At 71.3% G+C, this 57,552-nt stretch carries 50 protein-coding genes and 1 pseudogene (2 of these 51 only partly in view); 20 read left to right on the forward strand and 31 right to left on the reverse strand.

What is annotated here, in order from left to right; translation table 11 throughout:
- The 3 genes from pepN to OG272_RS12225 form a co-directional block, all read right to left on the reverse strand.
- A protein-coding gene (pepN, locus tag OG272_RS12215; RefSeq protein ID WP_405893268.1) for an aminopeptidase N crosses the window boundary here: on the reverse strand, nt 1-1,819 show its 5' portion. The gene continues 686 nt to the left of window position 1, outside the view; only the first 1,819 of its 2,505 coding nucleotides appear in the window; it begins with the start codon at nt 1,817-1,819; its stop codon lies beyond the left edge, outside the window.
- A 90-nt stretch (nt 1,820-1,909) separates the two neighbouring features.
- Nucleotides 1,910-2,431 carry a response regulator gene (locus OG272_RS12220; protein WP_326583517.1) on the reverse strand — a complete coding sequence of 174 codons (522 nt, stop codon included), beginning with the start codon at nt 2,429-2,431 and terminating at the stop codon, nt 1,910-1,912.
- A gap of 72 nt (nt 2,432-2,503) precedes the next feature.
- A complete protein-coding gene (locus OG272_RS12225) occupies nt 2,504-2,899 on the reverse strand; it encodes a chorismate mutase (protein WP_326583516.1) in 396 nt (131 codons plus the stop codon).
- Nucleotides 2,900-2,981: 82 nt separating this feature from the next.
- Here OG272_RS12225 and OG272_RS12230 point away from each other — a divergent pair, with 82 nt between their 5' ends.
- Nucleotides 2,982-3,878, forward strand: coding sequence for a hypothetical protein (locus OG272_RS12230; RefSeq protein WP_328222786.1), 897 nt, complete (start codon nt 2,982-2,984; stop codon nt 3,876-3,878).
- A 137-nt stretch (nt 3,879-4,015) separates the two neighbouring features.
- Here OG272_RS12230 and OG272_RS12235 read toward each other — a convergent pair whose 3' ends face one another.
- Together OG272_RS12235 and OG272_RS12240 are read right to left on the reverse strand one after the other, a co-directional pair.
- Complete coding sequence (locus OG272_RS12235) at nt 4,016-4,936, reverse strand: SDR family oxidoreductase (protein WP_326583514.1); 921 nt, start codon at nt 4,934-4,936, stop codon at nt 4,016-4,018.
- Between the two features lie 398 nt (nt 4,937-5,334).
- A pseudogene (locus OG272_RS12240) lies at nt 5,335-6,057 on the reverse strand (SDR family oxidoreductase); the annotation flags it as partial.
- Between the two features lie 66 nt (nt 6,058-6,123).
- Here OG272_RS12240 and OG272_RS12245 point away from each other — a divergent pair.
- The 4 genes from OG272_RS12245 to OG272_RS12260 are packed head-to-tail and all read left to right on the forward strand — an operon-like array spanning nt 6,124 to nt 9,584.
- Entirely contained in the window at nt 6,124-6,954 is an 831-nt protein-coding gene (locus tag OG272_RS12245; protein ID WP_328222788.1) for an enoyl-CoA hydratase family protein, read from the forward strand.
- Nucleotides 6,947-7,795 carry a CoA-transferase gene (locus OG272_RS12250; RefSeq protein ID WP_327730205.1) on the forward strand — a complete coding sequence of 283 codons (849 nt, stop codon included), beginning with the start codon at nt 6,947-6,949 and terminating at the stop codon, nt 7,793-7,795. Before OG272_RS12245 ends, OG272_RS12250 begins: the two co-directional genes overlap by 8 nt.
- Complete coding sequence (locus OG272_RS12255) at nt 7,774-8,526, forward strand: CoA-transferase (protein WP_327730204.1); 753 nt, start codon at nt 7,774-7,776, stop codon at nt 8,524-8,526. Before OG272_RS12250 ends, OG272_RS12255 begins: the two co-directional genes overlap by 22 nt.
- Nucleotides 8,526-9,584 carry a nitronate monooxygenase gene (locus OG272_RS12260; protein WP_327730203.1) on the forward strand — a complete coding sequence of 353 codons (1,059 nt, stop codon included), beginning with the start codon at nt 8,526-8,528 and terminating at the stop codon, nt 9,582-9,584. The genes OG272_RS12255 and OG272_RS12260 overlap by 1 nt, the downstream gene beginning before the upstream one ends.
- 247 nt (nt 9,585-9,831) lie before the next feature.
- Here OG272_RS12260 and OG272_RS12265 read toward each other — a convergent pair whose 3' ends face one another.
- Genes OG272_RS12265 through OG272_RS12275 form a run of 3 tightly spaced genes read right to left on the reverse strand, consistent with a single transcriptional unit; the run spans nt 9,832 to nt 12,431 of the window.
- Nucleotides 9,832-10,989 carry an acetyl-CoA C-acetyltransferase gene (locus OG272_RS12265; RefSeq protein WP_326583509.1) on the reverse strand — a complete coding sequence of 386 codons (1,158 nt, stop codon included), beginning with the start codon at nt 10,987-10,989 and terminating at the stop codon, nt 9,832-9,834.
- Between the two features lie 23 nt (nt 10,990-11,012).
- Entirely contained in the window at nt 11,013-11,627 is a 615-nt protein-coding gene (locus OG272_RS12270) for a TetR/AcrR family transcriptional regulator (protein WP_327730202.1), read from the reverse strand.
- A gap of 15 nt (nt 11,628-11,642) precedes the next feature.
- On the reverse strand, nt 11,643-12,431 hold the full coding sequence (locus OG272_RS12275) for an SDR family oxidoreductase (protein WP_328222789.1): 789 nt from the start codon (nt 12,429-12,431) through the stop codon (nt 11,643-11,645).
- A gap of 135 nt (nt 12,432-12,566) precedes the next feature.
- Between OG272_RS12275 and OG272_RS12280 the strand changes: the two genes are divergently transcribed.
- Nucleotides 12,567-13,706 (forward strand): acyl-CoA dehydrogenase family protein, encoded by a 1,140-nt coding sequence (locus OG272_RS12280; protein WP_405893273.1) that lies wholly within the window; start codon nt 12,567-12,569, stop codon nt 13,704-13,706.
- 31 nt (nt 13,707-13,737) lie between these two features.
- Nucleotides 13,738-14,718 carry an acyl-CoA dehydrogenase family protein gene (locus OG272_RS12285; RefSeq protein WP_405893275.1) on the forward strand — a complete coding sequence of 327 codons (981 nt, stop codon included), beginning with the start codon at nt 13,738-13,740 and terminating at the stop codon, nt 14,716-14,718.
- 111 nt (nt 14,719-14,829) lie between these two features.
- Here the strand turns inward: OG272_RS12285 and OG272_RS12290 are convergent, their stop codons facing one another.
- Entirely contained in the window at nt 14,830-15,549 is a 720-nt protein-coding gene (locus OG272_RS12290; protein WP_327730198.1) for a VWA domain-containing protein, read from the reverse strand.
- Nucleotides 15,550-15,704: 155 nt separating this feature from the next.
- Here OG272_RS12290 and OG272_RS12295 point away from each other — a divergent pair, with 155 nt between their 5' ends.
- The 4 genes from OG272_RS12295 to OG272_RS12310 all read left to right on the forward strand — a co-directional run bounded on the left by OG272_RS12295 (nt 15,705) and on the right by OG272_RS12310 (nt 22,770).
- Entirely contained in the window at nt 15,705-16,634 is a 930-nt protein-coding gene (locus OG272_RS12295; RefSeq protein WP_328222793.1) for a rhomboid family intramembrane serine protease, read from the forward strand.
- 93 nt (nt 16,635-16,727) lie between these two features.
- Nucleotides 16,728-21,995, forward strand: coding sequence for an ATP-binding protein (locus OG272_RS12300; protein ID WP_327730196.1), 5,268 nt, complete (start codon nt 16,728-16,730; stop codon nt 21,993-21,995).
- On the forward strand, nt 21,992-22,324 hold the full coding sequence (locus OG272_RS12305) for a hypothetical protein (RefSeq protein WP_327730195.1): 333 nt from the start codon (nt 21,992-21,994) through the stop codon (nt 22,322-22,324). Before OG272_RS12300 ends, OG272_RS12305 begins: the two co-directional genes overlap by 4 nt.
- Complete coding sequence (locus OG272_RS12310) at nt 22,321-22,770, forward strand: hypothetical protein (RefSeq protein WP_327730194.1); 450 nt, start codon at nt 22,321-22,323, stop codon at nt 22,768-22,770. Before OG272_RS12305 ends, OG272_RS12310 begins: the two co-directional genes overlap by 4 nt.
- A 172-nt stretch (nt 22,771-22,942) precedes the next feature.
- Here OG272_RS12310 and OG272_RS12315 read toward each other — a convergent pair whose 3' ends face one another.
- The 3 genes from OG272_RS12315 to OG272_RS12325 form a co-directional block, all read right to left on the reverse strand.
- Nucleotides 22,943-24,403, reverse strand: a complete 1,461-nt coding sequence (locus tag OG272_RS12315) for a glutamate synthase subunit beta (protein ID WP_405893278.1) — start codon at nt 24,401-24,403, stop codon at nt 22,943-22,945.
- Nucleotides 24,396-29,009, reverse strand: coding sequence for a glutamate synthase large subunit (gene gltB, locus OG272_RS12320; protein ID WP_327730193.1), 4,614 nt, complete (start codon nt 29,007-29,009; stop codon nt 24,396-24,398). The genes OG272_RS12315 and gltB overlap by 8 nt, the downstream gene beginning before the upstream one ends.
- Nucleotides 29,010-29,380: 371 nt before the next feature.
- Entirely contained in the window at nt 29,381-30,109 is a 729-nt protein-coding gene (locus tag OG272_RS12325; RefSeq protein ID WP_326583500.1) for a VIT1/CCC1 transporter family protein, read from the reverse strand.
- A 319-nt stretch (nt 30,110-30,428) separates the two neighbouring features.
- Here OG272_RS12325 and OG272_RS12330 point away from each other — a divergent pair, with 319 nt between their 5' ends.
- The 6 genes from OG272_RS12330 (at nt 30,429) to OG272_RS12355 (ending at nt 38,318) form a co-directional block, all read left to right on the forward strand.
- Nucleotides 30,429-31,535, forward strand: a complete 1,107-nt coding sequence (locus OG272_RS12330; protein ID WP_326583499.1) for an ADP-ribosylglycohydrolase family protein — start codon at nt 30,429-30,431, stop codon at nt 31,533-31,535.
- Nucleotides 31,536-32,119: 584 nt separating this feature from the next.
- Complete coding sequence (locus OG272_RS12335) at nt 32,120-33,397, forward strand: ADP-ribosylglycohydrolase family protein (RefSeq protein ID WP_326585866.1); 1,278 nt, start codon at nt 32,120-32,122, stop codon at nt 33,395-33,397.
- 130 nt (nt 33,398-33,527) lie between these two features.
- On the forward strand, nt 33,528-34,694 hold the full coding sequence (locus tag OG272_RS12340) for an ADP-ribosylglycohydrolase family protein (RefSeq protein ID WP_405896011.1): 1,167 nt from the start codon (nt 33,528-33,530) through the stop codon (nt 34,692-34,694).
- Entirely contained in the window at nt 34,691-36,271 is a 1,581-nt protein-coding gene (locus tag OG272_RS12345) for an ADP-ribosylglycohydrolase family protein (RefSeq protein ID WP_405893280.1), read from the forward strand. The genes OG272_RS12340 and OG272_RS12345 overlap by 4 nt, the downstream gene beginning before the upstream one ends.
- Nucleotides 36,268-37,467: a CoA transferase gene (locus tag OG272_RS12350; protein WP_327730189.1), complete on the forward strand. Its 1,200-nt coding sequence runs from the start codon at nt 36,268-36,270 to the stop codon at nt 37,465-37,467. The genes OG272_RS12345 and OG272_RS12350 overlap by 4 nt, the downstream gene beginning before the upstream one ends.
- On the forward strand, nt 37,464-38,318 hold the full coding sequence (locus OG272_RS12355; protein ID WP_327730188.1) for a CoA ester lyase: 855 nt from the start codon (nt 37,464-37,466) through the stop codon (nt 38,316-38,318). Before OG272_RS12350 ends, OG272_RS12355 begins: the two co-directional genes overlap by 4 nt.
- 382 nt (nt 38,319-38,700) lie before the next feature.
- Here the strand turns inward: OG272_RS12355 and lgt are convergent, their stop codons facing one another.
- The 11 genes from lgt to hisI all read right to left on the reverse strand — a co-directional run bounded on the left by lgt (nt 38,701) and on the right by hisI (nt 48,240).
- Entirely contained in the window at nt 38,701-39,699 is a 999-nt protein-coding gene (lgt, locus tag OG272_RS12360) for a prolipoprotein diacylglyceryl transferase (protein WP_326583494.1), read from the reverse strand.
- Nucleotides 39,700-39,825: 126 nt separating this feature from the next.
- On the reverse strand, nt 39,826-40,602 hold the full coding sequence (locus tag OG272_RS12365; RefSeq protein ID WP_327730186.1) for a thioredoxin domain-containing protein: 777 nt from the start codon (nt 40,600-40,602) through the stop codon (nt 39,826-39,828).
- Nucleotides 40,603-40,754: 152 nt separating this feature from the next.
- Nucleotides 40,755-41,573, reverse strand: coding sequence for a tryptophan synthase subunit alpha (gene trpA / locus OG272_RS12370; protein WP_405893282.1), 819 nt, complete (start codon nt 41,571-41,573; stop codon nt 40,755-40,757).
- Nucleotides 41,570-42,859 (reverse strand): tryptophan synthase subunit beta, encoded by a 1,290-nt coding sequence (gene trpB / locus OG272_RS12375; RefSeq protein WP_326583491.1) that lies wholly within the window; start codon nt 42,857-42,859, stop codon nt 41,570-41,572. The genes trpA and trpB overlap by 4 nt, the downstream gene beginning before the upstream one ends.
- A gap of 397 nt (nt 42,860-43,256) precedes the next feature.
- Nucleotides 43,257-43,451 (reverse strand): tryptophan biosynthesis modulator TrpM, encoded by a 195-nt coding sequence (gene trpM, locus OG272_RS12380; RefSeq protein WP_405896012.1) that lies wholly within the window; start codon nt 43,449-43,451, stop codon nt 43,257-43,259.
- A gap of 175 nt (nt 43,452-43,626) precedes the next feature.
- Nucleotides 43,627-44,436 carry an indole-3-glycerol phosphate synthase TrpC gene (gene trpC / locus OG272_RS12385; RefSeq protein WP_326583490.1) on the reverse strand — a complete coding sequence of 270 codons (810 nt, stop codon included), beginning with the start codon at nt 44,434-44,436 and terminating at the stop codon, nt 43,627-43,629.
- Nucleotides 44,437-44,608: 172 nt separating this feature from the next.
- Nucleotides 44,609-45,106, reverse strand: a complete 498-nt coding sequence (locus tag OG272_RS12390) for a DUF2752 domain-containing protein (RefSeq protein ID WP_326583489.1) — start codon at nt 45,104-45,106, stop codon at nt 44,609-44,611.
- A gap of 73 nt (nt 45,107-45,179) precedes the next feature.
- Nucleotides 45,180-45,452: an HGxxPAAW family protein gene (locus OG272_RS12395; protein ID WP_326583488.1), complete on the reverse strand. Its 273-nt coding sequence runs from the start codon at nt 45,450-45,452 to the stop codon at nt 45,180-45,182.
- Nucleotides 45,453-45,597: 145 nt separating this feature from the next.
- The gene (locus OG272_RS12400) at nt 45,598-46,242 is read right to left on the reverse strand and encodes a TIGR02234 family membrane protein (protein WP_326583487.1); all 645 of its coding nucleotides are present in this window, start codon (nt 46,240-46,242) and stop codon (nt 45,598-45,600) included.
- A 52-nt stretch (nt 46,243-46,294) separates the two neighbouring features.
- Nucleotides 46,295-47,782 (reverse strand): anthranilate synthase component I, encoded by a 1,488-nt coding sequence (locus tag OG272_RS12405; protein WP_326583486.1) that lies wholly within the window; start codon nt 47,780-47,782, stop codon nt 46,295-46,297.
- Nucleotides 47,783-47,793: 11 nt separating this feature from the next.
- The gene (hisI, locus tag OG272_RS12410; RefSeq protein ID WP_327730184.1) at nt 47,794-48,240 is read right to left on the reverse strand and encodes a phosphoribosyl-AMP cyclohydrolase; all 447 of its coding nucleotides are present in this window, start codon (nt 48,238-48,240) and stop codon (nt 47,794-47,796) included.
- Between the two features lie 220 nt (nt 48,241-48,460).
- On the opposite strand from hisI, the gene OG272_RS12415 reads away from it, so the two are divergent.
- Entirely contained in the window at nt 48,461-49,096 is a 636-nt protein-coding gene (locus OG272_RS12415; RefSeq protein WP_326583484.1) for a TIGR03085 family metal-binding protein, read from the forward strand.
- A gap of 170 nt (nt 49,097-49,266) precedes the next feature.
- Here the strand turns inward: OG272_RS12415 and hisF are convergent, their stop codons facing one another.
- Genes hisF through hisD form a run of 8 tightly spaced genes read right to left on the reverse strand, consistent with a single transcriptional unit; the run spans nt 49,267 to nt 55,004 of the window.
- A complete protein-coding gene (gene hisF, locus OG272_RS12420; RefSeq protein WP_326583483.1) occupies nt 49,267-50,022 on the reverse strand; it encodes an imidazole glycerol phosphate synthase subunit HisF in 756 nt (251 codons plus the stop codon).
- Nucleotides 50,023-50,057: 35 nt separating this feature from the next.
- The gene (locus OG272_RS12425) at nt 50,058-50,459 is read right to left on the reverse strand and encodes a RidA family protein (RefSeq protein WP_326583482.1); all 402 of its coding nucleotides are present in this window, start codon (nt 50,457-50,459) and stop codon (nt 50,058-50,060) included.
- Nucleotides 50,456-51,181 (reverse strand): bifunctional 1-(5-phosphoribosyl)-5-((5-phosphoribosylamino)methylideneamino)imidazole-4-carboxamide isomerase/phosphoribosylanthranilate isomerase PriA, encoded by a 726-nt coding sequence (gene priA, locus OG272_RS12430; protein WP_327730182.1) that lies wholly within the window; start codon nt 51,179-51,181, stop codon nt 50,456-50,458. The genes OG272_RS12425 and priA overlap by 4 nt, the downstream gene beginning before the upstream one ends.
- Before the next feature lie 2 nt (nt 51,182-51,183).
- Complete coding sequence (gene hisH / locus OG272_RS12435; RefSeq protein WP_326583480.1) at nt 51,184-51,834, reverse strand: imidazole glycerol phosphate synthase subunit HisH; 651 nt, start codon at nt 51,832-51,834, stop codon at nt 51,184-51,186.
- The gene (locus OG272_RS12440; RefSeq protein ID WP_326583479.1) at nt 51,825-51,989 is read right to left on the reverse strand and encodes a hypothetical protein; all 165 of its coding nucleotides are present in this window, start codon (nt 51,987-51,989) and stop codon (nt 51,825-51,827) included. Before OG272_RS12440 ends, hisH begins: the two co-directional genes overlap by 10 nt.
- Complete coding sequence (gene hisB / locus OG272_RS12445) at nt 51,986-52,579, reverse strand: imidazoleglycerol-phosphate dehydratase HisB (RefSeq protein WP_326583478.1); 594 nt, start codon at nt 52,577-52,579, stop codon at nt 51,986-51,988. The genes OG272_RS12440 and hisB overlap by 4 nt, the downstream gene beginning before the upstream one ends.
- Nucleotides 52,576-53,685 carry a histidinol-phosphate transaminase gene (locus OG272_RS12450; protein ID WP_405893285.1) on the reverse strand — a complete coding sequence of 370 codons (1,110 nt, stop codon included), beginning with the start codon at nt 53,683-53,685 and terminating at the stop codon, nt 52,576-52,578. Before OG272_RS12450 ends, hisB begins: the two co-directional genes overlap by 4 nt.
- Nucleotides 53,682-55,004 carry a histidinol dehydrogenase gene (gene hisD, locus OG272_RS12455; RefSeq protein WP_327730180.1) on the reverse strand — a complete coding sequence of 441 codons (1,323 nt, stop codon included), beginning with the start codon at nt 55,002-55,004 and terminating at the stop codon, nt 53,682-53,684. The genes OG272_RS12450 and hisD overlap by 4 nt, the downstream gene beginning before the upstream one ends.
- A gap of 183 nt (nt 55,005-55,187) precedes the next feature.
- Here hisD and OG272_RS12460 point away from each other — a divergent pair, with 183 nt between their 5' ends.
- Nucleotides 55,188-56,771 carry an oxidoreductase gene (locus tag OG272_RS12460; protein WP_327730179.1) on the forward strand — a complete coding sequence of 528 codons (1,584 nt, stop codon included), beginning with the start codon at nt 55,188-55,190 and terminating at the stop codon, nt 56,769-56,771.
- Between the two features lie 350 nt (nt 56,772-57,121).
- On the forward strand, nt 57,122-57,552 hold the 5' end (the start) of the coding sequence (locus tag OG272_RS12465; protein WP_405893287.1) for a hypothetical protein. 580 nt of this gene lie beyond the right edge of the window; the window shows 431 of its 1,011 coding nt (coding positions 1-431); it begins with the start codon at nt 57,122-57,124; its stop codon lies beyond the right edge, outside the window.

A 57,552-nucleotide genomic window follows, 5' to 3' on the forward strand; every position in this document is an offset into this window, starting at 1 on the left:
GGAAGCGGTCGGCGACCTGGGCGGTGGCGAAGGTGAGGACGCCCTGGACGATGGCGAGGTCGCTCTCGCGCGGGAGGTGGGTGCGGGCGGCCTCCAGGTAGGCGGTGGCGGGGAGTTCGGCGTCGCGTACGGCGTCGCGCAGGGCGTTCCAGACGACGGCGCGGGTGAGGGGGTCGGGGAGGCCGCAGAGGTGGCCGGTGACGGCGGCGAAGGAGTCGGGGTCGAAGCGGACCTTGGCGTAGGTGAGGTCGCCGTCGTTGAGGAGGAGGAGTGCGGGGCGCTTGCCGATGGGCTGGTCGGCGGTCTGGGGGAGGTCGAGTTCGACGCGGTCGCGGAGGGTGAGGTGGCCCTGGTCGTCGCCGAGGTCCCGGTCGTAGAGGCCGACGGCGATGCGGTGGGGGCGGCTGCCGGCGTGGTCGACGGTGAGGGTGTAGGTGCCGTCGGCGGTGCGGGTGACCTTGGGGGTGAGGGTGTCGACGCCGGTGGTGCGGAGCCAGGCGTCGGCCCAGGCGTGGACGTCGCGTTCGGTGGCGCCGGCGAGGTTGTCGATGAAGTCGGCGAGGGTGGCGTTGCCGAAGCGGTGGCGGGTGAAGTGGGCGTTGATGCCGGCCAGGAAGTCCTTCTCGCCGAGCCAGGCGACGAGTTGGCGCAGGGCGGAGGCGCCCTTGGCGTAGGAGATGCCGTCGAAGTTGAGGAGGGCGGCGGCGGTGTCGTCGACGGCCTCGGGGGCGACGGGGTGGGTGGAGGGGCGCTGGTCGGCGTCGTAGCCCCAGGCCTTGCGGGCGATGCCGAAGTCGACCCAGGTGTTCGTGAAGCGGCTGGCTTCGGTGAGGGTCTGGTAGCCCATGTACTCGGCGAAGGACTCGTTGAGCCAGATGTCGTCCCACCACCTGAGGGTGACGAGGTCGCCGAACCACATGTGGGCCATCTCGTGGGCGATGACCATGGCGCGGGTCTGGCGTTCGGTGTCGGTGACGGCGGAGCGGTAGATGAACTCGTCGCGGAAGGTGACGAGGCCGGGGTTCTCCATGGCGCCGGCGTTGAACTCGGGGACGAAGGCCTGGTCGTAGGAGTCGAAGGGGTACGGCTCCTCGAACTTGTCGTGGTAGCGGTCGTAGAGGGCGCGGGTGACGTCGAGGATCTCGTCGGCGTCGGCGTCGAGGTGGGGGGCGAGGGAGCGGCGGCAGTGGATGCCGAAGGGCAGGCCTCGGTGTTCGGTGCGTACGGAGTGCCAGGGGCCGGCGGCGACGGCGACGAGGTAGGTGGAGATCGGCGGGGTGGTGGCGGCCCGCCAGGTGCCGTCGTCCTGTTGTGCGGTGACGCCGTTGGCGAGGACGGTCCAGGCCTCGGGGGCGGTGACGGTCAGGTCGAAGACGGCCTTGAGGTCGGGTTGGTCGAAGGCCGCGAAGACGCGCTGGACGTCGTCCATGAAGAGCTGGGTGTAGACGTAGGTCTCACCGTCGGTGGGGTCGGTGAAGCGGTGCATGCCCTCGCCGGTGCGGGAGTAGCGCATGGCGGCGTCGACGCGCAGTTCGTGTGCGCCCGGGGTGAGGCCCTTGAGGGGGAGGCGGTTGCCGTCGAGGGTCGCCGGTTCGAGGGGCTCGCCGTCGAGGGTGACGGAGCGCAGTTCGGCGGGCTTGAGCTCGACGAAGGTGTCCGCGGCCTTCTTCTTTCCCCGCACGGTGAAGTGGATGACGGTACGGGAGTCGAAGGTCTCGTCGCCGCGCGTGAGGTCGAGTGCGATCTCGTAGCGGTGGACGTCGAGGAGCCGAGCACGGGCATGCGCTTCGTCGCGCGTCAGTACGGACATGAGGGACATGCTGCCTGATGCCCTGGGCGCAGGACAGGGGCGGGCCTGGTACGCGACCTATGTCCGGTCGTACGCGCCGTGTGCCCGGCCGTATGCGGCCTATGCCCGGTCCTTCGCGCCGTCGTGCTGCGCGGGGACGCGCTCCTCGGCCCGGTGGTCGTCGGTGACGCGCTTGAGTTCCTCGTGGTCCTTGAGGCGGGCGCGCAGGTCGCGGACCTCGCGTTCCAGGGCGTGGGTGCGTTGGTGGGCGTCGTAGAGGTAGCGGACCTTGGTGCGCAGGGCCCAGGGGTCGATGGGTTTCATGACGAGGTCGGCGACGCCGAGGCGGAAGGCGGCGGAGGTGAGTTCGGCGTCGGGGCCGAAGCCGGTGAGGAGGATGACGGGGATGTGCTGGGTCTGTTCCACGCCGCGCATGTAGTGGACGACGTCGAGTCCGCTGACGCCGGGCATGCGGACGTCGAGGAGGAGCAGGCCGATCTGGCCGCGGAGGACTTCCTTGAGTGCCGCGTCGCCGCTGGTGGCGCGTGTCAGGCGGTAGCCCAGCGGGGCCAGGGCGCTCTCCAGGGCGTACAGCGTGTCCTCATGGTCGTCGACGATGAGGATCTTGGCTTCCGACGGCATGGCCTCTCACCGCGTGTAGTCGTTTCCTGACAGGGAGTGCTCACGCAGGATGCCCTGTGGAGGGACGCGATGTCACTCCCCTGCGTCTGGTGCGGTGCCGGTCGTGCCCGCTGTGCCGTTCAGCGCGTCGTCCGCGATGCGTTCGTGGTGCCGGATGACCTCGGCGATGATGAAGTTCAGCAGCTTCTCCGCGAACGCCGGGTCCAGCTTGGCACTTTCGGCGAGTCCGCGCAGCCGGTTGATCTGCTGGGCCTCGCGGCCCGGGTCGGCGGCGGGCAGTTGGTGCGCGGCCTTGAGGTGGCCGACCCGCTGGGTGCACTTGAAGCGCTCGGCGAGCATGTGGACGACGGCGGCGTCGATGTTGTCGATGCTGTCCCGCAGCCGGGTGAGTTCCGCCCGGACGTCCGCGTCGACCGCGCCGGCCGGCGCGGTGCCGGTGTTCGCCTCGTTGGTGTTGCTGGTGGTCATGGTCGTCACCCTACGACGCTGCGGTTCGGCGCTCGCACCGGCTTAGAGTGGAACGTATCGAGGCGTCTTTGGGGGTGCGGACGTGGCGAACGGCGGACCTGTCGAGCACGGCTACCCGCACCTTGAGATCGTGCGGGCGTCGATCACCGCCCTGTACAAGCGGCTCTCGTACGACACGATCCAGACCTTCGCCACCAGTGTGGCCCCCGTCGACGTGGCGTTCTGTGACACCGACGATCTCCATCTCGGTGCGCAGCGGGTGGCCCGGGAGCTGGTGCGGCACTATCGGCTGCCGGACGCCCGGATGATCGTCGGGTTCCGGGAGATGACGCACGCGGCGAACGTCGAGCTGGCGGCGGGGCCGGAGTACTTCGTCGAGCTCAACGACCGTTTCCGTACGCACCGGCGGGACATCGGGGCGGCTCTCGCGCACGAGGTCATGCATGTGTATCTGCACCGGCTCGGGCTGTCCTTCCCCGGCATGCGTGAGAACGAGATCCTCACGGACACGGCGGCGACGTATCTGGGGGCGGGGTGGCTGCTGCTGGACGCGTACCGGGAGGACGCCGCGTCGTCGCAGAAGCTGGGGTATCTGACGCCGGAGGAGTTCGGGTACGTGCTGGCCAAGCGGGCGCAGTTGTTCGGGGAGGATCCCTCGGTGTGGTTCACCAGTGCCGAGGCGTATTCCGCGTACGCGGAGGGGCGCGTCCGGGCTCGCGGGGATGAGCGGCAGCCGCCGCTGACCGCGGCGGGGTGGGCGGGGCGTCGGCGGTACGCGCGGGACCGGCGGCATGCGCAGGATCTGCGGTCGGCCTCGCCGGTGTCGGGGGTGCCGTATGTGTTCACGCCCGAGGGGCGGGGGCCGTTGCGGGTGTCGTTTCCCTGCCCGACGTGTCATCAGAGGATCCGTGTGCCGGTTCGGGGGCGGGTGCGGGCGCGGTGCGGGTTGTGCCGGACGGTTCTGGAGTGCGACACGTAGGTTTTCGGGGGCGCGTGAGGGGGTGGTGGGTTCGGCGCGAGTGCGGGTGCGGGTGCGTGGGCGGGTGCGTGGGCGGGTGCGTGGGTGCGTGGGGGCTTGTCGCGCGGTTCCCCGCGCCCCTTGGGCAGCGGCCCCGGTCATGGGGCGCCGTACACCGGGTGCGGTTCCTCGGCCTCCGACAGGAGCTTGCGTACGGTCTCCCCCGCTTCCTCCGGTGTCCAGCGTGCCCCTTTGTCCGTCGTGGGGCCCGGGCGCCAGCCCTCCATCACGGTGATGCGGCCGCCCTCCGTCTCGAAGACGCGGCCGGTGACGCCGTCGCTCGCGGCGGAACCCAGCCACACCACCAGCGGGGAGACGTTCTCGGGGGCCATCGCGTCGAAGCCGGCGTCGGGTGCGGTCATGGCCTCGGCGAAGACGCCCTCGGTCATCCTCGTGCGCGCCGCGGGGGCGATGGCGTTGGCCTGGACGCCGTAGCGGGCGAGTTCGGCGGCGGCGACGAGGGTGAGGCCGACGATGCCGGCCTTGGCGGCGCTGTAGTTGCCCTGGCCGAGTGAGCCCAGCAGGCCGGCGCCGCTGCTGGTGTTGACGATCCTCGCGGTCGGTGTGCGGCCGGCCTTGGTCTCGGCTCGCCAGTGGGCGGCGGCGTGCCTGAGGGTGAGGAAGTGGCCCTTGAGGTGGACGCGGAGGACTGCGTCCCAGTCGTCCTCGTCGAGGTTGACGAGCATGCGGTCGCGGAGGAAGCCGGCGTTGTTGACGAGGGTGTCGAGTCGGCCGTAGGTGTCCAGGGCGGTGTGGACGAGGGAGGCGGCGCCGTCGGTCGTGGCGATGTCCCCACCGTGCGCGACCGCGTCCCCGCCCGCGGCGCGGATCTCCTCGACGACCCGGGCGGCCGGGCTGTCGGGGTCCGGTGTGCCGTCGAGTCCCACACCGAGGTCGTTGACGACCACGCGCGCGCCCTCGGCGGCGTACGCGAGCGCGTGCGCGCGACCGAGACCACGTCCCGCGCCGGTCACGACCACGACACGCCCTTCACAGAGCCGGTGCGTGCCCCTGCTCATCGCGGTTCCCCTTTCTCTTCTTTCTCTTCGTCCTGGTCGGCGGTGGGTGACGCCGCGTGGGCGGCCGGCGGCGCCGCGTACGGCGTGGGCGGCGTCGCGTGGGCGGCGGGGGGCGCCGCGTGGGCGGCTGGCGGCGTTCCGTCGGCGGCCGGCGGCGTTCCGTCGGCGGCGGGTCGCGTCACCTCGGCGGCGAACCGCGCCGCGTCGGCCGTGGGCCGCGTCGCGAGGACCGTCGTGGGTGGGGCGTCGGCGGTTGTCGGCTCGTCGGCGGTCCCCGCGCGCTTCCCGCCGGGTGTCGTCGGCTCGTCGCCGATCCCTGCGCGCCTCTCACCGGTCACCGCCGACCCGTCACCGGGCGTCGCGTGTCCCGCGTTGTCCGTCGCCTGTCCGGTGCCGGTCGTCGCCGCGGCCAGGAAGGCGGGGCGTTCGCCGCCGCCGTGGACGAGGAGGGAGGCGCCGGTGATGTAGGCCGCGGCGTCGGAGGCGAGGAAGACCGCCGCGTCTCCGATGTCGGAGGGGGTGGCGAGGCGGCCCAGCGGGACCGTGCGGGCCACGGCGGCGAGGCCGTGCTCGTCGCCGTAGTGGAGGTGGGAGAGCTCCGTGTCGACCATGCCGAGGACGAGGGTGTTGACCCGTATCTCCGGGGCCCACTCCACGGCCATGGAGCGCGCCAGGTGCTCCAGGCCGGCCTTGGCCGCGCCGTACGCCGCCGAGCCGGGCGACGGGCGGCTGCCGCTCACACTGCCGATCATCACGATCGCGCCCTCGGCCCGCCGGAGGTGGGCGTGGGCGGCGAGGGAGACGGTCAGTGGGGCGGTGAGGTTGAGTTCGATGACGCGGGCGTGGCGGCGGGCGTCGGTCTCGGTGAGCGGGCGGTAGGGCGTACCGCCGGCGTTGTTCACGAGGACGTCCACGCGGGGCAGTCCGGCGAAGAAGCGCTGCACGGCGTCGGGGTCGCGTACGTCCAGTGGCATGAACTCGGCTCCCTTGAGCGGCACTTCGGGGGGCCGGCGGGCGCAGGTCACGACCTCGGCGCCGGCTTCGGCGAAGGCCCGCGCGATGCCGGCGCCGACACCGCGCGTGCCGCCGGTGACGACGGCGAGCTTCCCGTTGAGCCGCATCCGCTGCTACCTTCCACCCAGGAGAAGGACCTAACAAACGTTAGGTGGAAGGTAGCTGATGCGCCGATGGGTGTCTCCACCTCGTCCCCGGAAAAGGGGATTTCCGTCGTCACGATCGATTTCCCGCCCGTGAACGCGCTGCCGGTGCGGGGGTGGTTCGAGCTGGCCCACGCCGTGCGCGGGGCGGGCCGTGATCCCGAGGTCCGGTGCGTGGTGCTGACGGCGGAGGGGCGCGGGTTCAACGCCGGGGTGGACATCAAGGAGATCCAGGCGGCGGGGCAGAGTGCGCTGATCGGCGCCAACCACGGTTGCGCGGAGGCCTTCGCCGCCGTGTACGAGTGCGAGGTGCCGGTGGTGGCCGCCGTGCAGGGGTTCTGTCTGGGCGGCGGGATCGGGCTGGTGGGCAACGCGGACGCGATCGTGGCCAGCGAGGACGCGACCTTCGGGCTGCCGGAGCTGGACCGGGGCGCGCTGGGTGCGGCGACCCATCTGTCCCGGCTGGTGCCCCAGCACCTGATGCGCGCGCTGTACTACACCTCGCGTACGGCGACCGCCGCCGAGCTACGGGCGCACGGCTCGGTGTGGCGGGTCGTACCGCGTGCCGAACTGCTCGCTGCGGCACTGGAGTTGGCGCGGGAGATCGCCGCGAAGGACGGCTGGCTGCTGCGGCTGGCCAAGGCCGCCATCAACGGCATCGACCCCGTCGACGTCCGCCGCAGCTACCGCTTCGAGCAGGGCTTCACCTTCGAGGCGAACCTCAGTGGGGTGGCCGACGAGGTCCGCGACACCTTCGGGGGGACCGGAAACGCCGAAAAGACCGGGAAAGCCGCGACCGCCGGGACCCCCGGGACGGCCAAGGGGAACGCCGTAAGGGAAAAGGGGGACCTGGGTGAGTGACAAGTCGATGACCGCCGACGAGGCCGTCTCCCGGCTGGAGAGCGGGATGACCCTCGGCATCGGCGGCTGGGGCTCGCGCCGCAAGCCGATGGCGCTGGTGAGGGCACTGCTCCGGTCCGAGATCACCGATCTCACGGTCGTCTCGTACGGCGGCCCGGACGTCGGCATGCTCGCCGCCGCCGGACGGATCCGGAAGCTGGTCGCCGCCTTCGCCACCCTCGACTCCATCCCCCTCGAACCGCACTTCCGCGCGGCGCGCGAGCGGGGCGCGTTCGAGCTGATGGAGATCGACGAGGCGATGTTCATGTGGGGGCTGCGGGCCGCCGCGCACCGGCTGCCCTTCCTGCCGGTGCGGGCGGGCATCGGCTCGGACGTGATGCGGGTCAACCCCGGTCTGCGGACGGTCACTTCGCCGTACGACGACGGGGAGACCTTCGTCGCCATGCCCGCGCTGCGCCTGGACGCCGCGTTCGTGCACGTCAACCGGGCCGACCGGCAGGGCAACGGCCAGTATCTGGGCCCGGACCCGTACTTCGACGACCTCTTCTGCGAGGCGGCCGACACGGCGTACCTGTCGTGCGAACGGCTGGTGGACACGGCCGAGCTGACGAAGGAGGCCCCGCCCCAGACGCTGCTGGTCAGCCGCCATGTCGTGACCGGTGTGATCGAGGCCCCGAACGGCGCGCACTTCACCTCCTGCGCCCCTGACTACGGCCGGGACGAGGCCTTTCAGCAGACGTACGCGGCCACGCCGTGGGAGGAATTCGCCGAGCGGTTCCTGACCGGTGACGAGCACGCGTACCGGTCGGCCGTGCGGGCATGGCAGAAGGAGGGCTCATGAGCGGCGGGGCGACCCGGGCCGAGTACTGCGTGATCGCCTGCGCCGAGGCCTGGCGCGGGGCCGGGGAGATCCTCGCGAGCCCCATGGGCCTCGTCCCGTCCCTGGGCGCACGGCTCGCCAAACGGACCTTCGCGCCGGAGCTGTTGCTGACCGACGGCGAGGCGCTGCTCGTCGGCCTCGACGGCACCGTCGAGGGGTGGCTGCCCTACCGGCGGCACCTGGCCCTGGTCACCGGCGGCCGACGGCACGTGATGATGGGCGCGAGCCAGATCGACCGGTACGGCAACCAGAACATCTCGTGCGTCGGCGACTGGGCGAAGCCGAGGCGACAGCTGCTCGGGGTGCGGGGCGCGCCGGTCAACACCCTGAACAACCCGACCAGTTACTGGGTCCCCAGGCACTCCCGGCGGGTCTTCGTCGAGAAGGTCGACATGGTGTGCGGGGTGGGCCACGACCGGGTGGCCGAGCATCCGGCCGCCGCCCGCTTCCACCATCTCCCGCGGGTCGTGTCCGACCTCGGGGTGTTCGACTTCGCGACCCCCGACCACGCGATGCGGCTGGCCTCCCTGCACCCCGGCGTCACGGTCGAGCAGGTCGGGGAGGCGACCGGCTTCGCGCTCGCCGTCCCGGACGAGGTGCCGTACACGCGTGAACCGACCGAGGCCGAGCTGAGGCTGATCCGCGAGGTGATCGATCCGGAGAACACGCGCGCGCGGGAGGTCCGAGGCTGATGGAGACGGCTCTCACCCGGCTCGTGGGCGTCCGCCGTCCGATCGTGCAGACCGGCATGGGCTGGGTGGCCGGCCCCCGCCTGGTGTCCGCCACGGCGAACGCGGGGGCGCTCGGCGTCCTGGCCTCCGCGACGATGACACCCGCGCGACTCCGGGAGGCCGTACGGGAGGTGAAGTCCCGCACGGACGCGCCCTTCGGGGTGAACCTGCGGGCCGACGCGGGGGACGCGCGGGAACGGGTGCGGATCATCGTCGAGGAGGGCGTCCGGGTGGCGTCGTTCGCGCTCGCGCCGTCCAGGGAGCTGATCGCCGAGCTCAAGGACGCGGGCGTGGTCGTGATGCCGTCGGTCGGCGCCCGGCGGCACGCCGAGAAGGTGGCGGCGTGGGGTGCGGACGCGGTGGTCGTGCAGGGCGGCGAGGGCGGCGGGCACACCGGGGACGTCGCGACGACCGTGCTGCTGCCGCAGGTCGTGGACGCCGTCGACATTCCCGTCGTCGCCGCCGGCGGCTTCCACGACGGGCGCGGGCTGGTGGCCGCGCTGGCGTTCGGGGCGGCCGGGGTGGCGATGGGCACCCGGTTCCTGCTCACCTCGGACTCGACGGTGCCCGACGTGGTGAAGGCCCGCTATCTGGCGGCGACGGTCAAGGACGTCACCGTCACGCGGGCCGTGGACGGGCTGCCGCACCGCATGCTCCGTACGGAGTTCGTGAGCGCGCTGGAGGCGTCCGGCCGGACGCGCGCCCTGGCGCACGCCGTGCGGCACGCGGCCGGCTTCCGGCGGCTGTCCGGGCTCACCTGGCGCCGCATGGTCCGCGACGGCCTCGCGCTGCGGCACGGCAAGGACCTCACCTGGAGCCAGGTCCTGCTCGCCGCCAACACGCCCATGCTGCTCCGGTCCGCGATGGTGGACGGCCGTACGGACCTGGGGGTGATGGCGGCCGGGCAGGTCGCCGGGGTGATCGACGACCTGCCGTCCTGCGCGGAGCTGGTGGAACAGATCATGAAGGAGGCGGAGGAGGTGCTGACGTCCCTGGGGCGACTCGGCGCCGCTCGGTGACCCGTCCCGGGCCCTAGGGACCGGCACAGCCACTCGGGACCGTCACGGCCGCCGGATCACAGCCACTCGCGGCCGTCACAGCCGCCGGATCACAGCCACTCGCGCCCCTCAGGGCCGCCGGATCAGTCATCACAGCCGCCGGATGGCCGTCACAGCCGCCGGATGGCCGTCACAGCCCCGGGTGGCCGTCACAGCCGCCGGATGGCCGTCACAGCCCCGGGTGGCCGTCACCGTCGCCGGACGGCCGTCACAGTCGCTCGATGATCGTCACGTTCGCCTGCCCGCCGCCCTCGCACATCGTCTGGAGCCCGTACCGGCCGCCGGTGCGCTCCAGTTCGTGCAGGAGGGTCGTCATGAGCTTGGCGCCGGTCGCGCCCAGGGGGTGGCCGAGGGCGATCGCACCGCCGTTGACGTTGACCTTCTCCGGGTCGGCGCCCGTCTCCTTCAGCCATGCCAGCACGACGGGTGCGAAGGCCTCGTTGATCTCGACGAGGTCGATGGCGTCGAGGGTGAGGCCGGTCTTCTTCAGGGCGTACGCGGTCGCCGGTATCGGCGCGGTGAGCATGCGGATGGGGTCCTCGCCGCGGACGGAGAGGTGGTGCACGCGGGCGCGCGGGGTCAGCCCGTGCTCCTGTACGGCGCGTTCGGAGGCGAGGAGGAGCGCGGCGGCGCCGTCGGAGACCTGGGAGGAGCAGGCGGCGGTGACGGTGCCGCCGTCGATGACCGGCTTCAGCGCGGCCATCTTCTCCAGGGAGGTGTCGCGGCGGGGCCCCTCGTCGACGGTCACGTCCCCGTACGGAACGGTCTCGCGCGCGAAGCGGCCCTCGTCGACGGCCCGTACCGCCCGCCGGTGGGAGCGCAGCGCGAACTCCTCCTGGTCGCGGCGGCTGATGCCCCACTTCGCGGCGATCATCTCGGCACCGGCGAACTGGTTCACCGGCCGGTCCCCGTACCTCGCCCGCCACCCCTCGCTGCCCGCGAAGGGCCCGTCCGTGAGCCCGAGGGGGACGGCGGCCTGGCGGGAGGCGAAGGCGATGGGGATCATCGTCATGTTCTGCACACCGCCCGCGACCACCAGGTCCTGGGTGCCGGAGAGCACGGCCTGGGCGGCGAAGTGCACGGCCTGCTGCGAGGAGCCGCACTGCCGGTCCACGGTCGTTCCCGGTACCTCCTCCGGCAGCCCGGCGGCCAGCCAGCTGGTCCGGGCGATGTCACCGGCCTGCGGTCCGACGGTGTCCAGGCAGCCGAAGACGACGTCCTCCACGGCGGCCGGGTCCACGCCCGCGCGTGCGACGAGCGCCTTGAGGGCGTGCGCGCCGAGGTCGGCCGGATGGACCTGGCCGAGCCCTCCTCCGCGCCGCCCGACGGGCGTCCGGACCGCTTCGACGATGTAGGCCTCGGCCATGGCAACTCCCCTGATGTCAACGGTTATTCACGTACGGCGATCCCGTCCAGGACCATCGACAGGTACTGCTGGGCGATCTCTTCCGGTCCGAGCTCTCCGCCGGGCCGGTACCAGGACGCGGCGACCCACACGGTGTCGCGCACGAACCGGTAGGTGAGCCGTGTGTCGAGGTCGGCCCGGAACTCCTCGGCGGCGACCCCGCGCTCCAGCGTGGCCAGCCACGCCTTCTCGAACTTGCGCTGCGACGCGTCGAGGAACAGGAACCGGTCCTGCAGGATCAGCTGTTTGGCTTCGCTCTGGTAGATCGCGACGGCGGCGCGATGCCGGTCGATCGCCCGGAACGACTCGACGACCAGCGCCTCGAAGGCTTCCCGGGGGCTCGGTTCGGCGTCCAGGACGGCGTCGTACCCCTCCCAGAGTTCGTCGAGGAAGGTCCGCAGGATCTCCTCGAGCATCGCGTCCTTGGACTCGAAGTAGTAGTAGAGGCTGCCCGCGAGCATCCCCACCTCGTCCGCGATCCTGCGCACGGTGGTGGCGTTGTACCCCAGGTCCGCGAAGACGCCGGCGGCCTTGTCGAGGAGTTCACGACGACGGGCGGGCGCGGCGGCGGTCGCCGGGGGCTTCTTCTTGGTCGGCACGGCTGTTCGTTGTCCTTACGGGTGCTGGTTGCTGACGGAGACGATCTCACCCGTCATGTACGAGGAGTAGCCGGACGCGAGGAACACGATCACATTGGCCACCTCCCAGGGTTCGGCGTACCGTCCGAAGGCCTCGCGCGCGGTCAGCTCCGCCAGCAGTTCGGGGGTCGTGACCTTAGCGAGGTGCGGGTGCATGGCGAGGCTGGGCGACACGGCGTTGACGCGGACCCCGTACTCGGCCGCCTCGACCGCCGCGCACCTGGTCAGTGCCATCACGCCCGCCTTCGCCGCCGCGTAGTGCGCCTGCCCGGCCTGGGCGCGCCAGCCGACGACGGAGGCGTTGTTGACGATCACTCCGCCACCGCTGTCGCGCATCAGCCTCAGGGCGGCCCGGGTGCACCGGAACGTGCCGTTGAGTGTCACGTCCAGCACCTTGGACCACTGCTCGTCGGTCATGTCGACGAGTTCCGCGGTGCCGCCCAGGCCCGCGTTGTTGACGACGATGTCGAGCCGTCCGTGCAGCCGGGCGCCCGCCTCGAACAGCGCCCGCACCTGGTCCTCGTCGGTCACGTCGCACGGCACCGCCCTGACGGACTCCGCTCCGAACTCGCCCGCCAGCTCGGTCTTGTACTCCTTGAGTCTGCGCGTGTGGGTGTCGCTGATCAGGACGCGCGCGCCCTCCTCCAGGAAGCGTCGCGCGGTCGCGCCGCCGATGCCCGCGCCGGCCGCCGCGGTGATCACGGCGGTGCGGCCGCTGAGCAGGCCGTGCCCGGGGAGGTACGCCGGAGCCTCGACGTTCTTCATGCGGGCACGCTAACCTACCAAACACTTGTTAGGGAAGACCGAACGTTCGCCAGGTTGACCAAACGCTTGTTAGGCCGGCTCACTGGACCGGCCGACCGTTTGTCAGGCATAGACAGGCATAGAGGGGTGTGCCCCATGGACCTCACCCATTCTCCCGCCGACGAGGCCTTCCGAGCCGAGGCCCGCGCATGGCTGCGCACCCACGTCCCACCCGAGCCGCTCCCCTCCCTGGAGACGGAGGAGGGCTTCGCCGCCCACCGCGCCTGGGAGGCCGAACTGGCCGCGGACCGCTGGTCGGTGGTGAACTGGCCGGCCGCGTACGGCGGCCGTGACGCGGGCCTGGAGCGCTGGCTGATCTTCGAGGAGGAGTACTACGCGGCGGGCGCCCCCGGGCGCGTCGGCCAGAACGGCGTCAACCTCCTCGCCCCGACCCTCTTCGACCACGGCACGGACGCACAGCGGGCCCGCGTGCTGCCCCCGATGGCCTCCGGCGATGTGGTGTGGGCCCAGGCCTGGTCGGAGCCCGAGGCCGGTTCCGACCTCGCCTCGCTCACCTCCAGGGCCGTACGCACGGACGGGGGCTGGCTGCTGACCGGCCAGAAGACCTGGTCGTCCCGCGCCGCCTTCGCGGACCGGGCGTTCGGCCTGTTCCGCAGCGAGCCGGGCACCCCGAAGCCCCACCAGGGGCTGACGTATCTGATGTTCGACCTGCGCGCACCGGGCGTGACCGTCCGCCCGATCGGCCGCCTCGACGGCAGGCCCGCCTTCGCCGAGCTCTTCCTCGACGACGTGTTCGTACCGGACGAGGACGTCATCGGCGAGCCCGGCCAGGGCTGGCGCGTCGCGATGTCGACCGCCGGCAACGAACGCGGCCTCACGCTCCGCTCCCCGGGCCGTTTCCTGGCCTCCGCGCGCCGGCTGTTCGACCTCTGGCAGGCCCAGGGCAGCCCGGCGTCCGTACGCGACCGCGTGGCCGACGCGCTGATCGGCGCCCGCGCCTACCAGCTCTTCACCCAGGCGGCCGCCTCCCGCTTCCTGGAGGGCACGCCGATCGGCCCCGAGTCCAGCCTGAACAAGGTCTTCTGGTCCGAGTACGACATCGCCCTGCACGAAACGGGCCTCGAACTGCTGGACGAAGAGGGCGAGTTGGCGGACACCGACTGGTCGGAGGGGTACGTCTTCTCCCTCGCCGGCCCCATCTACGCCGGCACCAACGAGATCCAGCGCGACATCATCGCCGAGCGCCTCCTCGGCCTGCCGAAGGGCCGCCGCTGATGCGTGACCTCATCCTGAAGGGCCGCCGCTGATGCGCTTCCTCCTGGACACCGAGCAGCGGGCGTTCGCCGGATCACTGGACGCGATGCTGACGGCCGCCGACACTCCGTCCGTCGTACGGGCCTGGGGGCGCGGGGAGCACGGGGCAGGGCGTGCGCTGTGGTCGCGTGTCGCGCAGGCCGGCGTCTTCGCGCTGGCGGCGCCGGAGGCGTACGAGGGCGTAGGCCCCCTCCCCGTCGACCTGGCCGTCGCCTTCGTGGAGTTGGGTCGGCACGCGATGCCGGGCCCGCTCGTGGAGACGGTGACGACGTCGGTCCTGCTGGCCGGTCTGGAGGACCCGGGCCCGGCCGAGCGCCTGCTCCCGGCGCTGGTGTCCGGGGAGGCCATGGCCACGGTGGCACCGTCACCGCAGTCGTACGCGCTGGACGGGGACACGGCGACGACCCGTCTGTCGCTCGACCTGACCGCGGGCGAACTACGCCTCGCCCCCGGCCACGGCCCGGTTCGCCCCTCCCTGGACCCGGCCCGCCGTCTGACCCCGCTCGCCCCCGGCGGCGAACGCCTCGCCACGACCCTGCCCGGTCTGGCCCGGGCCCTGACCTGGGCCCGCCTCGCGGTCGCCGCGCAGGCCCTCGGCGTCGGGCTCGCCCTCCTGGACAGGACGGTGACGTACGTCAAGCAGCGCACCCAGTTCGGCGTCCCCATAGGCTCGTTCCAGGCGGTGAAGCACCGTCTGGCGGACGCGAAGGTGGCCCTGGAGTTCGCGCGCCCGCTGGTCTTCGGGGCGGCGGTCACCCTGGACGCGGCGGATGTGGCGGCGGCCAAGGTGACGGCGTGCGAGGCGGCGTACGCGACCGCGCGCACCGCGCTCCAGTTGCACGGCGCGATCGGTTACACGGCGGAGTACGACCTGTCGCTCTGGCTCACCAAGGCCCGTGCGCTGCGGACCGCGTGGGGCGGCCCGGCCGAATGCCGAAGCGCGGTCCTCAGTGGTGGGGGCCACCACTGGTGAGTTCGCGGTCCTTCTCGGCTGTCGGCCTGGGCATCCCCCTCCCGGGCCCGGACATGGCGCACGCACAGTCCCCGACGTACGGGGCCCACGGCCCCATTTCTGCGACGGGGCTTACGGAACGATGCCCTGGGCCCTGGCCGCCACCAGCCACTTCGGGAACTCCCCCAGCAGCCGGTCGTACAGCTCCCCGTCCGACACGGCCCTCGGATCCGAACCGGCGTGGAAGAACCCGGCGTTGTCGACGACCCGCTTGCCCGGCACGGCCAACTCGTCCAGCCTGCGCAGGAAGTCGAACTGCCTGCTGTCGGGGTCGCCGAAGCCGATGAACTGCCAGAAGAGAGGGAGGCGGGCGGCCTTGCACAGGTACCGTTCGGCGGCGAGTCTGCCGGTCGGCCCACCGTCCGTCTGGAACACCACGAAGGCGGGGTCCTCGGCACCGCGGTCGAGGTAGTGGTCGATGACGGCGTCCATGGCCAGGTGGTAGTCGGTCTTCCCCATGTGTCCCAGCCCGGCCACGACGCGATCGATCCGGCCGTGGTGGTCCGCGAGGCCGATCTCCGTGATCGCGTCGATCCCGGTGGAGAAGAAGACGACCGGCACGCTCCCGTCGTCGTCGAGGTGCGCGGACAGTCCGAGCACCCGATCGGCGAGCGCCTGCACGCTGCCGTCCTTGTAGTACGGCCGCATGGAACCGCTGTGGTCGACCACGAGATAGACGGCGGCCCGCTGCCCCCTCAGCCCGTGCTTGTCGAGGGAGGCCCCGGCGGCCTTGTACAGGTCCACGAGCGCGGGGGCGGTCTCCCGCACCTTGCTGAGGCTGATCGCGGGCATGCGAGGGTGCTCCTGACATCAAGACTCCGAGGGAGATCCGAGGTTATGGCACCCCACATGCCACCCCCTCCCCACTCGCCCCAGGTTGTTCGCTATTTTGTTCGCCGCCGTCCTCACCGGCTCGTCATCAGCCCCGCACCCCCAAGGAGCCGGCCGTGGAACCCGAGTCCCCGTCGTCGCCCCAGCCCGCCGTCACCACCTGCTACCGCCACCCGAAAGTGGAGTCGCACGTCCGCTGCACGCGCTGCGAGCGGTTCATCTGCCCCGACTGCATGCGCGACGCGGCCGTGGGCCACCAGTGCCCGGAGTGCGTGAAGGAGGGCGCGAGAACGGTCCGCCAGGCCCGCACGGCCTTCGGCGGCCGGATCTCGACGGTCCCCCTGGTGACGTACGTCCTGATCGGCCTGAACGTCGTGGCCTACGTCGCCGAACTGCTCCGCCCGGAGATCGTGGACGACTTCGCGATGCTGGGCCGGGGCCTGGCCGGGCCGGACGGCCTCCACTACGTCTGGCAGAGCGTCTACCCGGCCGACTTCCACCTCGAAGGCGTGATCGACGGCGAGTGGTACCGCCTCCTCACCGGCGCCTTCCTCCACCTCCCGCCCACCGAGGGCACCTTCGGCATCCTCCACATCGTGATGAACATGGTCACGCTGTGGAACGTCGGCCGAGTGGTGGAAATCCAGCTGGGCCGCGCCCGCTACCTGAGCCTGTACCTGCTCTCCGCCCTCGGCGGCTCGGTCCTCGTCCTCCTCCTCGCCCCCGACGCCACCACGGTCGGCGCCTCCGGCGCCATCTTCGGCGTCTGCACCGCGTACTACGTCCTGGCCCGCCGCCTGGGCGCCGACCCGGCCGGCATCAACCGCTTCATGGCGGGCCTGCTGGTGTGGCTGGTCATCTCGGCGGTCGTGACGTCCTGGCAGGGCCACCTCGGAGGGCTCCTCACAGGTGGCTTGATCGCCCTCGGCTTCGCCTACGCGCCTCGGGACCGGCGGCGGGTCCTCGTGCAGGCAGGGGCCTGTGTGGTGGTGCTGGCGCTGTTGGTGGTGCTGGCGGTCGCGAAGGTTTCGGGGATGACGGGCTGAGCGGAGCGCGCCTCGAAGCCCTCGTGGCCGTCAGTCTCTTCCTCACGGGCCATTTCTGCGATGATATGCCGGTTCGGGCACGAGAGCGGGGGCGTGGTGGGGACCGGCTACGAGGACGATGGTGACAAGCCGCGCAGAAGAGCCCTGCTCATCGGCATCACGGAGACCCCTTATCTGCACCGCGATCCGTGGCTGGCCAAGAAGTTCCCCACGCTCGACTGTGCGATGCAGGACGTGGTGCGGATCGGTGAGGCGCTGGACCAGTCCGGATACGACGTCACGGCCCACCACTCGGCCAACTCCAGCCCGATGGACCTGTGCGGGGCTCCGCTGCTCGGGGTCCTGCACCACTTCTTCGCGTCGTGCGAACCGGGGGACACGGCCTTCGTGTACATCTCCGCGCACGGGGTCTCCTTGGAGGGACGGGACCGGCTGCTCCCCATGGACGCCCAGTTCCGCAACGCCCAGGAAGACTCCGAGTCGGAACTCCTGACCGACACCCTGCTGGACGCCGACTTCGCCGGGGTGCTGCCCGCCCTGAAAGCCGGGGTGACCGCCGTGGTGTGCGTGGACTCCTGTCGTGCGACCGCCGACGATGTGGCGGAGGCGCGTACCAGGGCTGCCCTGCGCAATGGTTCCCAGGCCACCCTGCTCTACAGCTGTGGGCCGGGGCAGCGTTCCTATGCCGATGCGGAGGGCAGTTGGTTCGGCCGTGCCCTGGCGGACGCGCTGCTGCCCACCACTCCCCCGACCACCCTGGACGAGGTGGTCTCCCACACCCTGAGCGCGGTACGCAAGGCCGCGCGGAACCATCCGCTCGAGCCGCCCCGCATCGACCAGGTGACCGTCGGAGCGGGCCAGGCCGACGTGGGGGCCCACATCCTGTGCGAAGGCTCCGACGAATCGCGCCGCTGGACCGAACTAATCCTCGACTCGCCCCTGTGGCAGCACACCAGTGGAAACCCGGAGGTCCACAACCGAATCAAGGAACGGCTCTGTCGGCTCGTCGATTACGTCGTCGGCAGCCACTCGGGAGCCGGCGCCCATCGCGACGACCCCTGGGGCGACCCCCGCTACCCGGAACGGGTCGGGCAGCGTCTGGCCGACCTCGTGACGGCGGCGGACCTGCGTGAGACCGAACGCCTGTCCCCGGCCGAGACGGCCACCCTCCTCTCGGCGCCCATAGTCCACGAGGGCATCGTCGCCATCGCGCTGGAGGACATCCGGCAGGCCCTCGGACGCGACGAGTACCTCGGCAGCACCACGAAAGGCTCGCTCACGCCCGAAGGTGAACCCGACACGCACAAGGCGCAGTTACTGAGCGCGCTCAACGACGTCCGGAGGGCGCACTCTCAGGTGCAGCGCACCGTACAGACGCTGCGGGCCCGCGGGCTCACCCCGGAGGCGGTCGCGGCCGACCATTGGCTGCGGCACCGTTTCCTCGCCGACTGGGACCTCCTGTGGGAGCACACCGGCGCTTATCCCGCCGTCGACGACCTGCTGTCCATGGCCGTCGACGCGATCACAGCCGCAGCCGACTCCGTCACCGCCTGGCAACGCCACACCATCGACGTCCAGGTACGCCAGGTCCTCGGGCATCTGACGGTCAAGCCGGACAACGCCAACCCGCGCATCAACGGCCCTCAACAGCGCGACGAATGGGGCGAGTACCGCCCCCTGCCCGGCAGCCCGTGGCGCGGCCTCGATCTGGCCCGGCTGCTCTGGTTCTCCGCACTGCTCGCAGCAGACCCCCGCCGGATGTCCAGCGTCGTGGTGGACCACTTGGGCGCCCACGAACGCCTCGACGCAAGCACCGTGGTGACTTCCCTGTCCACGGAGTACGACTACGACAGCACCATGGGCCGCACCAGGGACACCCATGGCCTGGCCGTGCGTTTCCACTGTCCACACCCTGCCCTGCACGCCGCGGTCGAGGAACTGGTGGCACGGGCCGACGGCGCGCTCTCCGAACTGCACCAACAGTGGCAGTCCGGCCGCCAGAGTGCTCCGCCCCTGCTGCGCGGCCTCCCGGACCGCATAACCACCGAGCAGCTGTTCGCCCGCGGTGGCCAGTACATCCAGCCGCTCGAACGCTTCCGGCTCGCCGAGGACGAGATCCGCCCGCTGCTGATGGGCACGCAACTGTACGGTGACCGGATGCTCGCGGTCCGCGAGCTCTACCAGAACGCCCTCGACGCCTGCCGCCACCGCGAGATGCGCCGCCGTTACGCGGCCACCCAGGGCGACACGGCCAACGACTGGCAGCCGAAGATCTTCTTCCGGCAGGGCTGGGACGAGGATGGACGCCACTACATCGAGTGCGAGGACAACGGCACGGGCATGACCCGTTCCAAGCTCACGTCGATGTTCGCCCGCGCGGGCAAGCGGTACGAGCAGGACCCCGACTTCGTCCACGAACGCCGCACCTGGCGCCGCGCCGGCCTCGGTGTCATTCCCATGAACTCCCGTTTCGGCATCGGTGTGTTCAGCTACTTCATGCTCGCCGACGAGGTCGTGGTCAAGACGGCCCCGGTCGACCGCCACGGTGTGCTCATGGGCCGCGACCACGCCACACACGCCGACATCCGTTCCGGGTCGGGATTGTTGCGGATCACTTCGGCGAACGACGCGCCGTCGGGTGGGGGGACGCGGGTGCGTCTCTATCTGACGGTGGAGGCGGAAAGGGATCAGCCCTCACTTGTCGAGACACTGCGTTCGCTGCTGTGGGTCAGTGATTACGAGGTGCGGGCGGTCGAGTACGCGCGGGACGACGCGCGGGCTGTGGTGAACAGCGACATCTGGCAGCCGGGGGACCTCCACGCAGGCGAACAAGGGTGGTACGGCAGCCCGGTCAAGACAGGGGACAGCGCCTGGCTGGTACAGGGCCAGGGGCGGCTGCTGCTGGACGGGGTCACCATAAGGGACGAGTCGCCTTCGTACGGGTGCGTGATCAATCTCCGGGAACGTCATGCGCCAGAACCGAGCGTGGACCGGAACAGACTGCTCTCGTACGACGAAGAGTGCGTGATGCGGGAACTCCTCGCCGCGCTGCCGGAGGCCGCGCCGTCGCTACGGGAAGTCTCCTTGCGCTGGCTGTGGGAGCTCACCCAGGGCCATCCGACCCTCACGGTGGCTCTGCTCGACGCGCTGCCGAAGGAGACGGAGGCGATCCTCGAACCGCGCGGTGGCGACAACCGGCTGGCCTCAGGGCGAGTACTGCTCGCTTCGGTCGGCTGCATGCCCATGGACTCAGCTGCGATGGCGAATGATTTCGGGGAACTCAGCCTCGGTGCCGATCGCCCGCACGAGAGCCGGCTCGCTGCGGACTGGCAGCTCACCAGGCTTCCTCTCGCCCACCCGACGGGGAAGGGCTTCACCCCGATCAGCTACCCCCAGCCGAGCGGACTCGACTGTGTTCTGTTCGCCCGGGACACCCCGAGCGCACGACGTTGGGGGCGCGCACTTCATGCTGCGGTCGCAGCCGGAGTGTCCCTCGGGGAGGCGGCACGCGCTCTGCGCCGCTACGCCGTCGCCGGCATCCATGTACCGACGGCAGCAGACATCCGATCGCTGCGGGACATACGACCGAGCGGCATCGCCGCAAATCTTTACGACGCCTATCTGGAAGTGGAAACAGCCCGCGAGGACCTTCCGGACACGCTGCATCCTGCTGTCCACGCACCGCTCCTGCGCATCTCCGCCGCGCGAGGGGTGCCGTTGGGACAACTGACCGAGGACCTTCTCCAACTGCGGGAGATCGACTCGAATCTTCCGCACGCGCCCGAACTGGAGGCCGGCCTTGCCGAAGAACGGGTTTCTCTCTCCGAGGCGGAGGCCCTCGCCTACCACTCGGAGTACCAGTACTCCTCACGCTATTTCAGCAGCTTCCCGTGGCGACCGGGTGTTATCGCCCCGGTCGACCTCCTGAGGCGATTGGAGCTCTTCGGTACAGAGGCGTTGCGCCACCGCATCGACCAGTACGCATGCCTGGGTGTCGGCCTGCGCGCCGACTCCGCCGCACTCCTCGATCAGGCCCGGCCTCTCACAGCCACCGAACGACTGGTGCTGTCCACCTCGTGCAACGAGAGCAGCCCCTGGCACGACGGCCCCTTGTCCATGACACAGGTCGTTCTCATATCGCACATACTCAAGTGGCCACTCGGCCAAGTAGCCGCGCACATCAGCGACTCCACCGACACAACAGGCGTCTCGGTGCCTGCCATCCCTGAACAGGCTTCCGGCTGGATCCTGCCTGAGTGGCTCGAATCCAGCTACAGCAGCCGCCTCACCTCTGCGGGATTCGGCCCCTGGGAAGTGTTTCTCGAACACGCACGCTCGGATGCAGAGGATCTCCCGTCGCTCCACACGACGCTGCTCTCTCTCCAAGCCTGCGGGCTGCTGAACGTACCCCCGGACTGGGACGTGACCACAGCCTTGCGTCAGGCGATGCTCCCTCAGCCATGCCCTCTGCCGATTCCCCCCGACACGAGCGCATCACTCGACCACGAAGGCGTGTCACTGCCCGTCGCTCTCACCCTCAGTTCCGACCTGACCCTGTCCGTCGATCGTGTGCTCGCCGCGTTCGAACAGGCCGAGCCACACCTGCCTCTTCCCGTCGCGAAGACCACTCCAGAGATCAGAGAGCTGCAGGTGACCCCTCGGGACATCGAGGCCCTGCTGGAGCAGCCGACGCTGGGCAGGCCCCGCCATCCCTCGTACAACGGTCCGGCCGAATCCCGCCATTGGAGCTTCCGCTCATCCCTCACGCTCAAACAACTGGTCGTGCACGCCGAAGGCCGCAACTCCGTGGCCGAAAGCCACCGCCGTCTCTCCAAGTTCACGGCGGCGGGCGCCGCACCGCCCCCAGGAACTCTCTCCGGCCCCGAAGGCAACGCCCTGGAGGAAATGAGGCCCAACCGCTTCGACCTGGCCGCCTTCGACCCGGGCCTCCTCGGTCCAGGCACCCTGGGTCCCCTGGAACTCGTCCTCGTGGCAGGCCGTTTCGGCTGGACCCTCGGCGAGGCCCACGACCGCTATGCGCCCTTCCGCTGCCTCGGGCTCGACGTGACCGTTGACGAACCCACCCCCTCCGAACGGGACCTGACCCCCGACTGGCGCGACGTGATCATCCTGACCGAGCAGTTGACCGGGCGGGCCCCCGCGCTGCACGGGTCGGTCCCAGCCGATCACATCACCCTCTGTGCCGAGGAAACGGACCTCTCGGAAGAGCAGGTACGGGCCCGACTCACCGCCTACGCCTCGCTGTTCCGCTTCGAACTTCCGGAACCGCCGGAGCTCCCGGAACCGCCCGCCGAGGCACAGCGATCATCGGCAGAACCCCAGGAGGGCCGTCCCAGTTGAGCGCCATCCCATACAATGCGCGAGCCACTCACCTCAGCCCACCACTCGGCTTCCAGTGGACCTGGTACGAGGCGGACGGCGGCTACTACGAGGCCACCGGGACCTGCCCGATCTGCCAGTGCGCGATGACGACCGATCCCTTCGAGTTCGGCCAGCACACAATCGTCAAGGGCGGCTTCATGGGGCGCCGCAAGGACCCCGGCCCTGCCGCATACCACACACTCTGCACCTGCGAGACGCTCCATACGGGCCGACCCGCGAGTGAACCCTCCGGTTGCGGCGCCTTCCTGGCCCTGGCCGCACCTCAGCAAGGTGGTTCGACACCATGAACAACCGTGAGGTGGAACTGTTGCGCGACGCGCACCGCCGTGCGCAGGCCATGCGTTCCCCGGAGCACCAGCTGCAGGCTGCGCTCCATCAAGCCGAGGGTTACCGCAACTTCCTCGCCTCCCTCACCGGTCTGTTGGCGGCCGTCTTCGTCCTCAAGGGCCAAGAGGACCTCAGCAAGCTCGACGCTGTGCCTCGGTGGGTCGTGATCGGGCTGCTCATGACCGGCTTCGTCACCCTGATCGGGGCGTCGTGGCTGAGCGTGGTCGCCGCGCACGGTCGCCCTGGTGAGGAGCTCATGCTGGAGGCGGCCAGACTGCTGGAGTACGAGCGGGAACGCACGAAGCTGATCTGGCGGTCCATCGAATGGTGTCGCTGGCTCGGCCTCCTCGGCGTCCTCGCCGTAGCCGCCGCCGTCATCGTCACCTGGGTGACCCCCACCAAGTAACGCACCGGACAGCGCACATGCAACGACGCCTGCCCAGTCGTCCGGTCGGGGACTGGCGGGCAGGCGCCGTCTGTGTTCCGTACGCCGTTGTACGGGACGTATGGGTGTGACCGTCAGGTCACCGTTGTGAACCTCTGGCCCGAAGCCCTCTGGCCCGAAGCCCTCTGGGCCGTCAGACCATGAGCGAGCGGTCCGTCGGGCGGATCGGTGCGGGCAGTTCGCTCGCGCCCGAGAGGAAGCGGTCGCAGCCCTGGGCCGCCGAGCGGCCCTCGGCGATCGCCCAGACGATGAGCGACTGGCCGCGGCCCGCGTCACCGGCCACGAAGACGCCGGGGACGTTGGTCTGGAAGTCGGCGTCGCGGGCGATGTTGCCGCGCACGTCGAGGTCCAGGCCGAACTGGTCCACCAGACCGTTGTCACGGTCGGTGCCCGTGAAGCCCATCGCCAGCGTCACCAGCTGGGCGGGGATCTTGCGCTCCGTGCCCGGCTTCGGGGTCAGCCTGCCGTCGATGAACTCCACCTCGGTGAGGTGCAGCCACTGGACGTTGCCGTCCTCGTCGCCCTCGAAGTGGGTCGTGGAGACGGAGTAGACCCGCTCGCCGCCCTCCTCGTGCGCGGAGGTGACCTTGTAGAGCATCGGGAAGGTCGGCCACGGCTGGTTCGCGGCACGGTCCTCGCCCGGCCTCGGCATGATCTCCAGCTGCGTGACGGAGGCCGCGCCCTGGCGGTGGGCGGTGCCCACACAGTCCGCGCCCGTGTCACCGCCGCCGATGACCACGACGTGCTTGCCCTCGGCCGTGATGGGGGGCGCCACGAAGTCGCCCTCCTGCACCTTGTTGGCCAGGGGCAGGTACTCCATGGCCTGGTGGATGCCGGCCAGCTCGCGTCCGGGGACCGGGAGGTCACGGGCGGTGGTGGCGCCCGCGGCGATGACGACGGCGTCGTACCGCTTCTTCAGGTCCGTCGCCTTGAGGTCGCGGCCGATCTCGATGCCCGTACGGAAGCGGGTGCCCTCCGCGCGCATCTGCTCGATGCGGCGGTTGATGTGCCGCTTCTCCATCTTGAACTCGGGGATGCCGTAGCGGAGCAGACCGCCGATGCGGTCCGCGCGCTCGTACACCGCGACCGTGTGACCGGCCCGGGTCAGCTGCTGGGCGGCGGCCAGGCCCGCGGGGCCCGAGCCGATGACCGCGACCGTCTTGCCGGACAGGCGCTCCGGGGCCTGGGGCGCGACGTCGCCGCTGTCCCACGCCTTGTCGATGATCGAGACCTCGACGTTCTTGATGGTGACGGCCGGCTGGTTGATACCGAGGACGCAGGCCGACTCGCACGGCGCCGGGCACAGCCGGCCCGTGAACTCCGGGAAGTTGTTCGTCGCGTGCAGCCGCTCCGACGCCGCCGCCCAGTCCTCGCGGTAGGCGTAGTCGTTCCACTCGGGGATGAGGTTCCCGAGCGGACAGCCGTTGTGACAGAACGGGATACCGCAGTCCATGCAGCGGGACGCCTGCTTCGAGATGATCGGAAGCAGCGAACCCGGAACGTAGACCTCGTTCCAGTCCTTGAGACGTACGTCGACGGGGCGGGACTTGGCGACCTCGCGCCCGTGGTTCAGAAAGCCCTTCGGGTCAGCCATTGATCGCCGCCTCCATCATCTTCTCGGTGATCTCGGTCTCGGAGAGACCGGCCTGCTCGGCGGCGGCCTTGGCGGCGAGCACTGCCTTGTACGTGCTGGGGATGATCTTGCTGAAGCGCTCCACGGCGACGGGCCACTCGGCGAGCAGCTTCTCGGCGACCGTCGAGCCGGTCTCCTCGGCGTGGCGGCGCACCACGTCGTGCAGCCACTGCTTGTCGGTGTCGTCGAGGGCCTCGACGGCGCCCGCGTTGCCGACGTTGACGTTGTCGCGGTTCAGGTCGATGACGTACGCGACGCCGCCCGACATACCGGCCGCGAAGTTGCGGCCCGTCTCGCCGAGGACGACCGCGTGGCCGCCGGTCATGTACTCGCAGCCGTGGTCGCCCACGCCCTCGGACACCACCAGGGCGCCGGAGTTGCGGACGCAGAACCGCTCACCCGTACGACCGCGGAGGAACAGCTCGCCGCCGGTCGCGCCGTAGGCGATGGTGTTGCCCGCGATCGTCGAGAACTCGGCGAGGTGGTCGGCGCCCCGGTCGGGGCGGACGACGACACGGCCGCCGGAGAGGCCCTTGCCGACGTAGTCGTTGGCGTCGCCCTCCAGGCGCAGCGTGACACCGCGCGGCAGGAAGGCGCCGAAGGACTGGCCCGCCGAGCCCGTGAAGGTGATGTCGATGGTGTCGTCGGGCAGACCGGCCCCGCCGAACTTCTTCGTCACCTCGTGGCCGAGCATCGTGCCGACCGTGCGGTTGATGTTGCGGACCTTGACCTGGGCGCGGACCGGCTGGGCGTCGGTCGCGTCCGAGGCGGCGAGGGCGTCGGCGGCGAGCTTGATCAGCTCGTTGTCGAGCGCCTTCTCCAGGCCGTGGTCCTGCTCGATCACCTGGTGGCGGACGGCGCCCTCGGGCAGGTCGGGCACGTGGAACAGGGGCTCCAGGTTCAGGCCCTGCGCCTTCCAGTGGTTCACCGCGCGGGTCACGTCGAGCGCCTCGGCGTGGCCGACGGCCTCCTCGATGGAGCGGAAGCCCAGCTCGGCGAGGATCTCGCGGACCTCCTCGGCGATGAACTCGAAGAAGTTCACGACGTACTCGGCCTTGCCGGCGAACCGGTCGCGGAGCGTCGGGTTCTGCGTGGCGATGCCGACCGGGCAGGTGTCCAGGTGGCAGACGCGCATCATGACGCAGCCGGAGACGACCAGCGGCGCGGTCGCGAAGCCGAACTCCTCGGCACCGAGCAGCGCGGCGACGACGACGTCACGGCCGGTCTTCAGCTGGCCGTCGGTCTGCACGACGATGCGGTCGCGCAGGCCGTTGAGCAGCAGCGTCTGCTGGGTCTCGGCGAGACCGAGCTCCCAGGGACCACCGGCGTGCTTCAGCGACGTCAGCGGCGAGGCACCCGTACCACCGTCGTGGCCGGAGATGAGGACGACGTCCGCGTGTGCCTTGGAGACACCCGCGGCCACGGTCCCGACGCCGACCTCCGAGACCAGCTTCACGTGAATCCGCGCCTGCGGGTTCGCGTTCTTCAGGTCGTGGATCAGCTGGGCCAGGTCCTCGATGGAGTAGATGTCGTGGTGCGGCGGCGGGGAGATGAGGCCCACGCCCGGCGTCGAGTGACGCGTCTTGGCGACCCACGGGTAGACCTTGTGGCCGGGCAGCTGACCGCCCTCGCCGGGCTTGGCGCCCTGCGCCATCTTGATCTGGATGTCGTCCGCGTTGACCAGGTACTCGGAGGTCACACCGAACCGGCCGGAGGCGACCTGCTTGATGCTGGACCGACGCGCCGGGTCGTACAGGCGGTCCGGGTCCTCGCCGCCCTCACCGGTGTTGGACTTGCCGCCCAGCTGGTTCATGGCGATGGCGAGCGTCTCGTGTGCCTCGCGGGAGATCGAGCCGTACGACATGGCGCCGGTCGAGAAGCGCTTGACGATCTCGGAGACCGGCTCGACCTCGTCGATCGAGATCGGCGCGCGGCCCTCCAGGCCCTCCTTGAAGCCGAACAGGCCGCGCAGCGTCATCAGACGCTCGGACTGCTCGTTCACCCGCTCCGTGTACTTCTTGAAGATGTCGTAGCGGCGCGCGCGGGTCGAGTGCTGGAGGCGGAAGACCGTCTCCGGGTCGAACAGGTGCGGCTCGCCCTCGCGACGCCACTGGTACTCGCCGCCTATCTCCAGGGCACGGTGGGCCGGCGCGATGCCGCTGGCCGGGTAGGCCTTGGCGTGGCGGGCGGCGACCTCCTTGGCGATGACGTCGATGCCGACGCCGCCGATCTTGGTGGCCGTGCCGTTGAAGTACTTCTCGACGAACTCGTCCGCGAGGCCGACGGCCTCGAAGACCTGGGCGCCGCGGTAGGAGGCGACCGTGGAGATGCCCATCTTCGACATGACCTTCAGGACGCCCTTGCCGAGGGCGTAGATCAGGTTGCGGATGGCCTGCTCGGCCTCGATGTCGGAGAGGAACGTTCCGGCGCGGACGAGGTCCTCGACGGTCTCCATCGCCAGGTACGGGTTGACGGCCGCGGCGCCGAAGCCGATGAGCAGGGCGACGTGGTGGACCTCGCGGACGTCACCGGCCTCGACCAGGAGGCCCACGTGGGTGCGCTCCTTGGTACGGATGAGGTGGTGGTGGACGGCCGCGGTGAGCAGCAGCGACGGGATCGGCGCGTGCTCGGCGTCCGAGTGGCGGTCGGAGAGGACGATCAGCCGGGCGCCGTTGTCGATGGCCGCGTCGGCCTCGGCGCAGATCTCGTCGAGGCGCGCGGCGAGGGCGTCACCGCCGCCGGAGACCCGGTAGAGGCCGGACAGCGTGGCGGCCTTCATGCCGGGCATGTCGCCGTCGGCGTTGATGTGGATGAGCTTGGCCAGCTCGTCGTTGTCGATCACCGGGAAGGGCAGGGTGACCGAGCGGCAGGAGGCGGCCGTGGGCTCCAGGAGGTTGCCCTGCGGACCCAGCGAGGAGCGCAGGCTCGTGACCAGCTCTTCACGGATCGCGTCCAGCGGCGGGTTGGTGACCTGCGCGAACAGCTGGGTGAAGTAGTCGAAGAGCAGGCGCGGACGGGCGGACAGCGCGGCGATCGGCGAGTCCGTGCCCATCGAACCGAGCGGCTCACCACCGGTCTTGGCCATCGGCGCGAGGATGATCCGCAGCTCCTCCTCGGTGTAGCCGAAGGTCTGCTGGCGGCGGGTGACCGAGGCGTGGGTGTGCACGATGTGCTCGCGCTCGGGCAGGTCGGAGAGCTCGATCTCCCCGGCCTCCAGCCACTCGGCGTACGGCTGCTCGGCGGCGAGACCGGCCTTGATCTCGTCGTCCTCGATGATGCGGTGCTCGACGGTGTCGACGAGGAACATCCGGCCGGGCTGCAGGCGGCCCTTGCGGACGACCTTGGCGGGGTCGATGTCGAGGACGCCGACCTCGGAGCCGAGGACGACGAGGCCGTCGTCGGTGACCCAGTAGCGGCCGGGGCGCAGGCCGTTGCGGTCAAGGACCGCGCCGACCTGCTTGCCGTCGGTGAAGGTGACGCAGGCCGGGCCGTCCCAGGGCTCCATCATCGTGGCGTGGAACTGGTAGAAGGCGCGGCGGGCCGACTCCATGGAGTCGTGGTTCTCCCACGCCTCCGGGATCATCATCAGCACGGAGTGCGGCAGGGAGCGGCCGCCGAGGTGGAGCAGCTCAAGGACCTCGTCGAACGAGGCGGAGTCCGAGGCCTCCGGCGTACAGATCGGGAAGATCCGGTCCAGCGTCTCCTGCGACCCGAACAGGTCGGAGGCCAGCTGGGACTCGCGGGCGCGCATCCAGTTGCGGTTGCCCTTGACCGTGTTGATCTCGCCGTTGTGGGCGACGAAGCGGTACGGGTGGGCGAGCGGCCACGACGGGAAGGTGTTCGTGGAGAACCGGGAGTGCACGAGCGCGATCGCGGAGGCGAAGCGGCGGTCGGACAGGTCCGGGAAGAAGGGCTCCAGCTGGCCGGTGGTCAGCATGCCCTTGTAGACGATCGTCCGCGCGGACAGCGAGGGGAAGTAGACGTCGACCTCGCGCTCGGCGCGCTTGCGCAGCACGAAGCTCTTGCGGTCGAGGTCGATGTCCGTGGCGGGCACGGCCGCGCCGTCGGCGACGAAGACCTGGCGGAAGGCCGGCATCGTCGAGCGGGCCGTGGCGCCGAGCAGCTCGGGGGCGACGGGCACGTCGCGCCAACCGAGGACGGTCAGGCCCTCCTCGGCCGCGATGGCCTCGATGCGGGCGACGGCTTCCTCGATGCCCTCCTCGGGCAGGAAGGCGATACCCACGGCGTACGAGCCGGCCTCGGGCAGCTCGAATTCGGCCACCTCACGGAAGAACGCGTCGGGAACCTGCGAGAGGATGCCGGCGCCGTCACCGGAGTCGGGCTCGGAGCCGGTGGCGCCGCGGTGCTCCAGGTTGCGAAGAACCGTGAGCCCCTGCTCGACCAGCGCATGGCTCGCCTCGCCGGTGAGGGTGGCCACGAAGCCGACGCCACAGGCGTCGCGCTCGTTGCGGGGGTCGTACATACCCTGCGCAGCAGGGCGAGCATCCATGAAGGACCACTTCTGGCCATTCGCGGAGTGCTGGGACGGCTGGCGCGGCGTACGCATCGGCTCTCCCGTCGTCGTCATCTGGCATATGCGTGTGCCGAGGGACGACGCTGGCCCTCTGCGTAAAGTGCAAAATTTCGTGCAGGTTACATGATGGAACGATTCTCGGGAACCGGATACTTCGTCCCAACATGCGGACGCCAGGGGGGCGCGGAGGGGGTGCCGCACACGGTGGCGTGATCAAGGGGAGCCGACCGGACAGATCAGTGTCGGTCGACCGGGGCGCAGGAGGCGTCGTCGCCCACTACTTCAGGTGCTTGGCGGGCGTCGTTGCCCGCGGCGCTTACGGCTCATGCCCAGCGGTTAAGCATTCGAAACCGCCTGGTAACGGCTACTTATGCGGTCCCGCGCATACGTAGCCATCCGATCCATCATACGGCCGCCCCGAACAAGCTGCCCAGGGCGTACGTCACACCCGCCGCGGCACCCCCGAGGGCCAGCTGCCGCAGACCGCTGAACCACCAGGGTCGGGCCGTCACCCTGGCCACCACCGCACCGCAGCCGAAGAGCCCCACGAGCGCCACCAGCACGGCGGGCCACAGCGCGCTCGCGCCGAGCAGATACGGCACTACGGGGAGCAGGGCGCCCAGCGCGAAGGAGCCGAAGCTCGACACGGCGGCGACGGCCGGCGAGGGAAGGTCGCCGGGATCGACACCCAGCTCCTCGCGCGCATGGATCTCCAGGGCCTGCTCGGGGTCGTGCGAGAGCTGCCGCGCGACCTCCCGGGCGAGCGCCGGGTCGACCCCCCGGCTCTCGTAGAGCGCGGCCAGCTCCTCCTGCTCGTCCTTGGGGTGCTTGCGCAACTCCCGCCGCTCGACGTCGAGTTCGGCTTCGACGAGCTCCCGCTGTGAGGCCACCGAGGTGTATTCGCCGGCGGCCATGGAGAAGGCTCCGGCGGCGAGCCCCGCGAGCCCGGCGACGACGACCGCCTCCCGGCCGGCCGACCCGCCCGCGACACCGGTCATCAGCGCCAGGTTGGACACGAGCCCGTCCATCGCCCCGAACACGGCGGGCCGCAGCCAGCCGCCGTTCACGTCCCGGTGGGTGTGGTTGTCACGGTGCGCCTCGTGCAACGCGGCTTCGGTGTCGATGATCGCCATGATCAAGCCCCTTTCCTCACGTCGAACGTACGCTCGGAAAATTGCTTCTGCCAGCAAGGAAGGCCGTACTTACCTGGGTTGACAGTTGTTCGAGAAACCGTTGCCGCTCATTCGTACACGAGCCTGCACAGATGTCGACCGGGTGATACGCGGGCGTTCCGGCAGCCGGTGAGGCACCCGATGTGGCAGAGATCTTCACAGCGGAAATCTTCGAAACTCCGAACCCTCCAGACCCTCCAGACCTTCCCAACCTCCCAACCTTCAGAGCGGATCAACTGCCCACAGGGCCAGACCTGCCCCAGGGCCAGAGAGGCGCCATATGCCTTCCATCGCCTGCATTCCTCCGGTTCCGGCGCCGGGGGACGCCGCCGACCTCCGCGAACGGGCACGCGGGGCCATGCTCGGGCTCGCCGTCGGGGACGCGCTGGGGGCGCCCGCCGAGAACATGAAACCCTCCGAGATCCGCGCGCGCTGGGGGCGCATCACGGGATACGTGGCCGAGAACCCCTCGGGCACGGACGACACCGAGTACGCCATCTTCTCCGGCCTGCTGCTGGCCCGGCACGGCTCGGCGCTCACCGTCACGCATGTGGAGACGGCCTGGCACCAGTGGATCGCGGACCGGGACGAGGGCCCGTTCCGGGGCGCCGGCTTCAGCGAACGCGGCACCCTGGAGAACCTTCGCCGGGGCCTGGCCGCGCCGATCTCCGCCCAGCACCGGCACGCCTGGAGCGACGGCCTGGCCATGCGCGCTGCCCCCTTCGGCGTCTTCGCCGCGGGCCGCCCGGCGGAGGCCGCCCGCCTGGTCGCGATCGACGGCTCGGTCAGCCACGACGGCGAGGGCATCTACGGCGGCCAGGCGGTCGCGGCGGGAGTGGCGGCGGCGATGGCGGGCGCCCCCACCATCGCGGTCGTCGCCTCCGCCCTCGCCGTGATCCCCGACGACTCCTGGACGGCCCGTTCCCTGCGCCGGGCGGTGGCCGTCGCCCACCGCGGCGAACGCGCGGTCCGCTCCGCCGTCGTCATCGGCGGCTATCCCTGGACCGACCTCGCCCCCGAAGCCGTCGCCCTCGCCTTCGGCGCCTACGCGGCGGCCGACGGCGACTTCACCGAGTCGGTGCTGACGGCGGTGAACATGGGCCGCGACGCCGACACGACCGCCGCCGTCGCCGGCGCCCTGGCCGGAGCGACCCGGGGCGCGTCGTCGATCCCGCCCGACTGGACCACCGCCATCGGCCCGGCACGAGGCAGCTGCCTCCCCTCCATGGCAGGCCACCACGTCCTGGACGTGGCAGAACTCCTGGTCCCCGGCGAGGGCGGCAAATGGGGCACCACGGCACGCCCCCTCCACCGCGAAGAGTGGCCCCCGCCCCCTCCGGCCACCTTCACCCCGTCCCCGGCCACCCGAACGGAGACCCCTTCATGACCCCACCCACACCGTGGGACGACACCACACCCGCCCCACCCTCCACACCGCACGAGGAGCCGCCGCGCTCGCCACGCGACGGGACCACACACACGGCGACACCCGGGCCGCACGACGGGACCACACACACGGCGACACCCGGGCCGCACGACGGGACCACACACACGGCGACACCCGGGCCGCACGAGGAGACCACGCACACGGCAACGCCTGCGCCGTACGACGAGACCACGCTTCCGGCAACACCCGCGCCGTACGACGAGACCACGCTTCCGGCAACACCCGCGCCGTACGACGGGACGATGTCCCGCGCAACGCACCCATCGGGGGTGGCGAACACACCCGACGGGACCGATCCGGCGGTCGCGACGCAGGCGGCCGACGGCGACTTCACCGAGTCGGTGCTGACGGCGGGGCCGGCCGAAGCCACACCCTCGATCGCGGCGACGCCGATCGACCCTGGACCCACAGTGCCGGCCCGGCAGGCCGCCGCCGAGCTCACGGTCGTGGCGGAGCCCGTCCACGGTGAACCGACGGTCGTGGTGAAGCCGCTCGGAGCCGCACCCGCGAGCACGGCGAAGCCGATCGCCCGGCGACCCGCGGTCGCCGACGGCGAGGTCCCCCCACAGGGGCCACCCGCACCCGACGACGAAAGTCGCACGGGTGGTGCGGGTGGGAACGAACCGGCCGAAGGCGAAGCCGAGGCCGGTCCGGCACACCCCCCACACCCGCACCCCCCACACCCCCGCCGTATCGAGGGCCTCCTCCTCGGCCTGGCCGCGGGCGACGCCGCCGGCTGGCCCGCCGCCCGCCACCGAGCCGCCCGCATGCCGGAGTGGACCCGCCGCCTCACCCGCGAACTGGACACCTTCGCCGAGCAGAACGCCACCACCACACTCCCGGTCCCCATCGCCCTCAACCAGCCCCCCGAGCCCCTCCGCCTCGGCCCCTCCGACGACGCGGAATGGGCGGCGTTCGCCGCGGAGGCCCTCCTGCGCGCCGGCGACGCCGCCGCCCTCGGCGACCTCAGCCTGGAACGCCGCACCCGCGCCTCGATCGACCTCTCCTGGAACGCCGTGGCCAGCGAGATCGCCGCCGCCGCCGAACGCGCCCCCGAGGTCGAGTCCGCCGTCCTCCCCCTGCGCGCCCGTATCTCCGTACGCGCCGGCCTGGGCAACCTCGCCACCGGTCTGCGCCCACCCGCCACCGGCCACGACAACCCGCACTACTTCGACGACGCGGCCTGCGTACGCGCCTGCGTCCTGGCCGTGGCCCACCCGGGCGACCCCCGACGCGCCGCCGACCTCGCCGAGTTCGACGCCCGCTACACCCAGGACGGCGACGGCGTGCACGGCGCCCGCGCGATGGCCGCCGCGCTCGCGCTGGCGCTCGTCGGCGCGGACGTGGACGACTGCACCGCGGCGGCCCTGGCCGAACTCCCCGCCGAGACGGAGATCGGCCGCAACGCCCGCCACGCCCTGGACCTCGCCCACCGCCACAGAAAAGAAGGAACCTTCGCTCTGGTCCCGCTCCTGGAGCACCAGATCGTCGACCACGTCTACAGCTACGGCATCGCCGCCGCCGAGACCGTCCCCGTGGCACTCGCCCTGGCCACCGCCGCCGAGGGGCGGATCGCCGAGGCCGTCCCCGCCGCCGCCTGCCTCTCCCGCGTCGCCGACTCCGCTCCGGCCCTCGCCGGCGCCCTGACCGGCGCGCTCAGCGGCGGCGCCGCCCTCCCCGACGCCTGGCGCGACGCCTGCCGCACTCTCTCCGGCTGCGCACTCCCCCGCCTCACCGGCACCGATCTCGTACACCTCGCCGAACTTCTCGCAGCCACGGAACTCGCCACCCCAGGTGGATGATTCGGGTATGACGCCCCCAAGGGAAGCAAACCGGCACACAACACCCCAAGCCGAAGCAAGCGCTGAACGTACCGAAAGCGCTGAGCGGCCCAGCAGTGCCGAAAGTGCCGAAGCAAGCACTGAAGCAAGTATTGAGGCAAGCGCAGAGCCGAGCGCAGGGCCAAGCCTCGAAGAGCGCATCACCGGCGCCCTGGTCGGCGCCGCCGTCGGCGACGCCCTCGGCGGCCCGGTCGAGGGCTACACCCCGGAGCAGATCCTCGAACGCCACGGCGGCCGTGTCCACGGCATCGTCGGCCCCTGGAACGGCGACGGCTGGCGCACCGCCCGCCCCATCGCCCCATACCACAAGGGCGACGGCCACGTCACCGACGACACCTTGATGACCCACGCGCTTGTACGGGTGTACGACCGCGTACGCGACCACCTGGACGCGTACGCCGTCGCCGAGCACCTGGTGCCGGACATGATGACGACCCCGCGCTGGATCCCCGAACTGGAGGCGGAGGCCCTCCCCCTCCAACGGGTCTTCCTCGCCGAGAAGTGGCTCGTCGCCCGCATCCACTACGGCCACATCGACCCCCGCGAGGCCGGCACCGGCAACATCGTCAACTGCGGCGCCGCGATGTACATGGCCCCCGTCGGCCTGGTCAACGCCGCCAACCCGCTCGGCGCGTACGCCGAGGCCCTCGACATCGCGGGGGCCCACCAGTCGTCGTACGGCAGGGAGGCGGCGGGCGTGTTCGCGGCGGCGGTCGCGGCGGCGTGCACGCCGGGCGCGAGCCCCGAGTCGGTGATCGAGACCTGCCTCGCCGTGGCGAAGGACGGTACCCGCGCGGCGATCGAGTCCGTGGGCGAAGTGGCCCGCCGGTACACGGACTTCGAGTCGGCGCTACGGCCGCTCCGCGAGGCGGTGACCCCGTTCGACACGGTCGGCCCCGACTACCGCGCCCCCTCTCTCGGCGCCCGCCGCCCCTCCCGCCTCCACGCGATCGAGGAACTCCCCATCGCCCTGGGCATGTTGCTCGTGGCCCGCGGCGACTTCCGGCACGCCGTCCTGGGTTCGGTGAACTACGGCCGCGACTGCGACTCGATCGCCACGATGTCGGGCGCCCTCGCGGGCGCACTGGGCTCGGAGGTCCCGTCCGACTGGGCCAAGACAGTGGCGGAGGCAAGCCGTCTGGATCTGCACGCCCCCGCCCGGACGTTGACGGAGGTCACGCTCCGGATCCACACCCGGGACGTACACCGCCGCCGCGCCCACGAGTCCGCCTTCACCACCCTGGCCCCGGTCCGGTGACCCCCCTCCGCCTCACCTGGGTCCAACCGGAAGACCTCCTCGGCCACGAGCTCCGCCAGGCCCGCCAGGACGGCCGCGCACCCTCGGCCATCGCCGCCCGCTGGCATGCGGCGGGCGGCCCCCCGGCTCCGCTGCGCGCCGGCGCCTCCCCGGAACGGGTGTCCCGCTACCTCCGCCAGCTCGCCGAGGACCTGCTCGACGAACTGGCGGACCTGCCCAGCAGCTTGGCGGAGAGTGAGCCGACGGAGCTGAGCAGGATCAAGGCCCTGTGCGAGAACTGGCCCGTCCGCCCCTCCCACCCGTCCCACCCTGCGGCCGGTCGTACCGCCGGGGCCGCCAGGGCCGCCAGGGCCGCCAGGGCCTCGGAGGCCTCCGAGGCCTCCGAGGCAGCCCGGGGGGCACAGATGTGCGCAGGCGGCACGCTGTCAGCACCGGTCAGCGCAACGCCCGGGGGTCCGGGGGCGGAGCCCCCAGCTTCGGGACGGGGCGGGCTCGGGGAAGAAACCCCTCCCAGCCCGGCCGCCTACCTCCCCCGCCTCGAAGCCGCATGGCTGGGCCGAGCCGCCGGGTGCCTCCTCGGCAAACCCGTGGAGAAACTCCCCCTCACAGCCACCCGCCAACTCGCCGCCTCCACCGGCAACTGGCCCCTGACCACCTGGTTCACCGCCCGAGGCGTCCCCCCGGACCTCCTCGCCACCCACCCCTGGAACCGCCGCTCGGCCCCCACCTCCCTCGCCGAGAACATCGACGGCATGCCCGAGGACGACGACCTCAACTACCCCCTCCTCAACCTCCTCCTGCTCGCCCGCCACGGCCGTGACTTCACCACCACCGACGTAGCGACCCTCTGGCTGGACGAACTCCCCGCAGGCCGCACCTTCACCGCCGAACGCATCGCCTACCGCAACCTCCTCACCGGCATCGAGCCACCTCACACGGCCCGCCACCGCAACCCGTTCCGCGAATGGATCGGCGCCCTGATCCGGGCGGACGTCCACGGCTGGACCAACCCCGGCGACCCGGCCACCGCGGCCGAACAGGCCCACCGCGACGCCACCCTCACCCACACCGCGAACGGCGTCTACGCGGCGATGTTCATCGCGGCCACCATCGCGGAAGCGGCCACCGGCGCCCATGACGTCCACCACTGCCTGCGTACCGGCCTCAAGGTCGTCCCCCCGGACTCCCGCCTGGCGAAGGCGATCACCCACGCCCTCCGACTCAGCAGGGAGACAAGCGACTTCGACACGGTCGTCGACGAACTCCACAACACCTACGCCGACCACCACTGGGTCCACGCCCTCCCCAACACGGCCCTGCTCACCGCCGCCCTCACGCACGCGGACGGCGACTTCGCGGCCTCCATCTGCCGTGCGGTGTCCGGCGGTTGGGACACCGACTCCAACGGCGCGACGGCGGGCAGCATCGCGGGCCTCCTGACCGGCTCCCCGGACGCACTCCCCGACCGCTGGACGACCCCCCTCAAGAACCGCCTGGCCACCTCGATCGCCGACTTCAACGGCATCGGCTTCGACACCCTGGCCCACCTCACCCTCCGGGAGACCCCCCACCCATGACGCAGGCGTACGACCCCCCGCTCTCCCACCTCCGCGTCCTCGACCTCGCCACCCTCTTCGCCGGCCCCCTCGCCGCCACGATGCTCGGCGACTTCGGCGCGGAGGTCATCAAGGTCGAGCACCCCACGAAGCCGGACCCGTCCCGCGGCCACGGCCCGTCGAAGGACGGCGTGGGCCTGTGGTGGAAACTGCTGGGCCGCAACAAGCGCACACTGACGCTGAACCTCTCCACCCCCGGCGGCCGGGACACCCTCCTCCGCCTCGCCGCCACCGCCGATGTGATCATCGAGAACTTCCGTCCCGGCACCCTGGAGAAATGGGGCCTGGGCTGGAAGGAGCTGTCGGCGGCGAACCCACGCCTGGTCCTCGCCCGGGTCACCGGCTTCGGCCAGTTCGGCCCGTACGCGCACCGCCCCGGCTTCGGCACACTCGCCGAGGCGATGAGCGGCTTCGCCGCGATCACCGGCGAGCCGGACGCCCCACCGGTCCTGCCGCCCTTCGGCCTGGCAGACTCGATCGCGGGTCTGGCGACGGCGTACGCGGTGATGACCGCGCTCGCCGCCCGTGACCGTACCGGCGAGGGACAGACGGTCGACATGGCGATCATCGAGCCGATCCTCACCGTCCTCGGCCCCCAGCCCCTCTGGTACGACCAACTGGGCCACGTCCAGCCCCGCACGGGCAATCGCTCCGCCAACAACGCGCCCCGCAACACCTACCGGACGGCGGACGGTTCCTGGGTGGCCGTCTCCACCTCGGCCCAGTCGATCGCGGAGCGGGTGATGCGCCTGGTCGGCCGCCCCGAGCTGATCGACGAGCCCTGGTTCGGTTCGGGGGCGGACCGGGCCCGTCACGCGGACGTCCTGGACGAGGCGGTCGGCGCGTGGATCGCCCGGCACACCCGGGAGGAGGTCATCGAGGCGTTCGAGAAGGCGGAGGCGGCGGTCGCCCCCATCCAGGACGTACGCGAGGTGATGACCGACCCCCAGTACCGCGCCCTGGACACGATCACGACCGTCGACGACCCCGAACTCGGCCCCCTGCGCATGCAGAACGTCCTCTTCCGCCTCTCCGCGACCCCCGGCGCGATCCGCTGGGCGGGCCGCCCGCACGGCGCCGACACGGACTCGGTCCTGACCGAACTCGGCCTGTCCGGACCGGACATCGAGACCCTCCGTCAGGAGGGCGCCCTGTGACCCTCCAGTCGACGACACCATTTCCCCTGACCTGGCTGTACGTCCCCGGCGACCGCCCGGAGGTGGTGACCAAGGCCCTGGCCTCCGGCGCGGACGTGGTGATCGTGGACCTGGAGGACGCGGTGGTCCCCGACCGCAAGGACTACGCCCGCGCGGCCACGGCCGAACTGCTCTCGGCCCGGCCACCCGTCCCGGTCCACGTACGCGTGAACGCCCTGAACACCCCGCAGGCCGAGGAGGACCTCAAGGCCCTCTCCCCCCTCCCCGGACTGACGGCCTTCCGCCTCCCGAAGATCACGTCTCCCGTCGAGATCGCGAGGGTCGCGGAGCGAACCGCGCCCGCGGAAGGGGGAGCGATCCCCCTGTACGCCCTCCTCGAATCGGCCCTGGGCGTGGAACGGGCCTACGACGTCGCCACCGCCCACCCCGCCCTCCAGGGCATCGCCCTCGGCGAGGCGGACCTCCGAGCCGACCTGGCCGTCCGCCACGACCAGGCCCTCGACTGGCCCCGCTCCCGAGTGATCCTCGCCGCCCGCGCCGCGGGCCTGCCCTCCCCCGCCCAGTCGATCTACCCGGACACGAAGGACCTCGGAGGCCTGGCCGCCTCCTCCGCCCACGGCCGAGCCCTGGGCTTCCTCGGCCGCGCCGCCATCCACCCCCGCCAACTCCCGGTGATCGAACGCGCCTACGCCCCCACCGCGCGGGAAATCGAGTCGGCCGAGGAAACCCTCGAAGCCGCGACCAGCGACCCCGGCGCCCAGGCCCTCCCCGACGGCCGCTTCATCGACCCGGCCGTCGTGGCCGCCGCCCACAGAACCCTGTCCCTCGCCAACCGCCCCACCAGACGCTGATCCGCCCCCGCCGCCCCTACCCGTCCCGTCCCGTCCTTCAGGGGCTACGCCCCTTCAACCCCCCGGTGCGGGTCCGGTGGGGGCTGGTCGCGCAGTTCCCCGCGCCCCTGAGAAGCAGGGGCTGCGCCCCTTGCTTCTTTCTGCGGCCCGATGGCCGCGTCGTCTCCAGGCCCGCAGGGCCTGGTCTTTCAGGGGCGCGGGGAACTGCGCGAGAAGCCCCACCGAACCCGCACCCGCCCCACGACCTCAGTCACCCCGCCCCCGCCCGTCTCCCCATCCACCCCGAAACCCAAAAAACCAAAAACCCACCCGCCCCGAAAGGGGCGGGTGGGTGGGGAACATCCGACACGGAGCGGCGGATCACAGCGACCGGAGCGATACCTCAGCTCTTCTCAGCGGACTCGGCCTTCTTCTTCTCGCCCCCGGAGCCGGAGGCCTCCGCATCCTTCTCGGCCTTCGCATCGGCCTCACCCGAAGGCTCCGCCGACTCCGAGTCCCCGTCGTCCTGCTGCTCGCCCTTCTCCAGGTCCGCCGCGGCAGCACCCTCGTCCCCGTCACCGTCGGAGGCACCCGGCTCGACGACCTCTTCCCGCCCCGGCCGCTTCCGGGCCGACAGGACGATGTAGATCACGGCGAGGATGAAGACGAACAGCGCGGTCCAGTTGTTGAGGCGCAGCCCGAGGATGTGGTGGGCGTCGTCGACCCGCATGTACTCGATCCAGAACCGCCCCGCGCAGTACGAGGCGACGTACAGGGCGAACGCCCGCCCGTGCCCGAGCTTGAAGCGCCGGTCGGCCCAGATGACGAGGACCGCGACACCGATGCACCACAGCGACTCGTAGAGGAAGGTCGGGTGGTAGGTGCCCGGCACCCGCCCGTCCGTGGAGGACGTGATCTCCAGGGCCCACGGCACATCCGTCCGCTCCCCGTACAGCTCCTGGTTGAACCAGTTGCCCCACCGCCCGATCGCCTGCGCCAGGGCGATGCCGGGCGCGACGGCGTCGGCGTACGCGGGCAGCGGGATGCCGCGCCGACGGCACCCGATCCACGCGCCCACCGCCCCGAGGGCGATCGCGCCCCAGATGCCGAGGCCGCCCTCCCAGACCTTGAAGGCGTCCACCCAGTCACGGCCCTCGCTGAAGTACAGCTCGTAGTCCGTGATCACGTGGTAGAGGCGCCCGCCGATCAGACCGAACGGCACGGCCCAGACCGCGATGTCGGCGACCGTGCCGGCCCGTCCGCCCCGCGCGACCCAGCGTTTGTTGCCGAGCCAGACGGCCACGAAGACACCGATGATGATGCAGAAGGCGTAGCCGCGCAGCGGGACGGGACCGAGGTACAGCACCCCGCGCGACGGGCTGGGAATGTAGGCAAGTTCCATGGCAGGGTCGACGCTACCCTGCCGGGCCCGGCCGACGGCAGGCACCCCGGCAACGGGTCCATAACGCCGTACCCCTCCTGCCTTGACGCCCCACGGCCCCCCGCAGCCCCTCGGCTCACACGCGACTCACCCCTGGGCCTTCGCCTCGACCATCTGCTTCAGCTTGGCGGGGGTCATGGACTGGTCCGCGTAGATGTTGGTGCCGTTGAGGAAGACGCTGGGTGTGCCGGAGAAGCCGCCCTTCTGGAAGGCCTCGTTCGACTTGGCGACCCAGCTGTCGTGCGTACCGTCCTCGACGCAGGTGCGGAAGGCGGCGGTGTCCAGCCCGTCCACCTTCTTCGCCAGGTCGAGGAGCTTGGCCTCACTGGCGAAGTCGTCGCTCGTCTCGGCGGGCTGGTTCTGGAAGAGCACGTCGTGGTACGCCGGGAACCTGCCCTCGTTCTGCGCGCACGCCGCGGCGTTGGCGGCCTTGCGGGAGCCGCTGCCGCCCATGTTCCCGTCGATCAGGGTGGCGAGGTGGTACTCGACCTTGAGCTTTCCGGCCTCGGTCAGCTCGTGGACCGTCGAGCGGTAGGCGTCCTCGAAGGACTTGCAGGCCGGGCAGCGGAAGTCCTCCCAGACCGAGAGGGTCGACTTCGCGCCGGTGTCCCCGACGGGAATCGCGAGGCTGTCCTCGCCGTTGGCCCCCGAGGGCGCCACGACCGGGCCCGCGGTGTCGGCGTCGTCGTCCTTGCCGGCGTTCGCCGCGACGACGCCGATCACGGCGGCCAGCCCCAGCACGCACAGCACCGCGGCGCCCACGATCAGCACCCGACGGCGCTTCTCGGCGGCCTTCTGCTTCTCGCGCTCCTCCGCCAGGCGTTCCCGGGCGGTGCGCTTTCCCTCACGGTTCTTCTCGCTCACATCCCGCAGAACGAACCGGGGAGGCGCACCGCGCCTCCCCGATCCCACTTCCACCCGTTCGGGTGAGCGGATGACCCGTTACGTCCAGTGATCCCCGTACGACAAACGGGTGAACGTCACGAGCCCCCTCGGCGCGCCGGGGCACACACCGGTCACGCGCCCCGGCGTACGCCCTTCGCCAGGTCGCCCGCCAGTTCCCGTACGGCGTCCAGACCGGCGGCCTCGTCGGGCGCGTCCAGCATCCGCTTCACGAACGCGGAGCCGACGATCACGCCGTCGGCGAACCCGGCGACCTCCGCGGCCTGCTCGGCGTTGGAGACGCCGAGGCCGACGCAGACCGGCAGGCCCGAGCCCGTGGCCCGGGTGCGTTCCACCAGGTTCTGGGCCTGCGCTCCCACCGATTCCCGGGTGCCCGTGACACCCATCAGCGAAGCCGCGTAGACGAAGCCGCTGCCCGCCGCGGTGATCTCCGCGAGCCGGGCGTCCTTGCTGCTGGGCGCGACCACGAAGACCGTGCCGAGCCCGTGCTTCTCCGCGTGCTCCCTCCACAGCGCCGACTCCTGGACGGGCAGGTCGGGCAGGATGCAGCCCGCGCCGCCCGCCTGAGCGAGCTCGGCCGTGAAGCGCTCGACGCCGTAGCGGTCGATGGGGTTCCAGTACGTCATGACGAGTACGGGCTTCCCGGTGGCCTCGAAGGCCTCCCGGACCGTACGCATCACGTCCGCGATCTTGACGCCGCCGCGCAGGGCGATGTCGTCGGCGGTCTGGATGACGGGACCGTCGAGGACCGGGTCGCTGTGCGGCAGCCCGACCTCGACGACGTCGGCGCCACCCTCGAAGACCGCCTTGATGGCGGCGATACCGCCGTCGACGGTCGGGAACCCGGCCGGCAGATAGGCGATCAGCGCGGACCGCTCCTCCGCCTTGGCGGCGGCGAGGGTGTCACTCAACAGCTGGATGTTCCCGCTCACTTGGCGTCCCCCTCGATCTCGGCGAGATCGGCCGCGTCGGCGGCGACCTCGGCGTCGGCACCGGTTTCGTACAGGCCGAAGTAGCGCGCGGCCGTGTCCATGTCCTTGTCGCCGCGCCCGGACAGGTTGACGACGATCAGCCCGTCCTTGCCCAGTTCCCTGCCGACCTCCAGGGCACCGGCGAGCGCGTGGGCGCTCTCGATGGCCGGGATGATGCCCTCAGTGCGCGACAGCAGACGCAGCGCCTGCATGGCCGCGTCGTCGGTGACCGCGCGGTACTCGCCGCGACCGCTGTCCTTGAGGTACGCGTGTTCGGGGCCGATGCCCGGGTAGTCGAGCCCCGCGGAGATCGAGTAGGGCTCGGTGATCTGCCCTTCCTCGTCCTGCAGGACGTAGGAGCGCGAGCCGTGCAGGATGCCCGGCTCGCCGGCGGTCAGCGTGGCCGCGTGCTCACCGGTCTCGATGCCGTGACCCGCGGGTTCACAGCCGATGAGGCGTACGTCGGCGTCCGGGATGAAGGCGTGGAAGAGCCCGATCGCGTTGGACCCGCCGCCGACACAGGCGACGGCGGCGTCGGGCAGCCGTCCGGCGCGTTCGAGGATCTGCCGCCGTGCCTCGACCCCGATCACCCGGTGGAAGTCGCGGACCATGGCGGGGAAGGGGTGGGGCCCGGCCACGGTCCCGAACAGGTAGTGCGTGCGGTCGACGTTGGCGACCCAGTCCCGGAACGCCTCGTTGATGGCGTCCTTGAGGGTCCGGGAGCCGGACTTCACGGCGACGACCTCGGCGCCGAGCATGCGCATGCGGGCGACGTTCAGGGCCTGCCGCTGGGTGTCGATCTCGCCCATGTAGATCGTGCAGTCGAGGCCGAAGAGCGCGCAGGCCGTGGCGGTGGCGACGCCGTGCTGGCCCGCGCCCGTCTCGGCGATGACCCGTGTCTTGCCCATGCGCTTGGTGAGCAGGGCCTGCCCGAGCACGTTGTTGATCTTGTGCGAACCGGTGTGGTTCAGGTCCTCGCGCTTGAGGAACACCCGCGCGCCACCGGCGTGCTCGGCGAACCGGGGCACCTCGGTGAGCGAACTGGGCCGCCCCGTGTAGTGCACGAGCAGATCGTCGAGTTCACGCGCGAACTCGGGGTCGTGCTTCGCCTTGTCGTACTCCACGGCGACCTCGTCCACGGCGGCGACGAGCGCCTCCGGGATGAACTTGCCGCCGAACGCGCCGAAATACCCCTCGGCACTGGGAACCTGACCCTCGGGGTCGGGAATGAAGAACTCACTGGACATGCGGTTACCTCGCAGGGGCGTAGCCCCGTCGTTGGTCGGACTATGGCTCACAGTGATCACGTACGCGCACGCCGTTCCCCTTCGCCGGAAGCGGGTTCCGAGCAGCGGGAGCGTCCGAACACCGGGCCTCGCCCCGGCAGTCGGGATGCTCCACGGCACCGGGAACGTCCCACGGCACTCGGGACACCCGGAGCGCTCAGGAGGCCCGCAGCGCTCGGGAGGCCCGAGGAGCTCGGGACGGCCGCAGATCCGCGGAAGCCGCCACCCGCCGTCCCGATCCACCCGCCGCGACGGCGGGCTGCCACGGGGCGGCGATCGGCGGTGCCGAACCGGCCGGAAGTGCCCTCACCGATCGCCGGGGACGAAACACCCGGCGTTCACGGAAGGGAGAGGCGGCTCAGCTGCCCGCGGGGAGTCGGCGCGCACGAGTCCGGGGCCATCGCATGCCGTTCACCTGGCCCGGCTCGTCGCCGATGACGTACCGGACCCGGCGCCCGTGGACGCGGCGGGCGGGCGCCCGGCAGCCACGGGGACGGCACCCGCGCGCGAGGCGGGCGTAGGGGTCCCTGGTCGTCATGGAGATCGAGAACATCGGGGCACAGCGTACCGGCCCCGGATCACCCATGTGGGCGACATCGGCCGGCACGGGCGACGAGACCGTGTCCGATGGCGCGTCCGATGCCGCGTCCGACCGCGCGCACCCCGCCGCCCCGGCGGGGGCGAACCCCGGCCGGTCGGCGGCGAAGGCGCGGCTGGTCATGGCCGGGTCAGCCCCGCCCGTGCCGCAGCGCCGGGTGCTCGCCCGCGGCGACGAGGTCGGCGACGGCGGTCTTGGGGTCCTTGCCGGTGACGAGGGACTCGCCCACCAGGACCGCGTCGGCGCCGGCGTTGGCGTAGGCGATGAGGTCGTGCGGGCCCCGCACGCCGGACTCGGCGATCTTGACGATGGAGTCGGGGATCTCGGGGGCGACCCGTTCGAACGTGGTGCGGTCGACCTCGAGGGTCTTGAGGTTGCGCGCGTTGACGCCGATCACACGGGCACCCGCGTCGACCGCGCGTTCGACCTCGTCCTCGTCATGGACCTCGACGAGCGGGGTCAGGCCGATGGACTCGGCGCGCTCGATCAGCGACTCCAGCGCCGGCTGGTCGAGGGCCGCGACGATCAGCAGGACCACATCGGCGCCGTACGCCCGGGCCTCCCACAGCTGGTAGGAGGTGACGATGAAGTCCTTGCGCAGGACGGGGATGTCCACGCGCGCGCGGACGGCCTCCAGATCGGCCAGCGAGCCGCCGAAGCGGCGCTGTTCGGTGAGGACGGAGATGATCGCCGCGCCGCCCGCCTCGTAGTCGGCCGCGAGGCCGGCCGGGTCGGCGATCGCGGCGAGCGCGCCCTTGGAGGGGCTGGACCGCTTGACCTCGCAGATCACCTTGACGCCGTCGCCGCGCAGCGCGGCCACGCCGTCCTTGGCCGCCGGAGCCTTCGCCGCGCGCTCCTTGAGCTCGTCGAGGCTGACGCGCGCCTGCCGCTCCGCGAGGTCGGCACGGACTCCGTCGATGATCTCGTCGAGCACACTCACGCGAGCGGCCCCCTTTCAGACGGTGAAAATCGGTGACAACGTTTGACGGTCATGTATTGACAGTCGAGCGGTTCTCAGGGTTCAGGCAGTTCACTGCGATGGTATCCGGAGGAAGGCGTAGGCCTCGCATCCGGTTGACGGCGGTCCCACTACCTGGACGTTCGCCGTTTGATCAAGGATGCAGCCAGCCACCGAACGGCAAGTTCCGGACAACCGTGAAGACCAGCGCCAACGCGCCGATCGACCACATGTGGACAGGGCCGAACCGGAGGCGCAGGGGTCGCCCGCGCGCCGCATGGACCACCCAGACGGTCCACAGCACCGCGAAGCCCAGGAAGCCCGCCACGGCCAGCGCGTTGTCGGTGACGGCGGTCGCGATGTCCCCGTGGGCGAAGGCGTGCGCACTGCGCAGGCCGCCGCAGCCGGGGCAGTAGAGGCCGGTGAAACGCCACAGCGGGCAGACCGGGTAGTGGCCGGGCTCGTTGGGGTCCACGGCCGCGACGTACGCGAAGGCACCGCCGACGGCCGCGAGTACTGCGGCGGGCACCCAGAGCCCGCCCCACGCGCGGCCCGTGTCGCGGCCACGGCCCGCGTCGACGGCGGTCGCATCGGCCGTTCCGGTACGCGGCGGTGGCGCGGCGGGCTGAGTCTCGGCGTTCACACACCGCATTCTGCCCCGCGCGGGGCGTACGCGCGCGAGAGGGGCGCCCCGGCGATGGTGCCGGACGCCCCTCACCCGGAAGTCAGCTCTTGGCGCCGGCCGGCTCGGGGGTCGTCGCGGCGGCGGTGCGTACCGTCGCCGTCTCGTACACGGCGTGTGCGTCCTTCGGCTGGCCCATGCCCATGGCGCGCATGACCATGCCGACGACGCCGCCGAGGACGACGATGACCATGCCGGCCCAGAATCCCAGCGGCTGGGCCATCACCATGTAGGCGCCCGAGACGCAGAAACCGATGAAGGCGATGGTGACGCCGGTCCAGGCGGCCGGGGTGTGACCGTGGCTGCTGCCCGCCATGACTTGCTCCTCGTTGTTCATTGCGTGGTGCTCGATGCGTGTCGCTCGATGCCTGTGCTGAGTCGGACGCTCGTCGTCCATTGTCCCGTACGTGTACGAGTGCCTTGAGCGGGGGTGTCCACTCCCGCTTCCCGCCCCCCAGGCCCTAGGCCGGGTCGGGGCCCGTGGGGTCCTCACCTCGGTCCAGGGCCTTCCACATGTCCTCGGGCCGGTCGGGGTCGACGGGCTTGGCCTTGCGGGGCCGGGGGGTGCCGTCGCGCTCGTAGCGGCCGGACATCGTGGGCCACAGGCGTCCGTAGCGGAGCGCGAGCAGCCCGGCGAGCAGGATGAGCGCGCCGCCGACGGCCGCGACGTACGGCCAGCCGGTGTGGCTGAGCGCGTCGACGGTCGCGGCGCTGTCGCCGGAGGCCTCGGCCGCCTTGTCGTCGAGCGCCGAGCTGTCGTACGCGCCGAGCAGCGCGGCGGCGATCGTGCCCGCGCCGGAGAGGGCGAGCAGGACGGCGACCAGGACGCGCCCGGACCGGCGTACGGCGAAGACGGCGACGAGCGCGGCGAGGCCCACTATGGCCAGGGACGCCGGCACGCCCGTGACGTCGCTGCCCCTGACGGTCAGCGGGAAGGGGCCGCCGGCCACCGTGATGGTGCCCTCCGACCAGCGCTGACGGGTGGCGAGCAGCACGACGGCCGCGCCGAGGGCACCGCTGAGCAGCGCCAGGGCGAGGCTGCGCCGGCCGGAGCGGAGAGACGCGGGTTCGGATCGGGGGTGAGGTACTGCGGTCACGTGGTCCACTATCGCCTGCCCCCCGGGTGGGTTGTCACCCGGGGTTGACGTGAGAAGCGCCCTATTGTCCGAGTCGGTTGGCCGTGTGCACCGCGCGCAGGACCGCCGCGGCCTTGTTGCGGCACTCGGTGTCCTCGGCTACGGGGTCGGAGTCGGCGACGATGCCGGCGCCGGCCTGGACGTACGCCGTGCCGTCCCGCAGGAGGGCCGTGCGGATGGCGATGGCGGTGTCGGAGTCGCCCGCGAAGTCGAGATAGCCGACGCAGCCGCCGTAGAGGCCCCGGCGGGACGGCTCCAGTTCGTCGATGATCTGCATGGCGCGCGGCTTCGGGGCTCCGGAGAGGGTGCCGGCGGGGAAGCAGGCGGTCAGGACGTCGAAGGCCGTCCGGCCCGGCGCGACCCTGCCGGTGACGGTGGACACGATGTGCATCACGTGCGAGTACCGCTCGACGGACATGAAGTCGACGACCTCGACCGAGCCCGGTTCGCAGACCCGGCCCAGGTCGTTGCGGCCCAGGTCGACGAGCATCAGGTGCTCGGCGCGCTCCTTGGGGTCGGCGAGCAGTTCGTCGGCGAGGGCCTGGTCCTCCTGCGGGGTCGCGCCCCGGTGCCGGGTGCCGGCGATGGGGTGGACCATGGCCTGCCCGTCCTCGACCTTGACCAGGGCCTCGGGGGAGGACCCGACGACGTCGAAGCCGTCGAACCGGAACAGGTACATGTACGGGGAGGGGTTGGTCGCCCGGAGGACCCGGTAGACGTCCAACGCGCTTGCCGTGCACGGCGTTTCGAAGCGCTGCGAGGGGACGACCTGGAAGGCCTCGCCGGCCCGGATGCGCTCCTTGATGTCCTCGACGGCCTCCTGGAAGTCGGGGCCGCCCCACAGCGCGGTGTACTCGGGCAGCTCGGAGGGCGGGAGGGCCGCCGGGGGCTGGGCGACGGGCCGGGCGAGGTCGGTCTGCATGGCGTCGAGGCGGGCGACGGCGTCGGCGTAGGCCTCGTCGACGCCGGTGTCCAGGTCGTTGTGGTTGATGGCGTTGGCGATCAGCAGGACCGAGCCCTCCCAGTGGTCCATGACCGCCAGGTCGCTCGTCAGCAGCATGGTCAGCTCGGGCAGCCGGAGGTCGTCCCGCTCGCCGGGGCCGATCTTCTCCAGGCGGCGCACGATGTCGTAGCCGAGGTAGCCGACCATGCCGCCGGTGAAGGGCGGCATGCCCTCCTGGTGGGGGGTGTGGAGCGCCTCGATGGTGGCGCGCAGCGCGGCCAGGGGGTCGCCGTCCGCCGGGACGCCGACGGGCGGGGTGCCGAGCCAGTGGGCCTGGCCGTCGCGGGCGGTGAGGGTGGCGTGGCTGCGGACGCCCACGAAGGAGTAGCGAGACCATTTGAATGCCGTGCGGCCGTTCTCCGCCGACTCCAGGAGGAACGTACCGGGGCGCTCGGCGGCGAGCTTGCGGTAGAGCCCGACCGGGGTGTCGCCGTCGGCGAGGAGCTTGCGGCTGACGGGGATGACCCGGCGGTCGGTGGCCAGCTTGCGGAACGTCTCGAGGTCCATGGCGGCTGACCTTACTGATCCAGTGACGGTACGTCGGAATCGGCGCCGCCCTCGACGGCCTTGAGGACGTCCTCGTCGAAGCAGGTGCGGGCGCCGGTGTGGCAGGCGGCGCCGACCTGGTCGACCTTGACGAGGACGGTGTCGGCGTCGCAGTCCAGGGCGACGGACTTCACCCACTGGAAGTGGCCGGAGGTGTCGCCCTTCACCCAGTACTCGCGGCGGCTGCGCGACCAGTACGTGCAGCGCCCGGTGGTGAGCGTGCGATGCAGGGCCTCGTCGTCCATCCAGCCGAGCATGAGCACCTCACCGGTGTCGTACTGCTGGGCGATGGCGGGCAGGAGCCCGTCGGCGCCGCGCTTGAGGCGCGCGGCGATCCGGGGGTCCAGCGCGCTGGGAGTGCCGGGGCCGGTGGGGACTCCGGGACTACGGGGGCTGCTGGAGGACGGCGTGCTGGTCATGCGTGCCATTGTGCCGCGCCGCGTCGACCGGCCTCGCCCGTTGTCCACAGGCCGGACCTTCTTGTCGTACGAACGGCAACCCGCCCCCGCATCCTCTGTTCCGCATCCCCTGTTCCGCTGTTCCGCATCCCCTGTTCCGCATCGCCACCACGCACCGCCACGACGCATCGGCCGGGACCTGCGCTGGGCGGAGCGGCGGTCCGGTCGTAGGCTGGCTGACATGTCGACCCATGCCAAGCGTGAACGGCTTCTCTTCGCCGACCTGTTGGAGACAGCGGGCCCTGATGCTCCCACCCTGTGCGAGGGCTGGACGACCCGTGATCTGGCCGCGCACGTGGTGGTGCGCGAGCGCCGCCCCGACGCCGCCGGGGGCATCCTCATCAAGCAGCTCGCGTCGCGCCTGGACCGGGTGATGGAGGAGTTCGCCGCGAAGCCGTACGAGGAGCTGATCCAGCTCGTGCGTACCGGTCCGCCGCGTTTCTCGCCCTTCTCCCTCAAGCAGATCGACGAGGCGTCGAACACGATCGAGTTCTATGTCCACTCCGAGGACATCCGCCGCGCCCAGCCCGACTGGTCCCCGCGCGAACTCGACCACGTCTTCCAGGACGCCCTCTGGTCCCGTCTGGAGCGCACCGCCCGCCTCATGGGCCGCGGCGCCCCCACCGGTCTGGTCCTGCGCCGCCCCGACGGCCAGACCGCGGTGGCCCACCGCGGCGCCCCCGTCGTCACCGTCACCGGCGAGCCCTCCGAGTTGCTGCTGTTCCTGTACGGCCGCCAGCAGGTGGCCGACGTGGAACTGGAGGGCGAGAAGGACGCGATCGCCAAGCTGCACGAGACGAAGCAACTGGGGATCTGAACGTCGGGGATCCGAGCGTGGGGATCCGAGCCGGGCCGCCGTATGCCCGACCCGGCGCGGGCCCGCCGTATGGCCGGGTCCCGCGTACGGCGGCCCGCCGTACGCCCGACCCGGCGGAAAGCCCCGGCCTCCCTCAGGCGGCCGGGGCTCGAACGGAGCGGAGCGCGACGTCACCGCACAGGGTGGCCCGCCCCCCGCAGCGCGTCCTTGACCTCGCCGATGCGCAGGTCGCCGAAGTGGAAGACGGAGGCGGCGAGGACGGCGTCGGCGCCCGCCTCGATGGCCGGGGAGAAGTCCGCCAGCTTGCCGGCGCCGCCGGAGGCGATGACGGGGACGGTGACGTGCTTGCGGACGGCGGTGATCATCTCCAGGTCGTAGCCGTCCTTGGTGCCGTCCGCGTCCATCGAGTTGAGCAGGATCTCGCCGGCGCCCAGTTCGGCGGCCCGGTGGGCCCACTCGACGGCGTCGAGGCCGGTGCCCTTGCGGCCGCCGTGGGTGGTGACCTCGAAGGATCCGGATTCGGTCCGGCGGGCGTCGACCGAGAGCACCAGCACCTGGCGGCCGAACCGCTCGGCGATCTCACGGATCAGCTCGGGACGGGCGATCGCCGCCGTGTTGACGCCGACCTTGTCCGCGCCCGCGCGCAGGAGCTTGTCCACGTCCTCGGCCGTGCGGACGCCGCCGCCGACCGTCAGCGGGATGAAGACCTGCTCGGCGGTGCGGCGCACCACGTCGTAGGTCGTCTCGCGGTTGCCCGACGAGGCGGTGATGTCGAGGAACGTCAGCTCGTCGGCGCCCTCGGCGTCGTACACCTTGGCCATCTCGACGGGGTCGCCCGCGTCGCGCAGGTTCTGGAAGTTCACGCCCTTGACGACCCGGCCGTTGTCCACGTCCAGGCAGGGGATGACTCGGACCGCCAGGGTCATGAGATCCACGGCTCCTTAAAAGACCTGAGAAAGGCCTAACCTCTGAATGCTTCGACTTCTACTTCGACAAGGATGCGCGGGTCGACGAAACCGTCCACGACCAGCAGGGTCGCGGCCGGACGCACCGGGTCGAAGAGTTCCTTGTGGGCCCGCCCCACCTCTTCGACGTCCCGCATGTGCGTCAGGTACATCCGCGTACGGATCACGGACTCCGCCCCGAGTCCGAACTCGCCGAGCGCCTCGATCGCGCTGGTGAAGGCCACCTTGGCCTGCTCGTACGGGTCGCCCTCCCCGTACAGCACATCGCCCTTGAAGGCCGTGGTGCCCGCCACCAGGACGCGATCGCCCGCCGCGACGGCCCGCGCGGAACCGAAGGACTCCTCCCAGGGATTCCCGCTCTGCACCCGCCGCACGGCTTCGGACGCTTCGGACGTCATGACGACACAGCCTCCAGGGCCTCTTCCAGGGTGAACGCCTTCGCGTACAGGGCCTTCCCGACGATGGAGCCCTCGACACCGAGAGGCACCAGCTCGGCGATGGCGCGCAGGTCGTCGAGGGACGAGACGCCGCCGGACGCCACGACCGGACGGTCCGTGGCGGCGCACACATTGCGCAGCAGTTCCAGGTTGGGGCCCTGGAGGGTGCCGTCCTTGGCGATGTCCGTGACGACGTAGCGGGCGCAGCCCTCCTTGTCGAGGCGCTCCAGCGTCTCGTAGAGGTCGCCGCCGTCGCGGGTCCAGCCGCGGCCGCGCAGGGTCGTGCCCTTCACGTCCAGGCCCACCGCGATCTTGTCGCCGTGTTCGGCGATGACCTTGGCGACCCACTCGGGGGTCTCCAGGGCGGCGGTGCCGAGGTTGACCCGGGTGCAGCCGGTGGCCAGGGCCTTCGCCAGGGAGGCGTCGTCCCGGATGCCTCCGGACAGCTCGACCTTGATGTCCATCGCCCGGGTGACCTCGGCCACCAGCTCACGGTTGTCGCCGGTGCCGAACGCGGCGTCCAGGTCGACCAGGTGCAGCCACTCGGCGCCCGCGCGCTGCCAGGAGAGGGCGGCCTCCAGCGGGGAGCCGTAGGAGGTCTCGGTGCCGGACTCGCCGTGGACGAGCCGGACCGCCTGGCCGTCACGGACGTCGACGGCGGGAAGGAGTTCGAGCTTTGCCATGGCTACAGGGTTCCGATCCAGTTGTTCAGCAGCTGCGCTCCGGCGTCGCCGGACTTCTCGGGGTGGAACTGGGTGGCCCACAGGGCGCCGTTCTCCACGGCCGCCACGAAGGGCTTGCCGTGCGTCGACCAGGTGACCTTGGGGGCGGTCAGGGTGGGGTTGTGCGTCTCCAGGGACCAGTCGTGGACGGCGTAGGAGTGCACGAAGTAGAAGCGGGCGTCGGTGTCCAGGCCGGCGAACAGGGTCGTGTCGGCCGGGGCGTCGACGGTGTTCCAGCCCATGTGGGGCACGATCTCGGCCTGGAGCGGCTCGACCGCGCCGGGCCACTCGTCGAGGCCCTCGGTCTCCACGCCGTGCTCGATACCGCGCGCGAAGAGGATCTGCATGCCGACGCAGATGCCCATCACCGGACGGCCGCCGGAGAGCCGGCGGTCGATGATCCAGTCGCCGCGCGCCTCCTTCAGCCCCTTCATACAGGCGGCGAACGCGCCGACGCCGGGCACCAGCAGCCCGTCCGCGTTCATGGCCCTGTCGAAGTCACGCGTTATCTCGACCTCGGCCCCCGTGCGCGCGAGGGCGCGCTCGGCGGACCTCACGTTCCCGAAGCCGTAGTCGAAGACGACCACTTTCTTGGACGCCGTGCTCAATTCCACACCTCCAGCCGCATGATGCCCGCGACAAGACACATCGCGGCGCCGATCGAGAGCAGTGTGATCAGGCTTTTCGGCATCTGCTGCTTGGCGAACGAGATGATCCCGCCGACCAGGAAGAGGCCGACGACGATCAGGACGGTGGAGAGCCCGTTCACAGCGCGCCCTTCGTGGAGGGCAGGATGCCGACCGCGCGCGGGTCGCGCTCGGAGGCGTAGCGCAGCGCCCGGGCCAGCGCCTTGAACTGGCATTCGACGATGTGGTGCGCGTTGCGCCCGTACGGCACGTGCACGTGCAGCGCGATCTGCGCCTGCGCGACGAAGGACTCCAGGATGTGCCGGGTCATCGTGGTGTCGTACTCGCCGATCATCGGCGCCATCTTCTCGGGCTCGGTGTGCACGAGGTAGGGGCGGCCGGACAGGTCGACGGTGACCTGGGCGAGGGACTCGTCCAGCGGGACCGTGCAGTTGCCGAAGCGGTAGATGCCCACCTTGTCGCCGAGGGCCTGCTTGAAGGCGGCGCCCAGCGCGAGGGCGGTGTCCTCGATGGTGTGGTGGGAGTCGATGTGCAGGTCACCGTCGGTCTTCACGGTCAGGTCGAACAGACCGTGGCGGCCGAGCTGGTCGAGCATGTGGTCGTAGAAGCCGACCCCGGTGGAGATCTCCGTCCTGCCCGTGCCGTCGAGATTGATCTCGACGAGGACCGACGTCTCCTTGGTGGTCCGCTCCACGCGTCCTACGCGGTTCATGCGCTCTGCTCCTTCTTCAAATCACGTACCGCGTCGAGGAACGCGTCGTTCTCGGCGGGAGTTCCGGCGGTGACCCGCAGCCATCCCGGTACGCCGTTGTCCCGGACCAGGACGCCCCGGTCGAGGATCCTCCGCCAGACCTCGTGCGCGTCCTCGAACCTGCCGAACTGCACGAAGTTGGCGTCGGAGTCGGTCACCGCGTAGCCGATGGCTCGCAGCTCGGCGACCAGCCGGTCCCGCTCCGTCTTCAGCTGTTCGACATAGCCGAGGAGGGTGTCGGTGTGCTCCAGGGCGGCCAGCGCGGTCGCCTGGGTGACGGCGGAGAGGTGGTACGGCAGCCGTACGAGCTGGACGGCGTCCACGACCGCCGGGTGCGCGGCGAGATAGCCGAGGCGCAGACCGGCCGCGCCGAAGGCCTTGGACATCGTCCGCGAGACGACGAGGTTCGGCCGTCCGTCGAGCAGCGGCAGCAGCGAGCCGCCGTGACTGAACTCGATGTACGCCTCGTCCACCACGACCATCGACGGCTTGGCCGCCTGGGCCGCCTCGTACAGGGCGAGCACGGTCTCCCCTGAGACCGCGTTGCCCGTGGGGTTGTTGGGGGTGGTGATGAAGACGACGTCCGGCCGGTGCTCGGCGATGGCCTTCTCGGCGGCGGCGAGGTCGATCGTGAAGTCGTCGTTGCGGGGACCGGAGATCCAGCCGGTGCCCGTGCCGCGCGAGATCAGCCCGTGCATCGAGTACGACGGTTCGAAGCCGATCGCGGTACGGCCGGGGCCGCCGAAGGTCTGCAGGAGTTGCTGGATGACCTCGTTGGAGCCGTTGGCCGCCCAGACGTTTGCCGGATCGACCCCGTATCCGGACGTCTTCGTCAGATACTCGGCGAGCCGCGTCCGCAGCTCCACCGCGTCCCGGTCCGGGTAGCGGTTGAGGTGCCGGGCCGCGTCCCGCACCCGCTCGGCGATCCGCTCGACCAGTGCCTCGGGCAGGGGGTAGGGGTTCTCGTTGGTGTTGAGGCGTACGGGGACGTCGAGCTGGGGCGCGCCGTAGGGGCTCTTGCCACGCAGTTCGTCGCGTACGGGGAGATCGTCGATTCCGAAGCTCACTTGCCAGGTACCTTCCAACCGAACCTTGCCTTGATCGCCGCGCCGTGCGCGGGCAGGTCCTCCGCCTCCGCCAGCGTCACCACGTGGTGCGCGACCTCGGCCAGCGCGTCCTTCGTGTAGTCGACGATGTGGATGCCGCGCAGGAAGGACTGGACGGACAGACCGGAGGAGTGGCAGGCGCAGCCGCCGGTCGGGAGGACGTGGTTGGAGCCGGCCGCGTAGTCGCCCAGCGAGACCGGCGCCCAGGGGCCGATGAAGATCGCGCCCGCGTTGACGACGCGCTCGGCCACCTCCTGAGGACGAGCCGTCTGGATCTCCAGGTGCTCGGCGCCGTACGCGTTGACGACCCGCAGGCCCTCGTCGACGCCGTCGACCAGGACGATCGCGGACTGCCGGCCCGCGAGCGACGGACGAATCCGGTCCTCGATGTGCTTGGTGGCCTCGACCTGCGGCTCCAGCTCCTTCTCGACGGCGTCGGCGAGGGCGACGGAGTCGGTGACGAGCACGGCGGCCGCGAGCGGATCGTGCTCGGCCTGGCTGATCAGGTCGGCGGCGACGTGCACCGGGTCGGCGGTGTCGTCCGCGAGGACCGCGATCTCGGTCGGGCCCGCCTCGGAGTCGATGCCGATGACCCCGGTGAAGTACCGCTTGGCGGCGGCCACCCAGATGTTGCCCGGCCCGGTGACCATGGGGGCGGGCGGGCAGGACTCGGTGCCGTACGCGAACATCGCGACGGCGGTGGCGCCACCGGCCGCGTACACCTCGTCGACGCCGAGCAGTGCGCAGGCGGCGAGGATCGTGGGGTGCGGGAGGCCGTCGAACTCCGCCTGCGCCGGGGAGGCGAGGGCGATCGACGGGACTCCGGCCTCCTGGGCCGGGACCACGTTCATGATCACGGAGGAGGGGTACACCGACCGGCCGCCGGGGGCGTAGAGACCGACACGCTCGACCGGCACCCACTTCTCGGTGACCGTGCCGCCGGGGACGACCTGGGTGGTGTGCGTGGAGCGGCGCTGCTCCCGGTGGACGATGCGGGCGCGGCGGATCGACTCCTCCAGGGCCGCGCGGACGGCCGGGTCGAGCTGTTCCAGCGCCCCCGTGATTGCCTCGGCCGGGACCCGTACGGAGGTCAGGCGTACCCCGTCGAACTTCTCCGCGAAGTCGATCAGCGCCGCGTCGCCCCGATGATGCACGGCCTCGCAGATCGGCCGCACCTTCTCCAGGGCGGCCGAGACGTCGAAGTCGGCTCGGGGCAGCAGGTCGCGCAGGGCGGGTCCCTCGGGGAGGGCTTCGCCGCGCAGATCGATTCGGGAGATCACAGGGCCAATTCTCTCAGACCCGCGCAGGCGGCCGTCCGCGCGTTCCAATGGCTGATACGGGCCCGCGCGGGAACCCGGAAGATCCTCTTCACGTCTTGTGTTCAGGGTGTGACTCAGCGGGCATCACCAGCGTAAACAGTTGCGTGATACACGCGAGTACGGAGGACGGGGGAAGGAAGAGCAGTGAGCGAGGGTGCCGGCCTCCGGGACGACGGAGACCTGCCGGAGGACCTGACCGCCGCCGAAGCGGGCATGTGGCAGGCGTTCCGCAATGGCAGCGTGTACGACCTGCGCGACGGGGACATCACCGTGGACGATCCGCACGGCGGCCATCCCTGGGGGCCCGAGCGGACCGTCCGGGCCCGGATCGTGGCCTGGCTGCTGCTGGACGGGCCGCCCGCGCTGGCCGGCCGGGTGTCCGCGCTGAAGCTGGTCGGCGTCCAGATCAAGGACGTCCTGGAGCTCGCGGGCGGCCAGGTGGTGCCGTACGTGGAGTTGAAGGGCTGCCGGTTCGAGAAGGAGATCCTGCTGCCGGAGACCCGGTTCACGACCTTACGGCTGGTGGACTGCTCGGTGCCCCGGCTGGAGGCGGCCCGGCTGCACACGGAGGGCGATCTGCATCTGCCGCGCTGCCGGTTCCACAACGGGGTGCGGCTCGCGGACGCGCAGATCGGCACCGACCTGCTGCTGAACCAGGCGGTGGTCTACCGCGACCGGCACGGCCGCTCGCTGTCCGCCGACGGACTGACCGTCGCCCAGGACGTACAGGCCGAGATGCTGGAGTCGCACGGGGAGCTGAGCCTGCGCGGAGCGACCGTCGGCGCCTCGCTCAGCCTGCGCGGCAGCCGGCTCGCCAACCCCTACGGCCGCCTCGCCCTGAACGCGCCCCAGCTGACCGTCGAGCGCACCCTCTATCTGACCCCGGCCGGCCTCGGCAATCCGCTGCACACCAGCGGGAGCACACCCGCGCGCGGCACCCGCGTCCAGCGGTTCGAGTGCCAGGGCGGGATCCGGCTGGACGACGGGCGGTTCGGTGACTCCGTCGACCTGGAGCGGGCCCGGTTCACCTTCACGGATGAGCAGGAGCTCTCACTGCGCCGCGTCCAGGTGCCCGAGCTGCGCTTCCTCGGTGAGAGGCCCGAGCGCGGCAAGGTCGTCCTGTCGGGGGCCCGGGTCGGCGTCCTGGTCGACAAGTCGGAGAGCTGGCCCGGCCCCGGCAACCTCCACATGGGCGGCTTCCAGTACGAGACCCTCGTACCGCGCGACCGGTTCCCGCTGGCCAGGCGGCTTGAGTGGGTGGCGGCGGCGACCGCCGAGTACAGCCCGGAGCCGTACGAGCGGCTGGCGACCGTGCTGCGGGCCGGCGGGGACGACGAGGGTGCCCGTGAGGTGCTCCTCGCCAAACAGCGCCACCGGCGGGAGAACCTGCCGCTCGCGGCCAAGCTCTGGGGTTACGCGCAGGACTGGACGGTCGCGTACGGGTACCGGCCGGGCCGGGCCGCGGTGTGGATGGCGGTGCTGTGGGCGCTGACCTCGTACGCCTTCTCGCACGCCGACCATCCGCCGATGAAGAGCGGCGAGCACCCGCACTGGAGCGCGTCCCTGTTCGCCCTGGACCTGCTGCTGCCGATCGTCGATCTCGGCCAGGTCGGCTACTGGCAGCTGCGCGGCGGCTGGCAGTGGCTGGCGGCTGTGGTGATCATCCTGGGCTGGATCCTCGCGACGACGGTGGCGGCGGGCGCCACCCGCCTCCTGAGCAGGAACTGACCGATTCCGCCCGGGAACCGACCGCCCGTCCGGACCTTAATCTGGGCGGCAGACAACCTGAATCACCTTCCCGCCGTCTTGATACCGAAACCATCGATGACGAATCCACGATGACGAATCCACGATGGTGAGAACCCGATCCGTGAGAGCGGCGCCGGCTCAGGGCCCTTCTGATGGATCTCCGTGGAGGAAGGAGCGGCGTTCGGTGCGTGCGATCGACGTGCGGCGCGGAGGGTCATGTGGCGGAGCCACCTGTCCCTTCGCACCGCGCGGCGAGCGTGCGTGCCGGGCGTCGCGACGCCACGGAGATCCATCAGAAGGGCCCTAGGCGCAAGGAGGTGCCTGGCGCCATGGGTCCGCTGCGCGCACTCGTCCGTACCGCCCGGATGGCACGCCACACCTCACGGCTCGCCGCCGGTCTGCCCGACGACGACGAGGTACTGCTCGACGCCCCCGACGAGCGGCTCGGGCCCGCGCTGGTGGCTGCCGGACGCGGTGAGTACGCGCCCGCGGCGAAGCTGCTGGCGACCACCCGGGAGGCCGCCGAGTGGGAGAACCGCGACCGGTACGCGCTGCGGCTCACCGCCTTCGCCCACACGCGCGGCGAGTGGCTGCGGGCCTGGCAGGCGGCCGCCCCGCACGACCCGGACGTCCTGCTGATCAAGGCCGAGCTGGCGGTGGCCCGCGGCTGGCACTCCCCCGCCCGGGTCGAACTGCTGCGCGAGGTGGGTCCGCTGATCGCCGCGGCCGCCGAGGCCGAGCCGCGTGACCCCGTGCCCTG

The organism is Streptomyces sp. NBC_00104 (genome assembly GCF_045160825.1).
In the GTDB taxonomy this organism is placed as follows: domain Bacteria; phylum Actinomycetota; class Actinomycetes; order Streptomycetales; family Streptomycetaceae; genus Streptomyces.

Excerpts from the sequence above, each read along its gene's own strand:
- OG272_RS12220 (WP_326583517.1), bottom strand. The coding sequence starts at position 2,431 with ATGCCGTCGGAAGCCAAGATCCTCATCGTCGACGACCATGAGGACACG.
- OG272_RS12225 (WP_326583516.1), bottom strand. The coding sequence starts at position 2,899 with ATGACCACCAGCAACACCAACGAGGCGAACACCGGCACCGCGCCGGCC.
- OG272_RS12235 (WP_326583514.1), bottom strand. The coding sequence starts at position 4,936 with ATGAGCAGGGGCACGCACCGGCTCTGTGAAGGGCGTGTCGTGGTCGTG.
- OG272_RS12245 (WP_328222788.1), top strand. The coding sequence starts at position 6,124 with ATGGGTGTCTCCACCTCGTCCCCGGAAAAGGGGATTTCCGTCGTCACG.
- OG272_RS12255 (WP_327730204.1), top strand. The coding sequence starts at position 7,774 with ATGGCAGAAGGAGGGCTCATGAGCGGCGGGGCGACCCGGGCCGAGTAC.
- OG272_RS12260 (WP_327730203.1), top strand. The coding sequence starts at position 8,526 with ATGGAGACGGCTCTCACCCGGCTCGTGGGCGTCCGCCGTCCGATCGTG.
- OG272_RS12265 (WP_326583509.1), bottom strand. The coding sequence starts at position 10,989 with ATGGCCGAGGCCTACATCGTCGAAGCGGTCCGGACGCCCGTCGGGCGG.
- OG272_RS12275 (WP_328222789.1), bottom strand. The coding sequence starts at position 12,431 with ATGAAGAACGTCGAGGCTCCGGCGTACCTCCCCGGGCACGGCCTGCTC.
- OG272_RS12280 (WP_405893273.1), top strand. The coding sequence starts at position 12,567 with ATGGACCTCACCCATTCTCCCGCCGACGAGGCCTTCCGAGCCGAGGCC.
- OG272_RS12285 (WP_405893275.1), top strand. The coding sequence starts at position 13,738 with ATGCGCTTCCTCCTGGACACCGAGCAGCGGGCGTTCGCCGGATCACTG.
- OG272_RS12290 (WP_327730198.1), bottom strand. The coding sequence starts at position 15,549 with ATGCCCGCGATCAGCCTCAGCAAGGTGCGGGAGACCGCCCCCGCGCTC.
- OG272_RS12310 (WP_327730194.1), top strand. The coding sequence starts at position 22,321 with ATGAACAACCGTGAGGTGGAACTGTTGCGCGACGCGCACCGCCGTGCG.
- OG272_RS12315 (WP_405893278.1), bottom strand. The coding sequence starts at position 24,403 with ATGGCTGACCCGAAGGGCTTTCTGAACCACGGGCGCGAGGTCGCCAAG.
- gltB (WP_327730193.1), bottom strand. The coding sequence starts at position 29,009 with ATGCGTACGCCGCGCCAGCCGTCCCAGCACTCCGCGAATGGCCAGAAG.
- OG272_RS12325 (WP_326583500.1), bottom strand. The coding sequence starts at position 30,109 with ATGGCGATCATCGACACCGAAGCCGCGTTGCACGAGGCGCACCGTGAC.
- OG272_RS12330 (WP_326583499.1), top strand. The coding sequence starts at position 30,429 with ATGCCTTCCATCGCCTGCATTCCTCCGGTTCCGGCGCCGGGGGACGCC.
- OG272_RS12350 (WP_327730189.1), top strand. The coding sequence starts at position 36,268 with ATGACGCAGGCGTACGACCCCCCGCTCTCCCACCTCCGCGTCCTCGAC.
- lgt (WP_326583494.1), bottom strand. The coding sequence starts at position 39,699 with ATGGAACTTGCCTACATTCCCAGCCCGTCGCGCGGGGTGCTGTACCTC.
- trpB (WP_326583491.1), bottom strand. The coding sequence starts at position 42,859 with ATGTCCAGTGAGTTCTTCATTCCCGACCCCGAGGGTCAGGTTCCCAGT.
- trpM (WP_405896012.1), bottom strand. The coding sequence starts at position 43,451 with ATGTTCTCGATCTCCATGACGACCAGGGACCCCTACGCCCGCCTCGCG.
- OG272_RS12390 (WP_326583489.1), bottom strand. The coding sequence starts at position 45,106 with ATGCGGTGTGTGAACGCCGAGACTCAGCCCGCCGCGCCACCGCCGCGT.
- OG272_RS12395 (WP_326583488.1), bottom strand. The coding sequence starts at position 45,452 with ATGGCGGGCAGCAGCCACGGTCACACCCCGGCCGCCTGGACCGGCGTC.
- OG272_RS12405 (WP_326583486.1), bottom strand. The coding sequence starts at position 47,782 with ATGGACCTCGAGACGTTCCGCAAGCTGGCCACCGACCGCCGGGTCATC.
- hisI (WP_327730184.1), bottom strand. The coding sequence starts at position 48,240 with ATGACCAGCACGCCGTCCTCCAGCAGCCCCCGTAGTCCCGGAGTCCCC.
- OG272_RS12415 (WP_326583484.1), top strand. The coding sequence starts at position 48,461 with ATGTCGACCCATGCCAAGCGTGAACGGCTTCTCTTCGCCGACCTGTTG.
- hisF (WP_326583483.1), bottom strand. The coding sequence starts at position 50,022 with ATGACCCTGGCGGTCCGAGTCATCCCCTGCCTGGACGTGGACAACGGC.
- OG272_RS12425 (WP_326583482.1), bottom strand. The coding sequence starts at position 50,459 with ATGACGTCCGAAGCGTCCGAAGCCGTGCGGCGGGTGCAGAGCGGGAAT.
- priA (WP_327730182.1), bottom strand. The coding sequence starts at position 51,181 with ATGGCAAAGCTCGAACTCCTTCCCGCCGTCGACGTCCGTGACGGCCAG.
- hisB (WP_326583478.1), bottom strand. The coding sequence starts at position 52,579 with ATGAACCGCGTAGGACGCGTGGAGCGGACCACCAAGGAGACGTCGGTC.